Origin of the sequence: Algibacter pectinivorans, assembly GCF_900112595.1 — a bacterium.
Classification (GTDB): domain Bacteria; phylum Bacteroidota; class Bacteroidia; order Flavobacteriales; family Flavobacteriaceae; genus Algibacter_B; species Algibacter_B pectinivorans.
Window position 1 is genome coordinate 362,718 of sequence record NZ_FOMI01000002.1, and the last position, 57,671, is coordinate 420,388.

At 33.7% G+C, this 57,671-nt stretch carries 55 protein-coding genes and 1 tRNA gene (2 of these 56 cut by a window edge); 34 read left to right on the forward strand and 22 right to left on the reverse strand.

Annotated elements, in window-relative coordinates:
* Nucleotides 1-34, forward strand: partial view of a hypothetical protein gene (locus BMY96_RS04270; RefSeq protein WP_092849508.1) — the 3' end only. Its footprint begins 173 nt before the window's first position; only the last 34 of its 207 coding nucleotides appear in the window; its start codon lies off the left edge, out of view; it ends in the stop codon at nucleotides 32-34.
* A gap of 7 nt (nucleotides 35-41) precedes the next feature.
* Here the strand turns inward: BMY96_RS04270 and BMY96_RS04275 are convergent, their stop codons facing one another.
* Nucleotides 42-632, reverse strand: a complete 591-nt coding sequence (locus BMY96_RS04275; protein ID WP_092849510.1) for a riboflavin synthase — start codon at nucleotides 630-632, stop codon at nucleotides 42-44.
* Between the two features lie 76 nt (nucleotides 633-708).
* On the opposite strand from BMY96_RS04275, the gene pdxA reads away from it, so the two are divergent.
* The 7 genes from pdxA (at nucleotide 709) to BMY96_RS04310 (ending at nucleotide 6,773) form a co-directional block, all read left to right on the forward strand.
* Nucleotides 709-1,761 carry a 4-hydroxythreonine-4-phosphate dehydrogenase PdxA gene (gene pdxA / locus BMY96_RS04280; RefSeq protein WP_092849512.1) on the forward strand — a complete coding sequence of 351 codons (1,053 nt, stop codon included), beginning with the start codon at nucleotides 709-711 and terminating at the stop codon, nucleotides 1,759-1,761.
* A gap of 125 nt (nucleotides 1,762-1,886) precedes the next feature.
* Nucleotides 1,887-2,426 (forward strand): YceD family protein, encoded by a 540-nt coding sequence (locus BMY96_RS04285; protein WP_092849514.1) that lies wholly within the window; start codon nucleotides 1,887-1,889, stop codon nucleotides 2,424-2,426.
* Nucleotides 2,427-2,435: 9 nt separating this feature from the next.
* Nucleotides 2,436-2,639 (forward strand): 50S ribosomal protein L32, encoded by a 204-nt coding sequence (gene rpmF, locus BMY96_RS04290; RefSeq protein ID WP_092849516.1) that lies wholly within the window; start codon nucleotides 2,436-2,438, stop codon nucleotides 2,637-2,639.
* A gap of 182 nt (nucleotides 2,640-2,821) precedes the next feature.
* Nucleotides 2,822-3,820, forward strand: coding sequence for a beta-ketoacyl-ACP synthase III (locus tag BMY96_RS04295; protein ID WP_092849518.1), 999 nt, complete (start codon nucleotides 2,822-2,824; stop codon nucleotides 3,818-3,820).
* 25 nt (nucleotides 3,821-3,845) lie between these two features.
* Complete coding sequence (gene accB, locus BMY96_RS04300; protein ID WP_092849520.1) at nucleotides 3,846-4,328, forward strand: acetyl-CoA carboxylase biotin carboxyl carrier protein; 483 nt, start codon at nucleotides 3,846-3,848, stop codon at nucleotides 4,326-4,328.
* An 85-nt stretch (nucleotides 4,329-4,413) separates the two neighbouring features.
* The gene (accC, locus tag BMY96_RS04305; protein ID WP_092849522.1) at nucleotides 4,414-5,766 is read left to right on the forward strand and encodes an acetyl-CoA carboxylase biotin carboxylase subunit; all 1,353 of its coding nucleotides are present in this window, start codon (nucleotides 4,414-4,416) and stop codon (nucleotides 5,764-5,766) included.
* A gap of 251 nt (nucleotides 5,767-6,017) precedes the next feature.
* Nucleotides 6,018-6,773, forward strand: a complete 756-nt coding sequence (locus BMY96_RS04310; protein ID WP_092849525.1) for a UDP-2,3-diacylglucosamine diphosphatase — start codon at nucleotides 6,018-6,020, stop codon at nucleotides 6,771-6,773.
* Between the two features lies 1 nt (nucleotide 6,774).
* Here BMY96_RS04310 and BMY96_RS04315 read toward each other — a convergent pair whose 3' ends face one another.
* From BMY96_RS04315 to BMY96_RS04350, 8 genes are all read right to left on the reverse strand, one after another.
* Nucleotides 6,775-7,428, reverse strand: coding sequence for a peptidoglycan-binding domain-containing protein (locus tag BMY96_RS04315; RefSeq protein WP_092849527.1), 654 nt, complete (start codon nucleotides 7,426-7,428; stop codon nucleotides 6,775-6,777).
* Nucleotides 7,429-7,473: 45 nt separating this feature from the next.
* Nucleotides 7,474-8,742, reverse strand: a complete 1,269-nt coding sequence (locus tag BMY96_RS04320; protein WP_092849529.1) for an MFS transporter — start codon at nucleotides 8,740-8,742, stop codon at nucleotides 7,474-7,476.
* 19 nt (nucleotides 8,743-8,761) lie between these two features.
* Nucleotides 8,762-10,462: a single-stranded-DNA-specific exonuclease RecJ gene (gene recJ, locus BMY96_RS04325; RefSeq protein WP_092849531.1), complete on the reverse strand. Its 1,701-nt coding sequence runs from the start codon at nucleotides 10,460-10,462 to the stop codon at nucleotides 8,762-8,764.
* 48 nt (nucleotides 10,463-10,510) lie between these two features.
* Nucleotides 10,511-10,933 carry an OsmC family protein gene (locus BMY96_RS04330; RefSeq protein WP_092849881.1) on the reverse strand — a complete coding sequence of 141 codons (423 nt, stop codon included), beginning with the start codon at nucleotides 10,931-10,933 and terminating at the stop codon, nucleotides 10,511-10,513.
* Nucleotides 10,934-11,226: 293 nt separating this feature from the next.
* Nucleotides 11,227-11,805, reverse strand: a complete 579-nt coding sequence (locus BMY96_RS04335) for a uracil-DNA glycosylase family protein (RefSeq protein ID WP_092849534.1) — start codon at nucleotides 11,803-11,805, stop codon at nucleotides 11,227-11,229.
* A 45-nt stretch (nucleotides 11,806-11,850) separates the two neighbouring features.
* Complete coding sequence (locus BMY96_RS04340; protein ID WP_092849536.1) at nucleotides 11,851-12,195, reverse strand: HopJ type III effector protein; 345 nt, start codon at nucleotides 12,193-12,195, stop codon at nucleotides 11,851-11,853.
* A 15-nt stretch (nucleotides 12,196-12,210) separates the two neighbouring features.
* Nucleotides 12,211-12,885, reverse strand: a complete 675-nt coding sequence (rsmI, locus tag BMY96_RS04345) for a 16S rRNA (cytidine(1402)-2'-O)-methyltransferase (RefSeq protein ID WP_092849538.1) — start codon at nucleotides 12,883-12,885, stop codon at nucleotides 12,211-12,213.
* A gap of 103 nt (nucleotides 12,886-12,988) precedes the next feature.
* The gene (locus BMY96_RS04350) at nucleotides 12,989-13,750 is read right to left on the reverse strand and encodes a DUF8457 domain-containing protein (RefSeq protein WP_092849540.1); all 762 of its coding nucleotides are present in this window, start codon (nucleotides 13,748-13,750) and stop codon (nucleotides 12,989-12,991) included.
* A 108-nt stretch (nucleotides 13,751-13,858) separates the two neighbouring features.
* On the opposite strand from BMY96_RS04350, the gene BMY96_RS04355 reads away from it, so the two are divergent.
* From BMY96_RS04355 to BMY96_RS04385, 7 genes are all read left to right on the forward strand, one after another.
* Nucleotides 13,859-14,506 carry a thymidine kinase gene (locus BMY96_RS04355; protein WP_092849542.1) on the forward strand — a complete coding sequence of 216 codons (648 nt, stop codon included), beginning with the start codon at nucleotides 13,859-13,861 and terminating at the stop codon, nucleotides 14,504-14,506.
* A complete protein-coding gene (gene alr / locus BMY96_RS04360) occupies nucleotides 14,499-15,605 on the forward strand; it encodes an alanine racemase (protein ID WP_092849544.1) in 1,107 nt (368 codons plus the stop codon). The genes BMY96_RS04355 and alr overlap by 8 nt, the downstream gene beginning before the upstream one ends.
* 77 nt (nucleotides 15,606-15,682) lie before the next feature.
* The gene (gene mscL / locus BMY96_RS04365; protein ID WP_092849546.1) at nucleotides 15,683-16,090 is read left to right on the forward strand and encodes a large conductance mechanosensitive channel protein MscL; all 408 of its coding nucleotides are present in this window, start codon (nucleotides 15,683-15,685) and stop codon (nucleotides 16,088-16,090) included.
* A 138-nt stretch (nucleotides 16,091-16,228) separates the two neighbouring features.
* Nucleotides 16,229-17,218, forward strand: coding sequence for an aspartate-semialdehyde dehydrogenase (locus tag BMY96_RS04370; protein WP_092849548.1), 990 nt, complete (start codon nucleotides 16,229-16,231; stop codon nucleotides 17,216-17,218).
* A 133-nt stretch (nucleotides 17,219-17,351) separates the two neighbouring features.
* Entirely contained in the window at nucleotides 17,352-19,400 is a 2,049-nt protein-coding gene (locus BMY96_RS04375; protein ID WP_245750538.1) for a prolyl oligopeptidase family serine peptidase, read from the forward strand.
* Nucleotides 19,401-19,459: 59 nt separating this feature from the next.
* Nucleotides 19,460-20,383 (forward strand): ABC transporter ATP-binding protein, encoded by a 924-nt coding sequence (locus tag BMY96_RS04380; RefSeq protein WP_092849552.1) that lies wholly within the window; start codon nucleotides 19,460-19,462, stop codon nucleotides 20,381-20,383.
* 18 nt (nucleotides 20,384-20,401) lie between these two features.
* Nucleotides 20,402-21,766 carry a hypothetical protein gene (locus BMY96_RS04385; RefSeq protein ID WP_092849554.1) on the forward strand — a complete coding sequence of 455 codons (1,365 nt, stop codon included), beginning with the start codon at nucleotides 20,402-20,404 and terminating at the stop codon, nucleotides 21,764-21,766.
* Nucleotides 21,767-21,773: 7 nt separating this feature from the next.
* On the opposite strand, the gene BMY96_RS04390 is transcribed toward BMY96_RS04385, so the two are convergent.
* The 4 genes from BMY96_RS04390 to BMY96_RS04405 form a co-directional block, all read right to left on the reverse strand.
* Nucleotides 21,774-22,235 (reverse strand): 3-oxoacyl-ACP synthase, encoded by a 462-nt coding sequence (locus BMY96_RS04390; protein ID WP_092849556.1) that lies wholly within the window; start codon nucleotides 22,233-22,235, stop codon nucleotides 21,774-21,776.
* Nucleotides 22,228-22,953, reverse strand: a complete 726-nt coding sequence (mtgA, locus tag BMY96_RS04395) for a monofunctional biosynthetic peptidoglycan transglycosylase (RefSeq protein ID WP_245750539.1) — start codon at nucleotides 22,951-22,953, stop codon at nucleotides 22,228-22,230. The genes BMY96_RS04390 and mtgA overlap by 8 nt, the downstream gene beginning before the upstream one ends.
* A complete protein-coding gene (locus BMY96_RS04400; RefSeq protein WP_092849558.1) occupies nucleotides 22,953-24,065 on the reverse strand; it encodes an NAD(P)/FAD-dependent oxidoreductase in 1,113 nt (370 codons plus the stop codon). Before BMY96_RS04400 ends, mtgA begins: the two co-directional genes overlap by 1 nt.
* 300 nt (nucleotides 24,066-24,365) lie before the next feature.
* Nucleotides 24,366-24,974, reverse strand: coding sequence for a superoxide dismutase (locus BMY96_RS04405; protein WP_092849560.1), 609 nt, complete (start codon nucleotides 24,972-24,974; stop codon nucleotides 24,366-24,368).
* 125 nt (nucleotides 24,975-25,099) lie between these two features.
* Here BMY96_RS04405 and BMY96_RS04410 point away from each other — a divergent pair, with 125 nt between their 5' ends.
* The 11 genes from BMY96_RS04410 (at nucleotide 25,100) to BMY96_RS04455 (ending at nucleotide 40,134) form a co-directional block, all read left to right on the forward strand.
* Entirely contained in the window at nucleotides 25,100-28,237 is a 3,138-nt protein-coding gene (locus BMY96_RS04410) for a UvrD-helicase domain-containing protein (protein WP_092849562.1), read from the forward strand.
* 461 nt (nucleotides 28,238-28,698) lie between these two features.
* Entirely contained in the window at nucleotides 28,699-30,090 is a 1,392-nt protein-coding gene (locus tag BMY96_RS04415) for an OmpA family protein (protein WP_092849564.1), read from the forward strand.
* A 78-nt stretch (nucleotides 30,091-30,168) separates the two neighbouring features.
* On the forward strand, nucleotides 30,169-32,925 hold the full coding sequence (locus BMY96_RS04420) for a PD-(D/E)XK nuclease family protein (RefSeq protein WP_092849566.1): 2,757 nt from the start codon (nucleotides 30,169-30,171) through the stop codon (nucleotides 32,923-32,925).
* A gap of 2 nt (nucleotides 32,926-32,927) precedes the next feature.
* Entirely contained in the window at nucleotides 32,928-33,770 is an 843-nt protein-coding gene (locus tag BMY96_RS04425; protein WP_092849568.1) for an alpha/beta hydrolase family protein, read from the forward strand.
* Between the two features lie 224 nt (nucleotides 33,771-33,994).
* The gene (locus BMY96_RS04430) at nucleotides 33,995-35,272 is read left to right on the forward strand and encodes a tyrosine-type recombinase/integrase (RefSeq protein ID WP_092849570.1); all 1,278 of its coding nucleotides are present in this window, start codon (nucleotides 33,995-33,997) and stop codon (nucleotides 35,270-35,272) included.
* 65 nt (nucleotides 35,273-35,337) lie between these two features.
* Nucleotides 35,338-36,159, forward strand: a complete 822-nt coding sequence (locus BMY96_RS04435) for a hypothetical protein (protein WP_092849573.1) — start codon at nucleotides 35,338-35,340, stop codon at nucleotides 36,157-36,159.
* A gap of 112 nt (nucleotides 36,160-36,271) precedes the next feature.
* Nucleotides 36,272-36,604 carry a helix-turn-helix domain-containing protein gene (locus BMY96_RS04440; RefSeq protein ID WP_092849575.1) on the forward strand — a complete coding sequence of 111 codons (333 nt, stop codon included), beginning with the start codon at nucleotides 36,272-36,274 and terminating at the stop codon, nucleotides 36,602-36,604.
* A gap of 4 nt (nucleotides 36,605-36,608) precedes the next feature.
* A complete protein-coding gene (locus BMY96_RS04445) occupies nucleotides 36,609-38,045 on the forward strand; it encodes a DNA primase family protein (protein WP_092849577.1) in 1,437 nt (478 codons plus the stop codon).
* 152 nt (nucleotides 38,046-38,197) lie between these two features.
* Nucleotides 38,198-38,869 (forward strand): hypothetical protein, encoded by a 672-nt coding sequence (locus tag BMY96_RS04450; RefSeq protein ID WP_092849579.1) that lies wholly within the window; start codon nucleotides 38,198-38,200, stop codon nucleotides 38,867-38,869.
* Entirely contained in the window at nucleotides 38,870-39,019 is a 150-nt protein-coding gene (locus tag BMY96_RS15945; RefSeq protein WP_175473507.1) for a hypothetical protein, read from the forward strand. It abuts the gene before it with no gap.
* Nucleotides 39,020-39,906: 887 nt separating this feature from the next.
* Nucleotides 39,907-40,134, forward strand: coding sequence for a hypothetical protein (locus BMY96_RS04455; protein ID WP_092849582.1), 228 nt, complete (start codon nucleotides 39,907-39,909; stop codon nucleotides 40,132-40,134).
* A 200-nt stretch (nucleotides 40,135-40,334) separates the two neighbouring features.
* On the opposite strand, the gene BMY96_RS04460 is transcribed toward BMY96_RS04455, so the two are convergent.
* A tRNA-Ala gene (locus BMY96_RS04460) sits at nucleotides 40,335-40,408 on the reverse strand.
* Between the two features lie 190 nt (nucleotides 40,409-40,598).
* On the opposite strand from BMY96_RS04460, the gene BMY96_RS04465 reads away from it, so the two are divergent.
* From BMY96_RS04465 to BMY96_RS04470, 3 genes are all read left to right on the forward strand, one after another.
* Nucleotides 40,599-41,933, forward strand: coding sequence for an MATE family efflux transporter (locus BMY96_RS04465; RefSeq protein WP_092849585.1), 1,335 nt, complete (start codon nucleotides 40,599-40,601; stop codon nucleotides 41,931-41,933).
* Between the two features lie 27 nt (nucleotides 41,934-41,960).
* Entirely contained in the window at nucleotides 41,961-42,131 is a 171-nt protein-coding gene (locus tag BMY96_RS15955) for a hypothetical protein (RefSeq protein WP_175473509.1), read from the forward strand.
* A 112-nt stretch (nucleotides 42,132-42,243) separates the two neighbouring features.
* Nucleotides 42,244-42,699: a 6-pyruvoyl trahydropterin synthase family protein gene (locus BMY96_RS04470; RefSeq protein ID WP_092849586.1), complete on the forward strand. Its 456-nt coding sequence runs from the start codon at nucleotides 42,244-42,246 to the stop codon at nucleotides 42,697-42,699.
* A 224-nt stretch (nucleotides 42,700-42,923) separates the two neighbouring features.
* Here BMY96_RS04470 and BMY96_RS04475 read toward each other — a convergent pair whose 3' ends face one another.
* The 5 genes from BMY96_RS04475 to purN form a co-directional block, all read right to left on the reverse strand.
* The gene (locus BMY96_RS04475) at nucleotides 42,924-43,463 is read right to left on the reverse strand and encodes a hypothetical protein (RefSeq protein ID WP_139205210.1); all 540 of its coding nucleotides are present in this window, start codon (nucleotides 43,461-43,463) and stop codon (nucleotides 42,924-42,926) included.
* A 638-nt stretch (nucleotides 43,464-44,101) separates the two neighbouring features.
* The gene (locus BMY96_RS04480) at nucleotides 44,102-46,000 is read right to left on the reverse strand and encodes an amidophosphoribosyltransferase (protein ID WP_092849591.1); all 1,899 of its coding nucleotides are present in this window, start codon (nucleotides 45,998-46,000) and stop codon (nucleotides 44,102-44,104) included.
* 125 nt (nucleotides 46,001-46,125) lie between these two features.
* Entirely contained in the window at nucleotides 46,126-47,052 is a 927-nt protein-coding gene (locus BMY96_RS04485) for a PfkB family carbohydrate kinase (protein ID WP_092849594.1), read from the reverse strand.
* Nucleotides 47,053-47,269: 217 nt separating this feature from the next.
* The gene (locus BMY96_RS04490) at nucleotides 47,270-47,911 is read right to left on the reverse strand and encodes a ribonuclease H1 domain-containing protein (protein WP_092849596.1); all 642 of its coding nucleotides are present in this window, start codon (nucleotides 47,909-47,911) and stop codon (nucleotides 47,270-47,272) included.
* A gap of 77 nt (nucleotides 47,912-47,988) precedes the next feature.
* Nucleotides 47,989-48,552 (reverse strand): phosphoribosylglycinamide formyltransferase, encoded by a 564-nt coding sequence (gene purN / locus BMY96_RS04495; protein ID WP_092849597.1) that lies wholly within the window; start codon nucleotides 48,550-48,552, stop codon nucleotides 47,989-47,991.
* 187 nt (nucleotides 48,553-48,739) lie between these two features.
* Here purN and BMY96_RS04500 point away from each other — a divergent pair, with 187 nt between their 5' ends.
* The 5 genes from BMY96_RS04500 to pyk all read left to right on the forward strand — a co-directional run bounded on the left by BMY96_RS04500 (nucleotide 48,740) and on the right by pyk (nucleotide 53,064).
* Entirely contained in the window at nucleotides 48,740-48,973 is a 234-nt protein-coding gene (locus tag BMY96_RS04500; RefSeq protein ID WP_007647141.1) for an acyl carrier protein, read from the forward strand.
* Nucleotides 48,974-48,998: 25 nt separating this feature from the next.
* The gene (gene fabF, locus BMY96_RS04505) at nucleotides 48,999-50,249 is read left to right on the forward strand and encodes a beta-ketoacyl-ACP synthase II (protein WP_092849599.1); all 1,251 of its coding nucleotides are present in this window, start codon (nucleotides 48,999-49,001) and stop codon (nucleotides 50,247-50,249) included.
* 7 nt (nucleotides 50,250-50,256) lie between these two features.
* Nucleotides 50,257-50,997: a ribonuclease III gene (rnc, locus tag BMY96_RS04510; protein ID WP_092849602.1), complete on the forward strand. Its 741-nt coding sequence runs from the start codon at nucleotides 50,257-50,259 to the stop codon at nucleotides 50,995-50,997.
* A 139-nt stretch (nucleotides 50,998-51,136) separates the two neighbouring features.
* Nucleotides 51,137-51,622, forward strand: a complete 486-nt coding sequence (locus BMY96_RS04515) for an IPExxxVDY family protein (protein WP_092849605.1) — start codon at nucleotides 51,137-51,139, stop codon at nucleotides 51,620-51,622.
* Nucleotides 51,622-53,064 carry a pyruvate kinase gene (gene pyk / locus BMY96_RS04520; protein ID WP_092849607.1) on the forward strand — a complete coding sequence of 481 codons (1,443 nt, stop codon included), beginning with the start codon at nucleotides 51,622-51,624 and terminating at the stop codon, nucleotides 53,062-53,064. The genes BMY96_RS04515 and pyk overlap by 1 nt, the downstream gene beginning before the upstream one ends.
* A gap of 302 nt (nucleotides 53,065-53,366) precedes the next feature.
* Here pyk and BMY96_RS04525 read toward each other — a convergent pair whose 3' ends face one another.
* The 3 genes from BMY96_RS04525 to BMY96_RS04535 form a co-directional block, all read right to left on the reverse strand.
* Nucleotides 53,367-54,212 (reverse strand): DUF4238 domain-containing protein, encoded by an 846-nt coding sequence (locus BMY96_RS04525; RefSeq protein ID WP_092849609.1) that lies wholly within the window; start codon nucleotides 54,210-54,212, stop codon nucleotides 53,367-53,369.
* 142 nt (nucleotides 54,213-54,354) lie between these two features.
* Complete coding sequence (locus BMY96_RS04530; protein ID WP_092849886.1) at nucleotides 54,355-55,722, reverse strand: DUF4374 domain-containing protein; 1,368 nt, start codon at nucleotides 55,720-55,722, stop codon at nucleotides 54,355-54,357.
* 19 nt (nucleotides 55,723-55,741) lie between these two features.
* A protein-coding gene (locus tag BMY96_RS04535) for a TonB-dependent receptor (RefSeq protein ID WP_092849612.1) crosses the window boundary here: on the reverse strand, nucleotides 55,742-57,671 show its 3' portion. 491 nt of this gene lie beyond the right edge of the window; only the last 1,930 of its 2,421 coding nucleotides appear in the window; its start codon lies off the right edge, out of view; it ends in the stop codon at nucleotides 55,742-55,744.

The following is a 57,671-nucleotide window of genomic DNA, read 5'->3' on the forward strand; positions in this document are numbered from 1 at the left end:
TAAAAAACTTTTGTCTTCTAGTAGACGTGGCTAAATAGCTGTTATTTGTTTAAGCTAACAAGCTTTGCAACGTATTTTCCTAAAACATCAAACTCTAAGTTTACAAGCGTTCCAATTTTAAAAGTGTTAAAATTTGTATGCTCATAAGTGTATGGTATTATAGCCACACTAAAAGTATCTTTTTTAGAGTTTACTACAGTTAAACTTGTACCGTTAACCGTTATCGACCCTTTTTCAATAGTAATATTGTTTAATCCACTATCATATTTAAATGTAAATACCCAGCTACCATTCTCTTCTTTAATTGCTATGCATTCGGCTGTTTGATCTACATGGCCCTGTACAATATGGCCATCTAACCTATCGCCAAGTTTCATAGCGCGTTCAAGATTTACCTTATCATTTACTTTAAGCGTTCCAATACTTGTTTTGTCAAGCGTTTCTTTTATTGCTGTTACCGTATATTCGTCGTTGTTTATTTTTACCACGGTTAAGCAAACCCCATTATGAGCCACGCTTTGGTCTATTTTAAGTTCAGGAGTAATGGTGCTTTTTATCGTTATATGAAGGTTTTCCAATTCGGTTTTTAAATCTGAAACCACACCAATATTTTCAATAATTCCTGTAAACATAGTATTGTTTGTTTATTTGGTTAAATTTGCGCTTGTATAAGAATTTCAAAATTACAAACAAAAGTTGTCATTTCTAATGAACGAAGAAGAAAATATAATTGTAGGTATATCTATAGGTGACTTAAATGGAATTGGCGGTGAAATTATTTTAAAAACTTTCGAAGACCCAAGGTTTTTAGATTTTTGCACACCCGTAATTTTTGCTTCGGCAAAAGCTATGACTTTTTTTAAATCGCATTTTAAGTCGGAAATTAATTTCAATATAATAAACAGTATTAGTCAAATAGTTCATAATAAAGTGAATGTTCTTAATTGTTGGAAAGAGCCTGTTAAAATAGAATTTGGAAAAGAAGATATTAAAATCGGAAATTTTGCCATTAAATCTTTAGAAGCAGCAACAAAGGCCTTGAAAGAAAATGACATTCATGTTTTGGTAACGGCTCCTATTAACAAACATAATATACAGTCTGAAGATTTTAAATTCCCTGGACACACAGATTATTTAGCGCAGGAACTAGAAGGCGAAAGTTTAATGTTTATGATTACAGATACGCTTAGGGTTGGTTTATTAACCGATCATGTACCTGTTAAAGATGTAGCTACTCATATAACTCCAGAATTAATTGAGCAAAAAATTAGTACAGTTTATAATTCGCTTAAAAAAGATTTTAAAATAGAAAGACCAAAAATTGCTGTTTTGGGTATAAACCCGCATACGGGAGATAATGGTGTAATAGGTACCGAAGATGACGATGTGCTAAGACCAACATTAAAAAAAATAAAGGATACAGGTAAATTAGTTTACGGTCCTTATGCTGCCGATAGTTTTTTTGGATCTAACAATTACAAGAATTTTGATGCCATTATTGCATCGTACCACGATCAAGGTTTAATACCGTTTAAAACGCTGTCTTTTGGTCAAGGTGTTAACTATACTGCCGGATTAAGCAAGGTACGAACATCGCCAGATCACGGTACAGCCTACGAAATAGCAGGTAAAGGAGTAGCCGACGAAAATTCATTTAAGGAAGCAGTATTTAGTGCCATTAGTATTTATAGAAACAGGACGAGTTATGAACAACTCACTGCAAATCCACTAAAGAAAGCCCCTAGAAAAGTACATCGTTAATTGGTTGATTATTAGTTTAAAAGTTAATAAAAAGAGCGCTGTAAAAACATAATTAAAAAAATGTTGATAACTCGTGCTAGGTAAATAAAAATTTATATATTTGCAGGCTCAAAATAGATGCGGTTATGAAGCTATTAAAAGAGTTTACAATCCCGTTTGTAGGATTAAAGGTAGGAAAACATCATTTTGAGTACAAAGTTGAGCAAGCGTTCTTTGAACATTTTGAGTATGAAGATTTTAATGACGTAAACATAAATGTTGATCTTGTTTTAGATAAAAAGTCAACATTATTAGAGTTACATTTTAAAATTTCTGGATGGGTTAATATAAACTGCGATTTAACAAACGAGCCGTTTAATCAACCTGTAGAAAATGAATTTGACTTGGTTGTTAAGTTTGGCGATGAGTATAACGATGAAAATATTGATATTTTAATTTTACCTCATGGTACTTACGAAGTTAACATCCAGCAGTATATTTATGAATTAATTATACTTGCTGTACCAATAAAAAGAATTCATCCAGGAGTTGAAGATGGTACGTTAGATTCTGAAATACTTGATAAGTTAGAAGAATTAAGCCCAAAGCTTAAAGAGAAAAAAGAAAAAGAAGAGGATATCGATCCTCGTTGGAATACATTAAAGAAATTATTAACGGATAAATAAACATATAAAATGGCACATCCTAAAAGAAAAATCTCGAAAACAAGAAGAGATAAAAGAAGAACACATTACAAAGCAACTGCGCCACAGATTGCTACATGCCCAACAACAGGTGAGGCTCATTTATATCACAGAGCGCACTGGCATGAAGGAAAATTATACTACAGAGGTCAAGTGTTAATTGACAATTCTTCAGAAATTGAAAACGTAGCATAATTATATTATGCATGCATATATAAAACGCTCATTTATGAGCGTTTTTTTTATGAAATACTTTTTCTAAATCACAAAAACGCGTAATTTGTATATTATTAGGCCAAAATTTAGTAGTTTTCATGAAATATTGGGCGGTTTTGTCCGAATTTTAGCCATTTTTTGGTCAAACAAACTTAAAAGGTATGAGTAAAATTTCAGCAGCCATTACAGCTGTAGGCGCTTATGTGCCAGAATATGTATTAACCAATCAAATTCTTGAAACTATGGTTGATACAAATGACGAATGGATTACCTCTAGAACAGGGATTAAAGAACGTCGCATTCTTAAAGATGACGGAAAGGGAACATCGTACCTAGCTATAAAAGCGGCACAAGACTTAATTAATAAAAAAGGGTTAGACCCAAAAGAAATAGAGCTGGTTATTGTTGCAACTGCAACACCCGATATGAAAGCCGCATCGACAGCATCTTATACGGCTTCAGAAATTGGAGCAACAAATGCTTTTTCTTTTGATATGGATGCTGCATGTTCAAGCTTTTTATTTGGTATGTCTGTAGCTGCAGGCTATATTGAATCTGGTCGCTATAAAAACGTATTGCTAATTGGAGCCGATAAAATGTCTTCTATAATTAATTATAAAGACAGAGCAACATGTATTATTTTTGGCGACGGAGCAGGAGCAGTTTTATTCGAAGCTAACACCGAAAACTTAGGACTTCAAGATGAGTATTTGAGAAGTGATGGTACAGGAAGAGAATTTTTACAAGCCACTTATGGGGGCTCATCTTTTAAATTAACAGCCGAAATTCTAGAACAAGGCGGCCAATATGCTTTTCAAGAAGGACGAACAGTATTTAAAAATGCGGTATTTAATATGGCTGATGCTGCCGCTAAAATTCTAGAGCGAAATAATTTAACAAAAGATTCTGTGGATTGGTTGGCTGCCCATCAAGCAAATAAGCGTATAATTGATGCTACGGCACAACGAATTGAACTAGAGGATAGTAAGGTGATGATGAACATACAAAAATATGGAAATACAACATCTGCTACTTTGCCTTTACTTATAAATGATTACGAATCGCAACTTAAAAAAGGAGATAATGTTATATTTGCAGCTTTTGGAGGAGGATTCAATTGGGGAGCCATTTATTTAAAATGGGCCTATAATTCAAAATAATAACCACTAACTAATTAGTAATAATATGGATATTAAAGAGATTCAAAACTTAATTAAATTTGTTGCCAAATCTGGTGCAAGTGAGGTTAAACTAGAAATGGACGATATAAAAATCACCATTAGAACAGGATCAGATTCAGATACTACAATCGTACATCAGGTTCCTGCAGCTCAACTACAACCACAACCCGTTATTTCTGCAGCACCAGTTACCGAAGCACCAGCTCCAGCAGCAGCAGCAGCTCCTGCAGCTTCAGAAGACTCAAAATATATTACAATCAAATCACCTATAATTGGTACTTTTTATAGAAAACCAGCTCCAGATAAACCTTTATTTGTAGAGGTAGGTCAAACTATTGGAGAAGGTGATGTACTTTGCGTTATTGAAGCCATGAAACTGTTCAACGAAATTGAATCTGAAGTTTCAGGAAAAATAGTTAAAATTTTAGTAGACGATTCTTCTCCGGTAGAATTCGATCAACCATTATTTTTAGTAGACCCATCATAACCTATTAAAAATTCCAATAAACAAATCTCTAAATCCAATATTTGGAATTTGGCGGTTGGAATTTGTAATTTTTAATTTAAAAGGTATGTTTAAAAAAATATTAATAGCCAATAGAGGAGAAATAGCACTTCGTGTTATTAGAACCTGTAAAGAAATGGGCATAAAAACGGTGGCAGTATACTCTACAGCCGACGAATCTAGTTTGCATGTTAAATTTGCCGACGAAGCCGTTTGTATAGGACCACCAGCAAGTAGTGAGTCGTATTTAAAAATGTCTAATATTATATCTGCAGCAGAAATTACCAATGCAGATGCCATTCATCCAGGTTATGGATTCCTATCAGAAAACGCTAAATTTTCAAAAATTTGTGAAGAGCACGGTATAAAATTTATCGGAGCATCTCCAGAAATGATTGATAGAATGGGAGATAAGGCAAATGCCAAAGAAACCATGAAAGCTGCCGGAGTACCATGTGTACCAGGTAGTGATGGCGTAATCAAAGATTTCGAAGAATGTAAAAAATTAGCCGAGGAAACCGGCTATCCAGTTATGCTTAAAGCTTCTGCCGGTGGTGGAGGTAAAGGTATGCGTGGTGTTTTTAAACCAGAAAATCTTAAAGACGCTTGGGATTCTGCAAGACAAGAATCTAAAGCAGCCTTTGGAAACGACGATATGTATATGGAAAAGCTTATTGAAGAGCCAAGACATATCGAAATTCAAATTGTAGGCGATTCTAACGGAAAAGCCTGTCATTTATCAGAAAGAGATTGCTCTGTACAACGTCGTCACCAAAAATTAACTGAAGAAGTACCATCGCCATTCATGACTACGGCACTTCGTAAAAAAATGGGTGAAGCAGCAGTAAAAGCAGCAGAATATATTAAGTATGAAGGGGCAGGAACAGTGGAGTTTTTAGTTGATAAACACCGTAATTTCTACTTTATGGAAATGAATACACGTATCCAAGTAGAGCACCCAATTACGGAGCAAGTTATCGATTTCGATTTAATTCGCGAGCAAATTCTTGTAGCCGCTGGCGTGCCAATTTCGGGTAAAAACTATACGCCAAAACTGCATTCTATCGAATGTAGAATTAATGCCGAAGATCCGTTTAATGATTTCAGACCATCACCAGGTATGATAACAACATTACACGCTCCAGGAGGTCATGGTGTACGTTTAGATACACATGTTTACGCAGGATATGCCATTCCGCCAAACTACGATTCTATGATTGCGAAGTTAATTACAACAGCGCAAACTAGAGAAGAAGCCATTAATAAAATGAAACGTGCTTTAGACGAGTTCGTTATAGAAGGCATTAAAACAACTATTCCATTCCATAGACAATTAATGGATCATCCAGATTATATATCAGGAAACTATACCACTAAGTTTATGGAAGATTTTGTAATGGAAAAGCAAGTTGAAGAATAAATAAATGAAACTCCGGAAGTAATTCCGGAGTTTTTTTGTTCCAACCTTTATATTTACTCTATGTTTATACTTGATAACACACCTTGTTTTCGATACTATTTTTATTTTTTATTTTAGTAGAATTATTTGATTTACTACACAAAACTTAATACTCGAACACTATATAACTTTTTTGTACTTATAAATTTGAGTAATTTTCAAAATATTAAAATCAAATAATCTAGCATGCTCAGGAATTAGTATATTTACGCATGCAAATTCCAAAAGGGAAAAAAATATATTTCGCCTCAGATAATCATTTAGGTGCACCAACCAAAGCGGCTTCTTTTCCTCGCGAAAAAAAGTTTGTAGCTTGGTTAGACGAAGTTAAACACGATGCTGCAGCCATATTTCTTTTAGGCGATTTATTCGATTTCTGGATGGAGTTTAAAACCGTAATACCAAAAGGCTTTACAAGAACCTTTGGTAAACTTGCCGAAATTAGCGATTCTGGAATTCCTATTTACTATTTTGTGGGTAATCATGACCTTTGGATGAATGGCTATTTTGAAGAAGAACTAAATATACCCGTATACCATAAACCAAAAGAATTCACCTTTAACAACAAAACCTTTTTTATAGGTCATGGCGATGGTTTAGGCCCTGGAGACAAAGGCTATAAACGTATGAAAAAGGTATTTACAAACCCATTTTGTAAATGGCTGTTTAGGTGGTTGCACCCAGATTTAGGCGTACGAATGGCACAACACTTATCGGTAAAAAACAAACTTATTTCTGGCGACGACGATGCAAAATTTCTTGGTGAGGATAACGAATGGCTCGTGCAATACTGCAAAAGAAAACTAGAAGACAAACATCGCGATTTTTTTGTATTTGGTCACAGACATTTACCTTTAAATATCGACCTTAACGATACGTCAAAATATATTAACCTAGGCGATTGGATTCAGTATTACACCTATGGCGTTTTCGATGGCGAAAACATGGAACTTAAAGAGTATAAGTAAGCTATTTCAATAAAGCTTCAAAGGTTAATAAATCTACTTTACCATCAGGAAACAGTCCGTTTTTTTCTTCAAACGATAAAATCGCATCTCGTGTAATGGTTTTGTATAAGCCATCAACAGGAATATCAAAACCGTTTTTTACCAATAGCTTTTGAAGTTCATAAACGAAAACACTTTTTTGCCCAACCCTTAACTCAGAGATATTATCATTAAAAAGGGCTATTAATTTACTTTGTACTTTTTCTTTTTCAAATTCAGCTATACTGATACCTTTGGTTTCTAACAACTTAATATTAGCATTGGTTAAGCCACTATCTTTTAAAGTTTTAGATTTTACTAATTGATCTTCATAAAACTTTACAGCACCCAGTTTGTCTGTATATTTAGAAATAGCCGCTAATTCCTCTTCATCATCACTATCCGAGTTTCTTACATCTATGCCATTTGCACTCCATTGCGTAATTACATGTCCATTTAAATCTTCAACGGCCTTGTAATAATTCAATAAAAAAGACCTGTCATGGTAATTTAAATCAATATTTTTATTTGTAACATACTCATACTCTGGAGGCGTAAAACGCTTGTGTTCCTTATAGATATTGTAACCTATAGCCAACACAATAATAACCAGTAAAAATATGATAATCTGTTTCATTTTTTATCTTCGTTTTGTTAGCGTAAATATAATTAAAGAAAATAACTATAGTAATGTTTTATTTTCCTCTATATCGGCAGTTAAATCTAAATCTCGCAGTACAGGGTTTTTTATTCCAATGGCGATAACAGTAATCAAGGTCATAATACCACCAAAAACTACAGCAGCAACGGGCCCCATTAATTTAGCGGCCACACCACTTTCAACCGCTCCCAATTCATTAGAAGACCCTACAAACATAGAATTGACCGAAGACACTCGACCACGCATTTCGTCTGGCGTTTTTAACTGTAATATAGTTTGACGAATTACCATAGAAATGCCATCGGCTGCACCACTAATAAACAACATTAAAACACTTACCCAAAAAACAGACGACAAGCCAAAACCTATCATGCTTAAACCAAATATAAAAATTGAAACAAGCAGTTTTTTACCCGTATTTTTACTTATAGGAATGTAGGTAGTAACAAACATGGTAATAATGCTTCCGAAAGATATTGATGCATTTAAAATACCTAAACCTTGGCTTCCTACCTTTAAAACATCTTGTGCAAAAATGACTAATATGGCAACAGTACCACCAAATAACACCGCAATCATATCTAAAGATAAAGCGCCTAGTATCGCTTTGTTATGAAATACAAATAAAATACCCGCCTTTAAACTTTCTTTTACCGGTTCTCCAATTTTCTTATTTAAAATAGGCTTCCTTTTTATTAAAAAAGTTAATAAAAACGCAATAACTACTAAAATAAATACAACACATAGGGTATTTGGAACACCCATCCAACTAATAAAAAACCCTCCAAAAAGCGCACCTAAAACCGCTGCCGTTTTCCAGGTACTCGTGCTCCATGTGGCCGCATTAGGATGTATGTTTTTAGGAACAATTAAAGCTATTAAAGAGAAAATAACAGGCCCAAAGAAGGAGCGCAAAAACCCACCAAAAAACACAAGTGCATAAATTGAATATAAAATATAGTTTGTGGACCAAGTCGTTATTACCATATTGGTTGTTAATAAAAAAAGGCCTAAACTAATTAGAGAAAAAGCAGCTATACAAACCGCTAATAGGTTTCGTTTCTCTTTTTGATCTACAATATGACCAGAAAATGGCGCCATAAAAAAAGCTGGAATAAACTCGCAAGCTCCTATTAAGGCTAAACTCCAAGGGTCCTTTGTTAAGCTATATACTTGCCACTCTATTACAATAAATTGCATAGACCAACCAAAAACTAAAAACAATCGAAGCAATAAAAATATATTAAACTCCTTTATGCGTAGTGCCGCATAGGGGTCGGTTTTAGCCATAATTAAGTTTTAAAATCTATTACTTTTGCTTCTTAATATCTTTTAACTTTAGCTGTAAACTAATGTTACCGTTCCATTCGTTTTCATCAATAGAGTACGCAGCACGAAATAATTTACCATCGGTAATTTTATTAAGTTTTTTACCTAACCCAAAACCAATACCTACTATTTTAGTTCCCGATTTTGGTTGTGTAGCTGTTAAACGTAAATGGGTTTTATCTGCACCAACACATTTACCATAGCCTGTATCTTTTACATTATTGCTCATAAAAACCGGAGTCATATTACTAGGCCCAAATGGTGCAAATTGTTTTAAAATTCTATAGAACTTAGGCGTAATATCGTCTAAATCAATTTGAGCATCGATTTTAATTTCAGGAGTCAATAAATCTCTATCTATGGTTTTAGAAACCTCTTCTTCAAAAGCTTTTTTAAAGGCTTCGTAATTTTCTGGTTCTAGCGTTAAACCGGCGGCATATTTATGTCCTCCAAACTGCTCAATATGTTCCTTACAATTTCCTAAAGCATTATAAATATCAAACCCTTTTACAGATCGTGCAGAGGCAGCCAATTTATTTCCACTTTTTGTAAATACTAGCGTTGGTCTGTAATACGTTTCTATTAATCGAGAAGCCACAATACCAATAACGCCTTTATGCCAATCTTCATTAAAAACAACAGTAGTAAGGCGGTTCTGTTCTTTTTGTTCTTCAATTTGTTTAAGAGCTTCTTCTGTAATGCGTTTGTCCGTTTCACGTCTATCTAAATTATACTCATTAATTTCGGCAGCGTACTTTTTAGCCATATCAGGCTCCTCTTCAGATAATAATGTTACCGCATAATTACCATGTTTCATACGGCCTGCTGCATTAATTCTGGGCGCTACAATAAACACTACATCGGTAATAGTTAAGGTGGTTTTTTCTACTTGGTCTAAAATGGCTTTTATACCAGACCTAGGGTTTGTATTTATTACTATTAAACCAAAGTAAGCCAAAACTCTATTTTCGCCATCAATAGGAACAATATCTGCTCCAATAGCTGTAGCTACCAAATCTAAATACTCGGTTAAATCTTCGGCCGTTTTACCTTCTTTGGACGCTAAGGCTTGAATTAATTTAAAACCCACACCGCAACCACACAACTCTTTAAAAGGATAGTTACAATCTTCGCGTTTAGGATCTAATACAGCTGTGGCATCTGGAATTTGGTCACCTGGTCTATGATGGTCGCAAATAATAAAATCTATACCTAGTGTTTTAGCATGTGCTACTTTATCAATAGATTTTATACCACAATCTAAAGCTATAATAAGTGAAAAATCGTTCTCTAAAGCAAAATTTATTCCTTTGTAGGAAATACCGTATCCTTCGTCATACCTATTAGGAATGTATGTGTACACTAAATTATGTTTCGTTTTTAAGTACGAAGACATTAGAGCTACAGACGTGGTGCCATCTACATCGTAATCGCCATAAACCAAAATGTTTTCTTTATTAGCAATAGCAAGTTCAATACGTGTAACAGCCTTATCCATATCTTTCATTAAGAATGGATCGTGTAAATCGTTTAAACTTGGTCTGAAAAAACGCTTAGCATCCTCATAATTATCAACACCTCTATGAACTAATAACTTTGCCGTAATAGCATCTACTTGAAGCGCTTTTTGCAAAGCTTCAACTTTTTCTTTTGGAGGTTCTGTTTTTAATGTCCAGCGCATTGAGAGATAGCAATTTTGTTATAAAAAGTAAACGTTAATAGTTTCTTTTTATGCTTTATGAAAGTGTGTTTCTATAGTTAATTCTGCGAATTGACGAAACATTTCCATAACGCCACAATATTTCTCGATGGATAAATCTACAGCACGCTGTAGTTTTTTCTCGTTTAGATTGTTTCCATAAAAATGAAAATGCATGGCTACTTTATCGTAATACTTTGGGTGCTCATCGGTTAAATTTGCTTCGGTTTCAATTTTAAAAGTATCAACCTCTAGCTTCATTTTTTTAATTAATGCTGCTACATCCAAACCAGAACAACCTGCCAATCCCGATAGCATTAAAGCTTTTGGTCTATACCCTTCGCCTTTGCCTCCGCTTTCTTCTCCTGCATCAATAAATAAGTTATGTCCTGATGGGTTTGTACTTTCAAACCTCATATCTCCTAACCATGTTGTGGTAACCTCAACTGCCATTTTTAAATTGTATTTTTTGTTTTGTGTAAGTACCAAAAATACTACATAAAAACCTAAAACAACAATCTAAACTTTTAAAATCATGTTTTATATAGCCTCTAAAAAGCTAAAACCTTAATCTTAAAAATGCTACTTTAGTAATTTACGGAAAGAACACTATATTAACTTTGTGTAAAGTAAATAGGTATATTGTTTGCGAAATATCTGTTCTTAGGGGTCTATATTTAAGACAAATGTATGGTATGCTAACTCTAAGTAATAGTATTATAAGATTGTTATAAGTGTTAGTTGTTTTAACTAGTAATCAACAATTTTTTAACCCTTTCCCTCAACACCGGCAAAACCTCAACCTCAAACCAAGGATTTTTAGTTAGCCAAAACCTGTTTCTAGGCGAAGGATGCGGCAACGGCAAATATTTGGGCAGGTAGTCTTGAAAATTATCTACAGTTTCTGTTAAGGTTTTTTTAGCTCCTTTGCCTAAGTAATATTTTTGAGCATACATACCAATTAAAATAACGAGTTCTACATTTTTAAGCTCGTTAAGTAGCGCTTTATGCCATTGTGGTGCACATTCTGGTCGCGGTGGTAAATCGCCCGTTTTTCCTTTTCCGGGATAACAAAACCCCATAGGAATTATGGCAAACTTGGTTTCATCATAAAAATCTTTAGTTGAAACATTAAGCCATTTACGCAATTGTTTACCACTAGCATCGTCCCAAGGAATTCCCGAAGCATGCACTTTGGTTCCGGGAGCTTGACCAATAATTACAATTTTAGATTCTGGATGTGCAGAAACCACAGGTCGTGGGCCTAAAGCTAAATGCTCTGCACAAATAGTACATTGTTTTATATTATCGAGTAAATCTTGCATTTAGCTTTAGCTCCTAGAACTCATTAAAAATTCTAATTGTTAGTTTTATTTTTCGGTTAACGGATTCTCTTCAAAACTTAAACCATTAAAACCGGTATTCATAAAATTTCTTATGTTTTGGTGTCCCGTTCCATTAGGGTCTTTTAAAACCTCATCAAAATAATACTGCCCAAAACAGGCTAATGTTTCGTCTTTTGAAAAGCCTTGCGCTTTAGCAAAAGCAAATAATTTACAAGAGCCCGAATTTTGCCCTTCGGCATTTTCTAGAGTTCCGTTTTTAAATGCTGTAGGCTCAAATTTGTAATTTTCTTCAATAACGCTCATGGTTTCGGTGAACGCTATGGCGGTTGGGTTTTCTTTTAATTTCTTCTTGAACGATTCTAAATTCATTGTGATACTTTAATTCTATTTAACTTTTCCTCCAACAATAACAACAATTTCGCCTTTTGGAGGTTTATTGGTATAATATTCTAATACTTCTTTGGCTGTACCTCGAATGGTTTCTTCAAATAGTTTTGTTAATTCTCTCGATACCGATACTTGTCTATCTTCTCCAAAATACTCGCAAAAATGCCCTAAGGTTTTTACTAGTTTATGCGGACTTTCGTAAAAAATCATAGTTCTAGTTTCTTCTGCTAAAAGCAATAGCCGTGTTTGCCTCCCTTTTTTAACAGGTAAAAAACCTTCAAACACAAACTTATCGTTTGGCAATCCAGAATTTACCAATGCCGGCACAAATGCTGTGGCTCCGGGTAAGCAATCTACCTCTATACCGTTTTCAATACAGGCTCGTGATAATAAAAATCCAGGGTCTGAAATGGCTGGTGTTCCCGCATCGCTAATTAGTGCCACGGTAGTTCCGCTTTTTATTTTTTGAATGATACTTTCAACCGTTTTATGCTCATTATGCATATGGTGCGACTGCATGTGAGTTGAAATTTCGAAATGTTTTAAGAGTTTTCCTGAGGTTCTGGTGTCTTCGGCTAGAATTAAATCGACATCTTTTAGAACTTCAAGCGCCCTTAAGGTGATGTCTTTTAAATTTCCAATGGGTGTTGGAACTATATATAGTTTACTCATGTGTTAGTGATTGAAATGGTTAGCTTTTGGCGAGGCGCGCATCGAGCCAAAACTATGAATGAAAAGCACGACCGCGCTTTTTTTGCGCGGTAACACCCAAATATTAATTAAACTTTGCTTCTATAATGTGCATAAAACGGGCTTCGAACTCCTCTTTTCCTTCCCAATTATTATAATCTGGTTTAACCATTTGTACAATAAAGTTTTTGGCATTTTCATAGGTTATAAATGTATTTAATTGCGACAAAACACGATCGTAATCTTCACTTTTACCATCAAATAAGTGCTTAATAAATGCAATTTTATCATTTAACCCAATGTTTAACCCGCCAACTTTAAGCTTATCATTCAAGGATTTTTTTCCATTAGGTGGTACGCCATTTTGAGAATTAGAAACAGGCTCAAAAACAGGAATATCTCCAAACCCTGCAGTAATATCTTCTATGTTTTGTTGTTTTTCTGGGGTTTTAGGTACAAAAATATCCTCTTCGGCTGCCGCATTAGCTTGTTCGGCCTCTTCGGTTTCTTCTGGCATAAAAGCAACCATATCTTTAATTTTATTCATTACAGGCTCCATAATATCATCTTCTTCAACAGCATCGAGGTTTACATAAATTTTATCTTCAACTTCTATATTATCGCTTACTTTATTGTTGAAAGCCGTGTCTAACATACCAAAAAAGGACGAATCGTTGCCAATGGTTGGCAAATCGCCTTCAAAATTTTCGTGTGCAAATTTCATAACCGAAAGCTTCTCATAAAGCGCAGAAACCTCAGCATGCATTTTTAAAACATCTTCTTTACCTTTTAATTTAAGAATCCTGTGTGCTATACTAACGAGTTCAGATTCAACCTTCTTCTTCATTGTTTATAAATTTTAAATTATTGCACTTTAGCCTTTTGTTTTTTTAATAAATTTACGTCACCTTTATACAAATGATAATCGACTACGAATTAGTGTTAAAATTACGAAATGTTTCTTGAAAATACAGTAAATCATAAAGAACAATTTGGATGGATAGAAGTAATCTGCGGCTCTATGTTTTCTGGAAAAACCGAAGAACTTATTCGTAGACTTAAACGGGCTCAATTTGCAAGGCAAAAAGTAGAGATCTTTAAACCTGCAATTGATGTGCGCTATGATGAAGACATGGTGGTCTCGCATGATGCTAACGAAATACGCTCTACACCAGTGCCTGCAGCAGCCAACATTCCTATTTTGGCCGATGGCTGCGATGTTGTTGGTATTGATGAAGCCCAATTTTTCGATGATGAAATTGTACGTGTTTGCAACGACTTAGCAAATAAAGGCATTCGTGTAATTGTAGCTGGCTTAGACATGGATTTTAAAGGCAACCCATTTGGCCCAATGCCTAATTTAATGGCCACTGCCGAGTATGTTACCAAAGTACATGCCGTTTGTACTAGAACCGGCAATTTAGCCCAGTATAGTTACAGAAAAAATCAAAATGAAAATCTTGTTTTACTTGGCGAGGTTAATGAGTACGAGCCTTTAAGCAGAGCAGCATATTACAAAGCCATGTTACGCGAAAAGGTAAAAAACATGAAGGTTAATGAGGTTGAAGAAGTAAACACTAAACCAAAAAACTCCGATGCCTAAAGCACAAGAAACAGTGCTTGAAATAGATTTAAAAGCGCTAAAACAGAACTTTAACCACCTAAAATCTAAGCTACAACCTAACACCAAATTTTTAGCCGTTGTAAAGGCTTTTGCCTATGGTAGTGATGCCTGCGAAATAGCCAATTATTTACAAGGTTTAAACGCAGACTATTTTGCTGTAGCCTATATTAACGAGGGTATTACCCTGCGAAAAGCTGGTATTACCAAGCCTATTTTGGTGCTGCATCCGCAATCTGTAAACTTTAAAGCCTTATTAAATTATAACTTAGAGCCTAGTTTATATAACACCAAAATTTTAAACGAATTTATAGGGTTCGCTTACGCGGAAAAACAAACTAAGTATCCCATTCATATTAAATTTAATACAGGATTAAACCGCTTAGGGTTTTCAGAACACGAAGTTAACTCTATAGTTATTAAAGTTAAAGAAACGGAGGCTGTACATGTTACATCGCTATTTTCTCATTTGGCTGCTAGCGAAGATTTAAACGAAAAAGAATTCTCTTTAAACCAAATAAAAACCTTTAAAACCATTGCTGAAGGGTTTACAAAAAAGATAGGTTACCAACCTATACTGCATATGTGTAATACTTCGGGCATACTAAATTACCCCGAGGCGCATTTTGATATGGTTAGAAGCGGTATTGGATTATATGGCTTTGGCAATTCTGTAAAAGAAAACCAGCACTTAACGCCAATTGCCACTTTAAAAACAATTATTTCTCAAATTCATACCATTAATAAAGGCGACTCGGTCGGCTATAATAGGGCGTATAAAAGTGAAGGTGTTTTAAAAACAGCTACACTTCCTATTGGTCATGCCGATGGTATTGGAAGACCTTACGGTAACGAAAAGGGTTTTGTAAGCATAAATGGACAAAAAGCACCTATTATAGGTAATGTTTGTATGGATATGATTATGGTTAATATCACTCATATTGAATGTAATGAGGGCGACGAGGTTATTGTTTTTGGTAAACACGCCACCGCCGAAAACCTTGCTGCTAGTGCCAATACCATCTCTTACGAGCTTGTAACCTCCATTTCGCAACGTGTAAAACGTCTAATTATAAATTAATCAAATAGAAGATTAAACATTTTGTGACTTTTTATGTAAATTGTGTCCTATTAAATACTAACTAAAAATTTAAAATTATGTTAAAAGAGTTTAAAGATTTTATCATGACGGGTAACGTTGTGGAATTTGCAGTTGCTGTAATAATGGCGGGAGCTATTGGAGGCGTTGTAAAAGGATTTGTTGATAATATTGTTATGCCAATTGTTGGTCATTTCTCTGGTGGAATGGACTTTGCAGAGTTAAAAATAGTACTTTCTGAGGCTGTAGTAAACGCTGAAGGAGCGGTTACAACTCCAGAAAACGCTATTATGTGGGGATCTTGGATTAACACCATTGTAAACTTAATTATTGTTGGTTTCGTTATGTTCATGATTGTTAAAGCTTATAACAAAACTAAAAAACCTGTTGAAGAGGCACCTGCTGAACCAGCTGGACCTTCTCAAGAAGAGTTATTAGCAGAAATAAGAGATTTACTTAAAAAATAACAAAATGTTAATTAAATAACAGGCTGTTATTTCTTGTTAAAAAGCCCTCGTTTTAATAAAATGAGGGCTTTTTTTATATTCTAAAATAGAATAAATAGTTAGTTTTGTCCACACAAAATTTTTTAAATCTATAAAACGATGAGAGTAGCTGTAGTAGGTGCCACTGGAATGGTTGGCGAAGTAATGTTAAAAGTTCTTGCAGAACGTAATTTCCCTGTAACAGAGTTAATTCCTGTTGCTTCAGAACGTTCGGTTGGAAAAACATTAACCTATAAAGGAAAAGATTATACGGTAGTTGGATTAGAAACAGCCGTTTCTATGAAACCAGATATCGCTCTATTTTCTGCAGGTGGAGATACCTCATTAGAGTGGGCTCCTAAATTTGCAGAAGTAGGAACAACAGTAGTTGATAATTCTTCGGCTTGGAGAATGGACCCAACTAAAAAATTAGTAGTTCCAGAAATTAACGCTAACGAATTAACTAAAGAAGACAAAATTATTGCCAACCCTAATTGTTCTACAATTCAATTAGTTATGGCGTTAAACCCGCTTCATAAAAAATATAAAATGAAACGCGTTGTGGTATCTACATACCAATCGGTTTCTGGTACAGGTGTTAAAGCTGTGCGTCAATTAGAAAATGAAATTGCTGGTATTGAAGGCGAAATGGCATATCCTTACCCAATTGGAAGAAATGCATTACCACATTGCGATGTTTTTCAAGACAACGGATACACTAAAGAGGAAATGAAATTAGCTAGAGAACCTCAAAAAATTATGAACGATAGATCGTTTTCTATTTCGGCAACTGCAGTTAGAATTCCTACCGCAGGTGGGCACTCGGAATCTGTTAATGTTGAGTTTGAAAATGATTTCGATTTAGCTGAAGTAAGACAACTATTAAGTGACACTCCAGGTGTTGTAGTGCAAGATAATACAGCAACTAACACCTACCCAATGCCTATTTTTGCGCACGATAAAGATGAAGTTTTTGTGGGTAGAATACGAAGAGACGAAACGCAACCCAACTCATTAAATATGTGGATTGTTGCCGATAACCTTCGTAAAGGTGCTGCAACAAACACGATTCAAATTGCAGAATATTTAATTGAAAACAAACTAGTATAATATACTTTATCAATTAAACAAACCAATTTTAGCCTCTTTAATTAACGTAAAGAGGCTTTTTTATTATAGCTTTGTAGTAAAAAGCATACTTCTCCCTATGTAATCATTATTTTTTAAAATTTTAAAATACCACGTGAAATATCCTTTTACTAAAACAGTTGATGTTACCGATAGCTATTTTGGGGCTGAAGTTAAAGATCCATACCGATGGTTAGAAGACGATAGAAGCCTGGAAACCAAAACATGGGTTGAAACACAAAACGAGGTTACCAATGCGTATTTAGATAAAATTCCGCATAGAGCGCAGTTAAAAAACCGCTTAGAAACCTTATGGAATTACGAAAAAATTAGCGCCCCTTTTAAAGAAGGCGACTTTATCTACTTTTCAAAAAACGATGGTTTACAAAACCAAGACGTTATATACCGAAAGCAAAATGAAAATAGTCAAGCTGAAGTTTTTCTAGATCCTAATACGTTTTCTAAAGATGGTACTATTTCATTAGGCGCCATAAGTTTTTCTAAAAGTGGTAAGTTTCTAGCCTACACCATCTCAGAAGGTGGAAGCGACTGGAGAAAAGTTTTTGTTATGGATGCGGTAAGCAAAACCATAATTGAAGAGGCTCTTACTAATGTAAAATTTTCTCAAATTTCGTGGTATAAAGATGAAGGCTTTTATTATTCTAGCTACGACAAACCCGAAGGCAGCGAGCTTTCGGCTAAAACAGACCAGCATAAAGTATATTATCATAAATTAAAAACACCCCAAGAAAATGATGTTATAATTTATGGCGATAAACCAGAAGAAAAACACCGCTATATTTATGCAAAAGTAACCGAGGATAATCGGTTTTTAGTCTTAACCCCACGCGTATCCACATCCGGAAACAAGGTTTTTATAAAAGATCTTTCTAACTCAGATAGTGCTTTAAAAACAATAATTAACAATACAGAAACAGACACTTACCTTATTGACAATGCGGGAGACACGCTATTTCTATTAACCAACCTAAACGCTCCTAATAAAAAGGTAGTTCGAGTAGATTTTAATACTCCAAACCCTAAACATTGGGAAGATGTCATTCCAGAAACCAAACAGGTTTTAACCATTGCCAAAAGTGGAGAATATTTTTTTGCGCATTACATGGTAAACGCCATTTCTAAAGTAAAACAATACACTTACAACGGCGAATTTATTAGAGATATTGAACTACCAGGTTTAGGCACATCAAGTGGGTTTGGCAGCAAAAAAGACGAACTGTCGTGCTACTTCTCTTTCTCCAACTACTGCACGCCTAGTAGTATCTATAAACTCGATTTAAAAACTGGCAATTACACACTGTATTGGCAACCTTCAATAGATTTTAATAGTAACCATTTTGAAAGTCATCAGGTCTTTTATACATCCAAAGATGGCACTAAAATCCCTATGATAATTACCCACAAAAAAGGGATTAACTTAAATGGCAAAAACCCCACTATTTTATACGGTTACGGCGGTTTTAACATAAGCCTTACTCCTGCTTTTAGCATAACTAATGCGGTTTGGCTAGAACAAGGCGGCGTATTAGCTGTACCTAATATTCGTGGCGGTGGCGAATACGGTAAAACATGGCACGATGCCGGTACGAAATTGCAAAAACAAAATGTATTTGAGGACTTTATCGCTGCCGCGGAATACTTAATAGCCAACAATTATACCACCTCTAAATATTTAGCATTGCGTGGTGGATCAAATGGTGGGTTATTAGTTGCTGCTGTTATGACACAGCGCCCAGATTTAGCTAAAGTTGTTTTACCAGCAGTTGGTGTTTTAGATATGTTGCGCTACCATACCTTTACAGCGGGAGCAGGTTGGGCGTACGATTATGGCACTGCCGAAGACAGCAAAGCCATGTTCGATTATTTAAAAGCATACTCGCCCTTACACAATATAAAAACAGGTGTTGCATATCCTGCCACACTAATAACAACAGGCGATCATGACGATAGAGTGGTGCCAGCCCACAGTTTTAAATTTGCAGCCGAATTACAGGCTAAACAAACCGGCAACAACCCTACTTTAATTAGAATTGAAACCAATGCTGGCCATGGTGCCGGAACACCTGTTAGTAAAACCATAGCCCAATATGCAGATATTTTTGGATTTACCTTATACAATATGGGGTATACGCCTAAAAATTAAACACTAATAATACCTGCTAAATTTAGCCAAAGCATTTTTTATGTTATTTTTGTTAACCTATGCTACACGTAAAAAACCTAACCTTTTCTTATGACAAAAGCCCTATTTTAAAAGCTATTTCTTTTAAGGCAAAACAAGGCGAACATGTGGCTATTATAGGAGAAAGTGGCTCTGGAAAAAGCACCTTATTAAAGGTTTTATATGGAGAGTACGATTTAGATGAAGGGCATATTTTTTGGCATGATGAAGAAATTTTAGGTCCAAAATACAACCTTGTTGTTGGTTACGATTTCATGAAATATGTCGCACAAGAATTTGATTTAATGCCATTTATAACGGTTGAAGAAAACATAGGTAAATTCCTGTCGCGTTTTTATCCAGAAGAAAAACAAAAACGTACTGACGAATTACTAGAAGTTGTCGAGCTTACTAAGTTTGCTAAAACAAAAGTAAAAACACTTAGCGGCGGCCAAAAACAACGTGTTGCTTTAGCACGCGCTTTAGCCAAACAACCCGAAATTATTTTGCTAGACGAGCCTTTTAGCCACATCGATAATTTTAAAAAACAAAGTCTTCGTAGAAGTGTTTTTAAATACTTAAAACAAAACAATATTACCTGCGTTGTTGCCACGCATGATAAAGAAGATGTTTTAGGTTTTGCAGACCGTATGATTGTTTTAAACAATCATAAAATTGCAGTTAACGATTACCCCGAAACACTTTATAAAAACCCTAAAACACCTTTAATTGCGTCCTTTTTTGGCGAGTTTAATGTCATTAACAACAACATAGTTTATGCACACCAATTAAAAGTAGTTGAGCATTCAAATTTAAAAGTGGTTGTTAAACATTCCTATTTTAAAGGGCATTATTATTTAATTGAAGCCGACTTACACGGTAAAGCCCTGTTTTTTGAATATAGCAAGCAAGTTAGCGAAGGCAGTATATTATTCCTAAAGGTAATCGAAGACTACCATATCTAGCCAAATAGAGCCCTATACATGTTTGCTAAAAGAACTTTAAACCATAACGAATTAGCTTTTGTTTCTAGCCAAATAAACAGAACCAAAAAGCTATTATTAGGCATGTTCGTTATACTTGCTGTAATAATAACTATTGTTGCGATAGTAATTTATAGCGAAGAAGACGAAAATCATGTGGTTATTAACATCATGTTTGGCGTTTTAATAATGCTCTTATATGGTATTAATTGGTTTGTAAAAGGCTATAGAGAACATGTAATAGACCCTACAATATATAAAGCAACTGGTTATTACGAACGTATTTATGAGCAACACGGGAAATATGGAAGATATTACGACACCATAAACGGAGCCAAAGTAAAAATACCATGGCATTGGCGGAAATACTTAAAATCAATAAAAAACGAATCCTTTAGCTATGAGTATATTGTTAGAGATGGGGTTGTGGCTATTAATGAAGGCGCTGCAAATTATATCGTTACTATTAACGACACCTTGTCTTTGGATTATGAAATTAAAAATGGTCTTAAAAAAGCCAAACCACTTTCGTTTTTAAACATAGTAAGCGTTATATTAATTATTCCTGTAACTATAGCACTTTTTGCAAATAGAGATATAAAATACCTTAAAGACATTTGGCAACTTACACAAACAAAGGAAGACATTCTTATTTTAAATAATGCCCAAGAGTTAACCACACTTCAAGGATCAAGGTATATACAACTACATAACGCTTGGGTTTACCAGTTTAAACGCCCTTACGATTTTAATGGCGAAAACTATGTGCTTACTCAAGCAGAACGCGACCACATTTATAACAATCCATCTTCTGGAGCATATTATCGTTATTATTTTAACCCCAAACACCTTAAAAAGCCCGAGAGAGAAAGCTTCAAAAACCAGCTAAAAAATAATATGGATAAATTCGGGTTTAAAAAAAATATAGATTCTAGCCTTTGGGAAAAATCTTTGGATGAAGCTTATAAAATACAGTTAAGAGATTTTAATAACCGCTTATATAAAGCCAAAAGACTAGATTCTATTTTAAACGTTTTAAAACCCAAAACACCCCTTTTTAAACTATACGACAATTGTTTTAATGCACCCGAGGAAAGCACGTATTCTATTAAAGCTAGTTTAGAAAAAACATTTGTAGTTAGTGGTTTTTATAACCCAAAAACTAAAACCATTTTAAGTTTTGAAGAACAAGATAAAGTAAAAAAAGACCTTAAAAACATTCTCGTTTTTGTTGGCATTTGTGCAGTACTAGTTATGGCTTTTTTAATAACCATTTACAAAATAGTAAGAAACACAATTATTAAAAGAAACCTTGTAGAAGCCCAACTAAATACTTTTTCTGGACCAGAAAGACTAGAGCGATAAACCAGCTTTACAACACCTCTTTAACAACAAACCCTATGCTTCGAAAAGCAATAGACTCGTTAACCTCTTTCCCCATTAATAACTGCCCAATAGGCGTATTAGGAGAAATAGCGTAAAATTTGTCCTTGTTAACTGTTAATTCTCCTGCGCTAATAGCCAAATAATAATTAGCTTTTGTGGTATATACCACGCTTCCTAAACCAATTGTTTTAGAGTTTTTTTCGGTACTAATTTTAGACAGCGCTTCTTTAACCTTTACTATTTCGGCCAGTTGATTTCCTGCTTTTTCGCGCTCTAGCTGAAGCATAGCACGACCGGTTTCATGCTTATCGCCTGCGCTACTTTTAGTTTCGCTAGTTAAGGATTCTTGAATTTCGGTTATGGTTTTTTGCACCGTTAACAGTCTGTTTTCTATAAACTGAAAACAGGCGTTATATAGGTTTTGCTTTATATTTAAAGGACTACTCATTTGTTTTAAAATCTAAGGTTCCAAAATAAACCATTTGTTTTACAATCCAGTGTTTTCTAGAGCTTATATAAGTAGTTGCTGGATGTGCAATGTATTTACGCGGATTTGGTAAAATAGCAGCAATTGCGGCGGCTTCTTGTTTAGCTAATTGAGATGCTGGTTTTTTAAACCAATATTGCGAAGCGGCTTCTATACCGTAAACACCATTTCCCATTTCTATACTATTCAAATATACCTCTAGAATGCGCTTTTTAGTCCAAATTTTTTCTATTAAAAACGTAAAATAGGTTTCCAAGCCTTTGCGCAACCAACTACGCTGTGGCCATAAAAACACATTTTTTGCCGTTTGTTGGCTTATGGTACTTCCGCCTTTAACAGCGTTTCCTTTTTTATTGTTTTTGTATGCTTTTTCTATGGCTTTTAAATCGAAACCATTGTGATTTAAGAACAATTGGTCTTCGCTACAAACCACAGCCAATTGGGCGTTTTTTGAAATATTTTCCATGGCCACCCATTGGTGTTTCCAAACTACATCTTCACCGTTTTGATATTGCTCGATACTTCTAATTACCATTAATGGCGTAGCCGGAACAGGCACCTTTTTATACAAGAACACTATAGCTATAGAAAGTACTACCAACCAGAAGATCGTTTTTAAAACAAATCGAAAAAATCGTTTTAGCAAATTCTCGCGATGCTTTTTATCTTTTAACGCCATTATACCAACTCCGCTAATTCTTTACCTATTAAACTACCAATTGCAACACCCATACCGCCAAGTCTTACACCACAAAACACATTAGTGCTTAGTCGTTTTACAACGGCTCGTTTTTGGCTTCCAACACCCATAATGCCGCTCCATCTGTGTTCAATTTCAAAAGCTGTTTCTGGTAAAATGGTGGTTTTTAGTAGAGTTTCTAAGTGGTTTTGTATTAAGGCTGTTTGTTTAAACACGGTGGTTTCTTCGGTTTTAAAATCTAAATTTCGGCCACCACCAAGTAGAACTCTATTATCTATATTCCTGAAATAATAATAACCTTTATCTAAATGAAACGTGCCTTTTAGTCTTAAATTATTTATGGGTTTGGTTATTAGCACTTGTGCTCTTGCTGGCTTTACATGTTCTTTGATTAACTGTGATGCAAACCCGTTGGTAGCAATAAGCAGTTTTGATGATGAAAACTCAAACTGATTGGTTTTTATTTTTACCGAATTGGCAAATTCTAAAAACTGCTCCACTTGCACATTATTTAAAATTTTTATGCCTTTAGAATACACTTTTTCCAATAAGGCCTCCATCATTTTTCCGGTATCTATTTGCCCTTCAAACTTATTAAAAACATATTGGTTATTTATGTTTTTGAAATTGAAACTATTGTGTTTTATACTGAAAACATCGCTTTTAAAAAGCGGTTTTAGCCATGTATTAATGGCTTCTCTTTTGGATATACAATCTTGAAATAGGGTTTGATTAGAGTTTAAAAACAACTCGTAACCGCCTAATTGCTTAAAATTAATTTTTTGATCGCCTAGGGTTTGCCTTAATACGTTTAAGCCCTTTACACGTTTTTGAATGAGTTGAAGGACTTCTGGCTTGGTATGTGTTTTTAAATCGTCGAGTATTTCACTTAGACTTCCAAAACAGGCAAATCCTGCATTTTTGGTACTAGCACCTTGTGGTAAGGTTCCTTTTTCGAGGATTAGAATTTTGGCTTTTGGAAACTTAGCTTTTAATTGTAAGGCACAGTTAAGACCTACAATACCACTACCAACTATGCAGTAATCGATATTTGAGAGCCATGATTTTATTTCCCAATATGAAAGGTTCATGAAGCTAAGTTATTATTTTTAATTGAAGTTGGTTACTGTCTTATGTTTTTGTAAAGTTTAAGTACTTATCTAAAATCTACTTTAATTTAAAAGGTTCTGAATACCAACTAATTATTTTGTCGTTTTTGTGTGTAATGTTTTAAATTAGGTGGTCTTTATTCAGAACGGGTCGCAGAAAAGCCTAACGGTTATTCTTATGTTTAGGTGAGGGATCTAGAAGCCTGCATGTTTGTAAGTAGGTAACAAAAAAAGCAAACCTATTTCTAGATTTGCTTTTTTATTTTAAAATGCTAAATGGGTTTATTTAGCTTCTGCGTAACGTTTTTCTACTTCGTTCCAGTTAACTACATTAAAAAATGCGCTAATGTAATCTGGACGACGGTTTTGGTAGTTTAGGTAGTATGCGTGCTCCCAAACATCTAACCCTAAAATTGGAGTTCCTCCACAACCAATTCCTGGCATTAATGGATTGTCTTGGTTTGGTGTAGAGCAAATTTCTAATTTACCACCTTTGTGTACACATAACCATGCCCATCCAGAACCAAAACGTGTTCCGGCAGCTTTAGAGAAGGCCGCTATAAACTCGTCTTTAGAACCAAAAGTAGCATCGATAGCGTTTTTTAATTCGCCAGATAATCGTCCTCTATCTTCTGGATTTAAAACATCCCAGAATAAAGAGTGGTTGTAAAATCCACCACCGTTATTTCTAACTGCGCCGTTATCTAAATCTAAATTTTCTAGAATATCGTTAATTGATTTTCCTTCTAAATCTGTTCCTGCAATGGCATTATTTAAGTTGTTTGTGTATCCTTGGTGGTGCTTAGTGTGGTGTATTTCCATGGTTCTAGCATCAATATGAGGCTCTAAAGCATCATAAGCATATCCTAATTTCGGTAATTCGAAAGCCATAATTTTTTTTGTTTTTAGTATTTATATTTATTTTAATTCAAATTTACGGATAAAACAGGTTAATAAAAAATAATTAATTGTTATCAACTCATTGATAGTTTTTATATTGTAACAAATCATTCTTTATGCAGGAAACACATCCTTTTAGTATTTATAATGCTTCTGCCGGTAGCGGGAAAACCTATACCTTGGTTAAAGAGTACTTAAAAATACTTTTTAAGTCTAACCACCCAGAGCCTTTTAAACGTATACTGGCTATTACGTTTACCAATAAAGCGGTTGCCGAAATGAAAGGGCGTATTGTGGAGATGCTTAAAGCGTTTTCTAATCCTGCTGTTTTAAATGAGCCAACTCCAATGTTTAAGGATCTTTGTGAGGAATTGCAAATGGAACCTGGTGTGCTTCGAGAAAAATCGGATCAGTTATTAAATACAATTTTACATAATTATGCCGCTTTTGATATTTCGACCATTGATGGTTTTACCCATAAAGTAATACGAACATTTGCCCATGATTTAAGATTGCCTTTAAATTTTGAAGTTGAGTTAGACCAAGATTCTTTATTAACCGAAGCTGTAGATAGTTTAATAGCTAAGGCAGGAAATGATGATGAGCTTACCAAAATTTTGGTTGATTTTGCTATTGAAAAAGCTGATGATGATAAGAGTTACGATGTGGCTTTCGATTTTAATAAAATTGCTAAACTTTTAGTAAAGGAAAACGATTTGCCTTTTATTGATACGCTAAAAGATAAAACCTTAGCCGAATTTAAGGTACTTAAAGTGCAATTACGAAAGGAAATTGCTACGGTAGAAAAAGATATTGTTGAAAATGCCAAAACGGTGCTCGACTTAATAGCGCAATCTGGCCTAGAGTTTAAAGATTTCTCGAGAAGCACGTTACCAAACCACTTTTTAAAAGCCTCGAATTTAGAGTTTTCGGGTATTTACAATAATAATCTAGAGGAAAATATTATTGAAAGACAGAAAATTTATGCAAAAACTGCAAAACCTGAAATATCAAATGCCATTGATGCTTTATTACCTGAAATAGAATTGAGATATAAAACGAATAAAATAAATGTTTTTCATGTTAAGTTTTTAAGAGCTTTTTATAGAAATATAACGCCGCTTTCGGTTTTAAATGCCATAAATACTGAGTTAACGGCTTTAAAGGAGGAGCAGAATAAAATGCTAATCTCGGAGTTTAATGCTATTATTAGCAAAGAGATTGCGGGACAACCTACACCGTTTATTTACGAACGCTTAGGCGAAAAGTTTAAGTATTATTTTATTGATGAGTTTCAGGATACCTCGGTTATGCAATGGGAAAATTTAAAACCCTTGTTAGATAACTCGCTTTCTGGTATAAACGGTAGTACCATGTTAGTTGGTGATGCTAAACAGGCCATTTACCGATGGCGTGGTGGTAAGGCGGAGCAATTTATGGACTTGTTTAATTTAAAGGACAAGCCTTTTCAAATAAACCAAGTTGTTAAACATTTAGAAGCTAATTACAGAAGCTTTAAAGCTGTAGTAAATTTTAATAATGGGTTTTTTAAATTTTTGGCAAGCAGCTTTTTTAATGAGGTAGATCATCAAGAGCTTTACCAAAATTCTTCACAGCATATAACCAGTGAAAATGAAGGGTTTGTTAAATTGTCTTTTTTAGACCTAGAAGCAGATGATCAAAGAGATGAACTGTTTCCTGAAGCGGTTTTAAAAACCATAAATTCATGTTTAGAGAATGGGTTTAAATTGGAAGATATTTGCATTTTAGTAAGAAAGAAAAAAGAAGGTGTTATGATTGCCGATTATTTGAGTCAGCACAAAATATCTATAATTTCTTCTGAAACGTTATTGATTAATAATTCCCCCGAAGTTGTTTTTATAAATAACGTTTTAGCGCTTTTAGTGCAGCCAGAAAACAACGATATTAAAATTCAAATTTTAAACCATTTAACCGCACTTTTTAATATTGAAGAAAAGCACGATTTTTTCACTGCACATATTGGTATGCCAACCGATGAGTTGTTTAAAAGCCTGGAGACTTATAATGTGTTTATAGATGCTAACATGTTATTACAACGTCCGCTTTACGATGTAGCCGAAACGATTGTAAGAGCTTTTGGTTTGGTTAAAACATCCAACGCTTATATTCAGTTTTATTTGGACGTTGTTTTAGATTTTTCAATGAAAAAAGGCTCTGATGTTTCGGGGTTTTTAGATTATTTTGAAAAGAAAAAGGATAATTTAAGTATTATATCTCCCGAAGGTCAAGATGCGGTGCAGATTATGACTATTCATAAATCCAAAGGTTTAGAGTTTCCTGTGGTTATTTTCCCTTATGCCGATTTGGATATGTACCGAGAGTTAGAACCCAAAGAATGGTTTAGTTTAGATAAGGAAAAGTATAATGGTTTTTCTAGCACACTTTTAAATTATAATAAAGATTTCGAGCATTTTGGAGAAGAAGGTCTACGAATTTTTAATAAGCATCAATCCGAACAAGAGTTGGATAGTATAAATGTGCTGTATGTGGCTTTAACGCGACCTGTAGAGCAGTTACATATTATATCTTCTAAAGATATTTCGGCCAAAGGCGAGGTTAGCAATAAAAAGTATTCCGGATTATTAATTAGTTATTTGCAACATTTGGGCTTGTGGCAAGATTCGGAACTTGAATACAGCTTTGGCAAGCCTGAAAAGACATTGGAACCTGTTGAACGTAAAAAAGAAACATTTACCCAAGAGTCTTTTATATCAACAGCTAAAGAAGACCATAATATAAATGTCGTTACAAAGTCTGGTTTATTATGGGATACTAACCAGCAGGAAGCCATCGAGAAAGGAAATTTGATCCATAACCTTATGGCGAAAATTGAAACTGTAGATGATGTAAATGCAGTTCTGCAAGACTTTGTAAAGGATTCTGCAATACAAAAAGAACAAATTAAGCTACTTAAGGATACTGTTTTACAGATAATTAATCACCCAAAACTAAAAACATATTATACAAAAAGTAATACCATATATAATGAGCGCGATATTATTACTAAAGATGGCATTATTATAAGACCAGACAGGGTTATTGTAAATTCTGAAAATGAAGCAGTAATTATAGATTATAAAACGGGTTCTGAAGATATAAAATATGCGCAGCAGTTACAATCCTATCAAGATGTGCTAGAAGAAATGGGTATTCGAGTTAAAAAGAAAGTTCTTGTATATGTAAATGATACTATATTAGTTAAGGAGTTGTAGTTGTGTAACTTACAAAACAATCCGGTTTTTAAAGAAAACCTGTTGTTTAAAAATTTTATTAATATATAAGGACTAAGCAAAATGCTATGCTTGTGCACAAAATTAAAATGTTTTGATATTTTAGATCACGAATTAGCTGGTTTATGTCGTTTAAGGGCTTTAATTTATTGTTTATATGCGTTTTATTTAGGTGGGCTTTGTTGTAGGAATCTTTTTTTTAGGGTAAATTTAGTGCAGCTTGAAATGTACTGTAACTCATGGTAGCCCTCGTAAAACAAGACTTACATAAGATGTTGTAGGTGTTAGTTAGTGTAGATGAAGTACCTAAAGTTATCTAAATTCATTATGAACTATCGACGAACTACTTGTTTATCCTATTTTTTTATATATTTGTCTTTGTTAATAACATTTAACAACTTACTTTTGCAGTAAATTTAACACTTAAAATTAAACTTTTGAATATGAAAAATCTTAGCAGATTATTGTTCGCTATGTTGCTTGTACTTGGTTATAGCAACGTTAATGCGCAAGACCAAAACAACCCATGGCAAATTTCTATAGGGGTAAACGCAGTTGATTTCTATCCTACTGGAGAAGGAGCACTTTCTAAAGGCGGTTTCGCTAGTGAGTCTTTTGGAGAAGAATTTGCAAATGCAACAGATCACTGGAACGTTTTACCTTCTTTATCAACGATCTCTGTATCAAAATATTTAAGTGATGGTTTTTCTTTTGGAATTACTGGTTCTTTAAATAAAATTGAAAAATATGGTGATATTAGTGTAAATCCTGATGTAACCAATGAGGTTTCAGATTTTTCTTACTATGGTGTAGATGGTACAATTAAATACAATTTTATTGAAGGTACGACTTTAGATCCTTTTGTTGGTCTAGGTGGTGGTTACACTTGGGTTGATGAAATTGGAGCTGGTACTTTAAATGGAACTTTAGGTTTAAACGTATGGTTTAACGAAAACATAGGTTTAACTGTTCAAACATCTTACAAACATGCTTTTGAAGATTACTTAGATACACACTTCCAACATTCTGCTGGTATCTCTATCAAATTTGGTGGAACTGATACTGACGGAGATGGCATATACGACAAGGATGATGCTTGTCCAGAGGTTGCTGGTTTAGAAGCTTTCAACGGGTGTCCTGATACTGATGGTGATGGAATCGAAGACAGTAAAGATGATTGTCCTAACGAAGCTGGTTTAGCTGAGCTTAACGGATGTCCTGATACTGACGGTGATGGTATTGCTGATAACAAAGATAACTGTCCTACAGTTGCTGGTTTAAAAGCATTAAACGGTTGTCCTGATGCTGATGGTGACGGTGTAACTGATGCTGATGATAAATGTCCTAACGAAGCTGGTCCTTCTGCAAACAAAGGATGTCCTTGGGCTGATAAAGACGGTGACGGTGTACTAGATAAAGATGATAAGTGTCCAGAAGTTAAAGGTACTGTTGCAAACAACGGTTGTCCAGAAGTAACTCAAGCTGTTCAAGCAACACTTAACGCTTACGCTAAAACAATCTTATTTGATACAGGTAAATCAACAATTAAAGCACAATCTGCTGCTGTATTATCTGATATTATTGCTATCCTTAAAGAATACCCAACTGCTAAATTTACAGTTGAAGGTCATACTGATAGCGTTGGTAGCGATACTTTAAACCAGAGATTATCTGATTCTAGAGCTAATTCTGTAAAAGAATATTTAGTAGAGAACGGTATTGATGCTTTCAGATTATCTGCACTTGGATATGGAGAGTCTAGACCAATCGATTCTAACAAAACTAGAGCTGGTAGAGCAAACAACAGACGTGTAGAAATTAATTTAGCTAAATAAGAATAGCTAGTTAAATTTTAAACAAATAAGTTTACAAAAAACGCTTCGGATATCCGAAGCGTTTTTTATTTTTATACAATGACAACTTTCATTCACGATGTTTTAAAAGATTTACAAAACGATAATCAGAATATTTCTGAATTGACTTTTGTTTTACCCAGTAAAAGAGCAGGACTCTTTTTAAAGCATCAGCTTGCTGAGGTTGTAGAGCAAACCATTTTTGCGCCCGAGATATTAAGTATAGAAGAGTTTGTTGAAGATTTAGCACAGATAAAATCAACCTCTAATACAGAGCTTCTTTTCGAGTTTTATTCCATTTACATCCAATTAACAAAAAAAGAACAAGCAGATTCTTTTGAGTCTTTTTCAAATTGGGGACAAATTTTACTTCAAGATTTTAACGAAATAGACCGCTATCTTATTCCTCAAGAAAAAATATTCAATTATTTAAGTAGTATCCAAGATTTAAATCATTGGTCGTTAGAGGAACCTCAAACCGATTTTATTAGAAATTATTTAGCCTTTTGGAAAAAACTTTATGGTTATTACAATGCGTTTTCAAAGCACTTACTAAACAAAAAAATAGGCTATCAAGGTTTAATATATCGAAAGGCGGTTAATAATCTAGAAAGCTATATTAAGAACAACGCTAAAAGGAAGCACGTTTTTTTGGGCTTTAATGCGTTAAACACATCCGAGGAAACCATAATTCAAGAGTTATTAAAAAATAAGCTAGCAAGCATTTATTGGGATGTAGATCGTGTTTTTATGGATAATAAAAAACATGATGCCGGCCTATTTACAAGGCAACACAAAAATAATTGGCCCTTTTTTAAGCAAAATCCGTTTAATTGGATTGCCGAAAATTACTCTAAGGAAAAAAATATTTCTGTATTTGGTGTTCCTAAAAATATAGGGCAAGCGAAACATATTGGCAGTATTTTAGAATCCTTACAAAAAACCAACGGTTCGTTAAAAAATACGGCTGTTGTACTAGGCGATGAAAACTTGTTAATACCTGTGCTTAATTCATTGCCATTAAGCATTGATGCTTTAAATGTTACTATGGGATTTCCATTAAAGTCAATTCCCTTAACCTCCCTTTTTGAAGTTCTTTTTCAATCGCATAAAACCAATTCAAGTTTATTTTATTTTAAAGATGTTGTTAAAATAATATCTCATCAATTTATAAGGCCATTATTTTTTATTGATGGTGTAGACAATGCAGCTTTAATAATTCAAACTATCGATAAAAATAACCTAGTATACTTAAACAAGGAACGTTTATATAAAATTGCTAAATCGTGCGATACTACCATAGATTTACTATTTTCTAATTGGGATAACGCTATTTCATTTGCGCTAGAAAATATATTTAAATTAATACTTGCTATAAAGGCTAATCTGGATAAGGAGAAAGCATCTAATTTATTACAATTGGAATATGTTTTCCGTTTTAACGAATTATTTACCGAGCTTAAGCGATTAAATGAGGAGCATCAGCATATTAAAGATATTGCTACATTATTTAGTGTTTATAAAGAGCTGTTAAGTACCGAAACGCTAGATTTTCAAGGCGAACCATTACAAGGTTTACAAATTATGGGCATGCTAGAATCTCGTGTTTTAGATTTTGAAACCGTAATTATAGCCTCAGTAAACGAAGGTATTTTACCCGCAGGAAAAAGCAATAACTCCTTTATTCCTTTTGATGTTAAACTAGAAAATAAGTTACCCACATTTAAAGAAAAGGACGCTGTGTACACCTATCACTTTTATAAGCTTTTACAACGCGCTAAAAATATTTATATTACTTATAACACCGAGGCCGATGTGCTAACTGGAGGAGAAAAAAGTAGGTTTATTACGCAACTAGAGTTAGAGGGTATACATAAAATTAATAGTAAAATAATAACACCTCAAGTTCCGCAAATTGAAAAGGAATTAAACGTGGTAAAAAAGAATAGTGATTTACAACAGAAATTAATAGAAGTCGCTAAAAGCGGATTTTCACCTTCATCGTTAACCAATTATATTAGAAACCCTATCGATTTTTATTATCAGAAAGTGTTAAAAATTAGAGAGCATAACGATGTTGAAGAAACGGTTGCTGCAAATACATTGGGAACGGTTGTTCATAATACCCTGGAGGATTTTTATAAACCTTTTGTTGGTAAATTTTTGACTATTGAAGCGGTTAAAAAATTAAAACTCGGTATAGAAAAAAGAGTCACTTATCATTTTAAAAATGAATATAAGGAAGGCGATATAACAAAAGGTAAAAACCTTATTATCTATGAGATTGCTAAGCGCTATGTAAATAACTTTTTAGATCTTGAAATAAAAGCATTAAAGGCTGGAGATCAAATAAAGATTATAGCTATTGAGGCCGATAACGATATTGAAATTAAAATCCCAGAGCTTAATTATCCTGTTAGATTAAAAGGTAAGGTTGATAGGGTAGACGAGTGCAACGGTATTATTAGAATTATTGATTATAAAACGGGTAAAGTAGAGCAAAATCAAGTGGAAATTGCTTATTGGGAAGATCTTACAACAGATTATAAAAAATACAGTAAGAGTTTTCAAGTGCTTACTTATGCTTATATGATGAATCAATCTGGAGCAATTAATTTACCTATTGAAGCTGGAATTATATCATTTAAAAATTTGAATAAAGGATTTTTAAAATTTGCTAAAAAAGAAAGTGTTTCTAGTAGAAGTAAAGATGCTTTAATTACCATTGATACTTTAGCTTGTTTTGAAGCGGAACTTAAAAACCTAATAATTGAAATTTGTAATCCTGAGATAGATTTTACCGAAAAAGAAGTATAAAAATGATTATAACAAAGAATAGTATTATTCCTGGAAAGCACAATAAACCTATCCTTACCGATGTTTTTTATAACCAAGACCATGCGCAAAAACCTGTGGTTATATTTTGCCATGGCTATAAAGGTTTTAAAGATTGGGGCTGTTGGGACTTAATGGCAAAAGCGTTTGCAAAGGCAGGTTTCTTTTTTATAAAATTTAACTTTTCGTATAACGGTGGAACGGTAGAGCAACCTATAGATTTTCCCGATTTAGAAGCCTTTGGGAATAATAACTACACCAAAGAGTTAGATGATCTAGAATCGGTTATCGATTGGATTAGTAAGCATACCAAATGTCAAGCAGAAATTAATACCAACAATATTAATTTGGTAGGACACAGTAGAGCTGGAGGTATTGTAACTATAAAGGCCGAAGAAGACAATCGAATTAATAAGGTAATAAGTCTTGCTGGTGTTTGCGATTTCGGAAAAAGGACAGCTACCATTGGGAATTTAGAAGAGTGGAAAAGAGATGGTGTTAAATACGTATTAAACGGTCGTACCAAACAACAAATGCCTCACTTCTATCAGTTTTATGAAAATTTTGTAGCCAACGAAGAGCGATTAACAATTAAACGGGCGGTTTCCAATTTAAAAATACCGTATTTAATTATTCATGGCGATGCCGATACAAGTGTTTTAATTGACGAGGCTTATCATCTTAAAAAATGGAATTCTAACAACCTTTTAAAAGTAATTGAAGGCGCTAATCATGTTTTTGGAGGTTCACATCCTTGGCCAAAAGATACTTTGCCAAAGGCGTTAAAAGAAGCGTTAATAATAAGTATTCAGTTTTTAAATAATTAAAACTAACGCTTTATGGTGGAGAAGATCGGATTCGAACCGACGACCTCTTGACTGCCAGTCATGAATTTGCTTATATGTTATATATATGTTTGTTGTTTAACAAGCTTAAAAATAGTTGTTTGGTGTAAATATAGTGCTTTTTGTTAATATCTGTTATTTGTTTATTAATATTATTTGTGGGCAAATCGTGGGCAAATGGTTATATTTGTTTTAAATAAAAGGCAATGATTTACAGAATATCAATAGTATTAGATCGTAGAGGAAAGACCAGTGATGAATATAAAGACGAAAAATGCCCTGTTAAATTAAGGGTGTTTAGTAAAGCATTTAAAAAAGATAAGCGATACAGTTTAGGTGTTCATTTGACAAATGATGAGTTTAAAAAAATTTGGGTAAACGCTGAAAACAAAAGTTTAAGAGGTGCAAATAAGGAGATGCGTTTAAAACTTCAAGAATTTGAAACAAGAGCAAATAAAGTTGCTAAGGAAATGAGTGTTTTTGATTTCGCTAAATTTGAAACTAAATATTTTCGTAAATCTACCGACCAAAAGAATGTTAAGTATCATTTTGATTTAGTTATTCAGAAGAATTTAAAAAATGATAAAATCGGAACGGCCGAAAGCTACAAATACACGTTAAAATCATTAACGCAATTTATTGACAAAGACAATACAAAAGAGGATGCAAGTAAAATTGATAAACTAACTTTTACAACTATTACGGCTGACTGGTTAAAAGAATATCAAAATTTTATGATCTCTAAAGGCAAAAGCTTTACAACCGTTGGAATTTACACAAGGACTTTAAAGGCTGTTTTTAACAACGCTATTAGAGCAAATGACTTAAACAGAGAATATTACCCTTTTGGATTAACAAAAGATAATAAATACAAGATACCACGAAGTAAGAAAGTAAAAAAGGCGTTAAATTCTGCTCAGTTAAAAACGCTGTTTGATACTGAGGTTACAAATGATAACGAACAACAAGCCAAAGATTTTTGGTTTTTTAGTTATGCTAGCAACGGAATGAATTTAAAAGATATTGCGCTTTTAAAATATTCAGATATTAAAGAAGATTATTTCACTTATTACAGAGCTAAAACCTTTGATAAAACAGCCGAAAAAACAGAAATTAAAATCTACTTAACAGACTTTACAAAAAGCATTATTTCAAAGTATGGTAGTGAGTTAAAAACTGGTTTTGTGTTTAACATCATATCTAAAGAAGATACACCTGAAACACAGTACAAGAAAATTAAAAACTTCACTCGATTAATTAACGACCATATTAAAAGAATAGCAAAAGCAAACGATTTACCGAACGATATTTCTACTTATTGGGCTAGACATTCATTTGCCACTAATTCAGTCCGTAAAGGTGCTAGTATGGAGTTTATAAGCGAGGCATTAAATCACAGTGATCTAAGTGTTACAAAAAATTATTTTGCAGGTTTTGAAGATGAGGCAAAAAAAGATTTCGCAAACAGTTTACTCGATTTTTAACTAAAAAAAAGGTTTTTAAAAAGCATCATTTTTTGCATTTTTTGCACACAATAGAATTTTACATTATGGATTTACATAAAAATATAGATGAGTTTATTTTATTGATTTCAGATATTAGGAATATTTCACCTGAAGACTTTGCTGCTTATTATCCTATAAAAAATAAAAGATGGAACCCGAATAATTTAAGCATTTCAGAAATTGAAAATCATTTTTCTAGCCTACAAAAATTTAATATTTCTGAAAATTGGAATGGGTTTATTTCTTTAACATCTAAAATTTATTTAATCTATGAAGTATTTGATAAGCTGCCAATTGAGGATAAAAACATATTTATAAATTATTTTGCTATAATAACTAAAGATGCACATTTTAAAACTCACTCTTTTGTAAGTGATAAAACTTTATCAAAAAAAGAATATTATAATTTATTAAGCATCTATCAGATATTTTTTGATAATTTATTATTTGATGTTTTGAATGAGTTAAAAAATCTAACGCATACTTCTTTGGTGGAACCTGGAGCGACACAAGATAAAGGAATTACACCTAAACCTGAATTTACATTTATTAATAACTTTGATAAAGTAGAACCTTTAAAAGTATTCAATTACTTTAAAATAAATTTAGTAGACAAAAAATATCTAACTATTGAACAGCTTGAAAACTATCTTTTATTAGCGTTTCAAGATTTAGATTTAACAAAAGAAAAATTTTCATTTTCAAATCTTCACATTGGAAAAGTGAGAACTATTTTTTATAAATACTTTGTTGACGTTGCAAATAAACCGTTTGGCAAAAAAAAGGAATATGCTAATCTTTTAGGAGGGTATTTTAACAGTTTCACAACTGAAAAAGTGATGAATAATTTTGCAGAGGGTTATTAAAACACACTTAAATTATACCGATTTACGTATTTGAATACGCACTTTACGGAAGTGTATAAAACAACGTAACAAACAAATAATTTAGCATTTGTAACAAAAAAACAAGTGCAAAATGAACACATTATCTTTCGATCAATTACCAAACGTAGTCGCTGAACTACAACGAGGGCAAAGCGAAATTTTGGCCTTACTATCTAAAAAAGCAAAACCTCAGCCCGAAATTGAAACACCTATTAATCTTAATGAAGTTTCAGAAATCACAGGCTTAACAAAGCCTACTCTTTACGGTTATGTGCAACGTAATGAAATACCACACAATAAAAAAGGCAATAGACTTTATTTCTTTAAATCTGAAATTGTAGACTGGATAAAAACAGGAAAGCAGAAAACCTTAAAAGAGTTGAAAGCTGAAAATGATGAGTTTTTATCTAACACAAACAAATAAGACTATGAATGTAAAAAACAAACATAGCCTTAAAAATCTTTCAGAGGATTTACAAGCTAAATATACGAAAAAATCTCAAGATGAGATAGTTACAGAGGTTATTAAAACATTTCCAAAACTCAATTTTTTTAAAATTAAGTACAAGGATAACAAGGTTAAAGGTGCAAAATTAAATAAGAGTGATTATATAGTTACTGTAATTGATGAGTTTTTAAAAACGGTAGCTTTAAATAATTGTAATATCTGTATTAAAAACGGTGTTATTTATTTGTATAACGTCCATTATTGGGAGCAAATAGATAAAGCTAAATTTCAAAACTTCTTAGGACGTGCAGCTATAAAGTCCGGTATTGAATTAAACACAGCTAAATATTACGCTTTTAAAGAGCAATTATATAACCAGTTTGTAAGTGCTGCATATTTAGAGCCACCTAAAATCGAAGAGGGAACAACGCTTATAAATTTCTTAAATGGAACTTTTGAAATTACACCTCAAAAGCAAATATTAAGAGATTTTAATTCTAAAGATTTTTTAACGTATCAATTACCGATTGCATACGATCGCGAAGCAAAAGCACCACTATTTAAAAAGTTCCTAGATGAGGTTTTAACGGATATAACAAAACAAAAAGTTTTAGCCGAATATTTAGGTTACATTTTTATAAATCCTAGTGTTTTAAAATTAGAGAAAGTTTTAATTCTGTATGGATCAGGTGCTAATGGAAAAAGCGTTGTTTTTGAGATAGTTAGCGCGTTGTTAGGTCGGCAAAATATTAGTAATTACTCTTTACAATCCTTAACAAATGATAACGGTTATTATCGTGCAAAAATTGGAGATAAGCGTTTAAATTATGCTAGTGAGTTAAACGGGAAAATGGAAACAGACGTGTTTAAGCAAATGATTAGCGGAGAACCTCTTGAAGCTCGTTTACCATACGGAGAGCCTTTTACATTAACTCAATACGCTAAACTAATGTTTAATTGCAATACACTACCAAAGGACGTGGAGCATACTAACGCATTTTTTAGGCGTTTCTTAATACTTCACTTTGATAAAACCATAGCAGAAAAAGACCAAGATAAAGACTTAGCTAATAAAATCATTAACAACGAATTAAGCGGCGTTTTTAATTGGGTTCTAGATGGGTTACAGAGAGTTTTAAAACAAAAAGGTTTTACGTATAGCAAGGCTATTGAATCAATGAAAGAGGCTTATGAAAATGAATCGGATAGCGTTAAATCGTTTATTGATGAATATGGTTATAAGTCTAGTTTAAACAGGACTACACTTGTTAAAACTATGTACGACCAGTACCGAAATTATTGTTTCGAGGATGGGTTTAAGTCGGTTAATAAAACCAATTTTAAAAAGCGTTTAAATCATCATAAATTATATGTTAAACGTGCGGCCGCTGGTTACGTGGTTAGCGCGGCAATATAACACCTATTAATATTATGAAATTCAATATATGGGTTAACGCCCCCTAGGTTTTATATGCTTAAATCTGAACGCATAAAAAGGCATTTCATTTGCCACTAATCCCCACAATAAATACAATTAATACGCCCAAAGCGGCACTAAAATATAACAAGATGACAAAGATACTATTACAACATGACATAGCAGCTGAGCAAAGATTTATTGAAAATATTTCCTCTATTGCTGAAATGCTTAACGAAGTCAAAAACGAGCTTTCAAAACAAAAAGTAAAGCATAATTTAAAATTATCAGAGTTACAAGATGGTGAGTTTATTAAACATTTCACCAGCTACCACGAAGCAGAACAAAATAAGTGTTTACCAGATGCAGATTTTAGCGAATATTTAAAGCTATGTAAAATTAACACCGCTCAACTTGAAGAATTAGAAACACTTTACAATCACCGTTTAAATGTGGCCTATAGCTTTTACACTCACAACCACGATTATTGGCAAGGTATTGAAGACAGAGCTGGCCGCTTAAATCCTAGTTTAATAGAGAAGCTAAAAGAAGCACCAAACCAAAAGCAATACAATTTGGATGACTTTTTGAAAATCTCAAAAGACACTTATAAGGTAACTGTAAACCCTGAATTTTTCAAACTGTACTTAACAAATGAAAATCAGGCCACGCAAATTGATGAGGTCAAAGAAATAGTAAAAATTGCTAAGAAGCGCAAAACTAATATAAATGATACTTTAAAAATGACTGGATCAATTGTTAAGAGCCTAAGCAATGATTATAAAATAACTTTCGATAATGAACAAATTTTAAATATTAAGTAGATGCAAGAGATAACACTAAAAGAACATACGCGCGCCGAATTAGAAATACAAATGGTTAAAAATGCTGAATTTGGTTTTTTACCAGTTGGTAACGTCGTAAAAAATCAAAACGGTTTATTTGAAATACAGATGGTGAAACATGGAATATAAAAGATGTGTGCATCATAGACCTTGAAGCGGCAATAAATGAAGCTGCAAAAAAGGGTTGGAAGTTAAAAGGACATTTAACACCTTTTGAGGGCTATTTAATAGCGTTACTTTATAAAAGGTAGTTAGTATTTTCTGTTTGTCGTTAAAGGCGTGTATCTTAATGGTATGCGCTTTTTTCATTTGTTATATTGAGTTGTTATATTTTAATAAACCCCAGCGTTAAACCCTTGTAAACCCTAGACTATTTATAACTATTCTTAATAGCAAATCTTATTTATAATCATTACAAATAACTATCAATGTAACAAGGTTGAAATATATGCGGACTGTATATAAAATGCAGCAGCAGAACACATTGCGGAATATTGAGTACTTTTCTAAGTACCTTTTTAACTATCACGTTATCAAGTAGTTACGCTTAATCTAGTCTACTAAAAAGTATTAACCATTAGCCATAAGCAAAGCACCACCACCACACCAACACCATACAAAGCATTTGAGAGCCTTTATATATGTATTGGTATTATAACCACCACAACAGGAACAGCAGCCCCACAGCCACCAATATATAAAGCGTTTAGACCTTTTAATCATGTATTACTACATTATGAACACCACCACCATACAAAGTACTTACAGCCTTTTATATCCACTTAATATATAATACTTATATAGTTTATCACATAGTTATATAGCACGCTTAAAAGAGCTATAATCTAAATAAAAAATTATTACTATATTTAGTGTATGTTTGGTAAGAAAAAAAAGGAGTACAAGCAATACGACCCTAACTGGTGGGTACGTGAAAAATTAATAACTGGCTTAATACTTATGGCAATAGTAGGGGCTTGTATTGGTCTTTACGAGCTAATTAAAATGCTTTTAAAATGACTCTATACGAATTTAATATACTTGATTTAAACGATCGTATGGAAGCCGTAAACCAAAACGGTGTATTTTTAAATAATCATATCACAGAATCGGAAAAATGTAATCTTTATGCAATCGAATTATTTTTTGTTGAGGTGGTTTATAACTCTAACTTAAACAAGATCACAGAAATAAACAGTTTTAAAACTGGCTATCTACTAGATAAGTATTCAAAAAACTTTTAGCGGCAAATGATAATATTAAATAATTAGGTTACTACATATTATTAAGGTTGTGCAAAAAATGTAAAATATGCACCTTTTTAAAAACATTTTATTTTTTTTAAGACTAACTATTATATTGCTAATTCTTTAAAAGCAGGCAAATTGTGGGCAAGTATAAAAATAAAAAAGGCTTCAATCTCTTGAAACCCTTGTTAAAACTGTGGAGAAGATGGGATTCGAACCCACGACCTCTTGACTGCCAGTCAAGCGCTCTAGCCAACTGAGCTACATCCCCTTGTGTATAATTTGCCGTTTTTGCTAATTCAATTTTTAAAAAGAATCCTAACGACTTAAACTTATAAACCGAAATTTACAATAATTCTGGTTCAAAAATAAACATTTTAATGCTTACAAAAGCAAACTAAATAGTTTTAAAACTCATTTTGAATAGTAGAGGATTATATTTGCGGTAACCAATGTGTTTTATGAATACAAACATTAGTTTAAAGCATATCAATAAATTGGCTATTCCGGCATTAATTGCCGGAGTATCAGAGCCCATTTTATCGTTAACCGATGCGGCCATTGTTGGAAATATTCCTGTAAATGCCACCCAGTCTTTAGCTGCTGTTGGTATTGTAACCACCTTTATGTCTATGCTTATTTGGGTGTTGGGGCAAACTAGAAGTGCCATTTCCTCAATAGTGTCGCAATACGTTGGTGCTAATAAGCTAGATAAAATTAAAAACCTGCCGGCTCAGGCTATTTTTATTATAACCTCGCTTAGTATACTTATTATTATTAGCACCTATCCGTTTGCAAAATATATTTTTAAACTATATAACGCCACAGATTTAATTTTAGATTATGCTGTGGTGTATTATAAAATTCGCGTAATAGGGTTTCCTTTTACCTTATTTACAATTGCCGTTTTTGGTGCATTTAGGGGTTTGCAAAACACTTACCATCCTATGCTAATAGCTATTATAGGTGCTACATCAAATATTATTTTAGATATTATTTTGGTGTACGGAATAAATGGTTTTATAAAGCCTATGCATATAGAAGGAGCAGCGTATTCCAGTGTTATAGCTCAAATTTTAATGGCTTTGTTTTCAGCCTATTTCCTGCTTAAAAAAACCGAGATTCCACTAAAACCAAGTTTTCCTTTTAATCCAGAAATTAAACGGTTTTTGTTAATGATTTTAAACCTGTTTATACGCACCATTGCTTTAAACGTAACGTTGTATTATGCAAGTTCTTTTGCAACCAGCTATGGCGCAGCATATATAGCGGCTTACACCATAGCCATAAACTTATGGTTTTTAGGAGCCTTTATTGTCGATGGTTATGCTAGTGCAGGCAATATTTTATCAGGTAAATTATTTGGCGAAAAAGCATACGCAACACTTATAGCGTTAAGTAACGAACTTATTAAATATGGCGTAGTTATTGGCGTTATATTAGGAGTTGTAGGTGGTATGTTATACTATCCTATAGGGCGAATATTTACCCAAGAACCCGAAGTTTTAGCTGCGTTCTATAACGTCTTTTGGCTGGTGCTTGTTATGCAGCCTTTATGTACGTTGGCATTTATTTTCGATGGTATTTTTAAAGGCCTGGGCAAAATGAAATATTTACGTAACGTTCTGTTGTTTTCTACCTTTATTGTTTTTATACCCATATTGTTTTGGTTAGATCATTTAGATTATAAGTTGCATGCCATTTTTATTGCTATTACGTTTTGGATAATAGCACGAGGTGTGCCATTAATTATAAAATTCAGGCAACTATTTTTGCCACTAGCTCAAAACAATTAACTTTGCACCATAGCATAATAAACTAATATGAATCTATTCATTGCTTTACTTCAGCAAGTAGATATTGAAGAAAAAATTAATAATGCACCAGATAAAGGCTACGAAATAGGTGTTTTTATTGGTTCTATACTTCCATTTGTAGTGCTTGTAACATTAGCCTATGTAGTTTACTATTATAACAAAAAAAGAAATAATTAAGCCCTATGGATATCACGAGCATCTTGTCCTTTTTAAGCGGAAGCGGATTATTCCTAATATTAGGAATCGTTTTAGTAATTGTATACTTTGTAAATAAAAGAAAAAGAAGATAATGGCAAATAACATTCGTATTACAAAACAGTTCTCTTTCGAAACCGGTCATGCACTTTATGGCTACGACGGAAAATGTAAAAACGTACATGGACACAGCTACAAACTGTCTGTAACCGTTATTGGACAGCCTATTACAGATACTAATAACGTAAAGTATGGTATGGTAATAGACTTTGGCGATCTTAAAAAAATCGTTAAAGAAGAAATTGTAAACGTATTCGACCACGCCACGGTATTTAATAAAAATACGCCACATGTCGAGTTAGCAAAAGAGTTGCAAGACCGCGGGCATAATGTATTGTTGGTAGACTATCAGCCCACTAGTGAGATGATGGTTTTAGACTTTGCTAAAAAAATAGGTAAGCGATTACCAGGACACATCAAACTACATTCGTTAAAACTTCAAGAAACTGATACCTCGTTCGCACAATGGTATCAGTACGATAATATTTAGAACGCATGTCTGCCGATAGGCAGGTTACCACAGGGGTCGGGCTTTATGCTATACCGGCTGGCAGGCAGGTCTTTTTTGCCATTTGTAGCAGCAATAAAAAGGATGCCGCGGCAATCCCTAACGCGGGCATATTTGCTGAATTTAGTAATTAGTAATAAGCTATTACAGGTTCTGTAAATTTGAGGTTTTTATATGTTTTATACGCGTATTAGGTGCAGTATTTTTTATTCTGCAATCCATTTTTCTTTTCGCTTTTCGGTATCATTTAGCGACAAATAATGAATTGCTAAAGTCAATTGGATATTTGGGTCGTTTAAATCAAATAATTTTTTATCCATGAGTATATGAGTATAATGAATGTCCATAGAATAAAAATCTCCCGAGTCCCAAATCCGTTTAGCATATTTTGCTATTCTTGGATTAGTTTTTCCTAAATCTGTCAAAAATTTTTGATATTTTCCATTTGCATTAGCACAAATACTCTTATACTCATTTTCGCTTGGGTACTCTTTTGATTTACAAAACATCCAAATTTCCTTGAAAGTAGATTCGGAAATTTGTTCATATAGTTTCTTTTGTTTTTCGAAATTTATATTAGCCCAAAATCCATTTCCTGTTGCTTCTAAATATTCGTGTGGTGTTCGTTCGTAACAAGTTTTGAAATCGGAATCCATTTGTAAACACATTTCCGATTTGAAGAATTCCGTTATTTTGTTCAAATCAGCTATTTGTTCTGCCGTAAAATTTTTGTTCAGTTCAGTCACAGAATATTGAATTTTACAAGAGAAATTCAATTGTAAAATTATAACTCCAAATATAAATATTATCGTTTTTCTCATATTACGCACAACTCGCTATACAAAAACTTTTACTACTCATATCTCGCAAACAAAGCATGATATGGAAAGTTTTTTGCTACTGTTGTATTGTAAAGATAATTTTTTTTGAAAGATATGTAATACAAAAAATAATTTCCTGTAAGAACCGAAATTATAGAAAATGAAAAAGGTGAACTAGCGTCCACCTTTTTGCCCCAAATCTACCATAAACTTAACCTACTTATGTTATGGTGATGCAAATATAAAGTACGATTGGCCAACGTAGAAATAATTTAGTTAAACTACGCAATTATTGGCTTAAACGATATATAATTAGTTAATTACGGTTAGTGTGTAAGATTATAAAACGGTGTTTTGGTATTCGTTTTATCGCATAAAAAAAGCCGAACAGAAGTTCAGCTTTTTTTGCCCCAAATCTACCATGAACTTAACCTACTTATGTTATGGTGAGTCCAATTTATGTGTATTTTAAGTACTAAAAATATTTTTTAGATGAAAAGCGTTTTTATGGGTTGAAATACGTATTTTACGGTATAACCACATCCAAATTATTAATTTAATAATTAATAAGCACGTTCTTTATTACCTTCATAAAAGTTAATAAAAGCTCGGTTTACAACTCGATTTCCTCCTACGGTAGGATAATTTCCTGTAAAATACCAATCGCCTAAATGTTCTGGACAAGCTTTGTGTAAATTTTCAACCGATTGAAAAATAATTTTTACTTCAGCTTTAATAGACTCATGACTTAATAATTCAGCTATTTTATCCGATATTTCTTCGTCTGTAAAAGGATCGTAAATTTCTTTTACAAAATTCTTTACCAATTTATCTTCTAAATCGGTTTGTGTTAAGCATTTCTGGTACACTTCTTTTACAATATCGTATTTCCCTGCTTCTTTTAGTAGCTCTAAGGCTGCTCTAAAGGCCACAAGGCTCTCTAGGTTAGCCATATCTATGCCGTAGCAATCTGGATACCTTATTTGCGGCGCAGAAGATACTACAATTATCTTTTTAGGATTTAAACGATCTAGCATCTTTAAAATACTCATTTTTAAAGTGGTACCGCGTACAATACTGTCGTCTATAATAACTAGGTTATCTGTAGGCTTAATTACGCCATAGGTAACATCATAAACGTGTGCAACCAAATCGTCTCTACTGCTATCTTCGGTAATAAAGGTTCTAAGTTTTACATCCTTTATTGCTATTTTTTCTATTCTAGCACGCTCAGATAAAATCTCGGTAACTTTTTCTGCCGATAGGGAGCGCTGACCATTTAAAATGGCTGCCGTTTTTGTTTTATTTATAAAAGCTTCTGCCGTTTCAATCATTCCAAAAAACGAGGTTTCTGCAGTATTAGGAATGTATGAAAACACGGTGTTTTTAGTATCGTTATCAATAGCTTTTAAAACCTTAGGCATTAATAACTTTCCTAAAGTTTTACGCTCTTGGTAAATTTCGGCATCACTTCCTCTAGAAAAGTAAACACGCTCAAACGAACAAGCTTTCCTTTCTAAAGGTTCTAATATTTTTTTAATGGCAACTTTACCAGATTTTTTAGTAATAATAGCGTGTCCTGGTTCTAGTTCTTTTACAGCATTAAAATCGACATTAAAGACGGTTTGAATTACTGGACGCTCTGATGCAACTACTACAATTTCGTCATCCTTATAGTAATACGCAGGGCGAATTCCTGCTGGATCTCTTAATACAAACGAATCGCCATGTCCAATTAATCCTGCCATAGCATAACCACCATCCCAGTTTTTTGCTGCACGACGCAATATTTTACCAACTTTTAGGCGTTCGGCTATTTGTGGCGAAGCGTTTTGCTTGTTGTACCCTTCTTTTTTTAAGTCTCTGTAAATTTTACTAACGGCATCATCTAAAAAATGACCAATTTTTTCCATTATAGTAATGGTATCGGTATATTCTTTAGGGTGCTGTCCTAACTCAATAAGGTTGCTAAAAAGTTCTTTAACATTGGTCATGTTAAAGTTACCTGCCATTATTAGGTTTCTGTGCATCCAGTTGTTTTGTCTTAAAAACGGGTGTACACTTTCTACGCTATTTTTTCCAAAGGTTCCATAACGTACGTGTCCTAATAATACTTCGCCTATATAAGGTATGTTTTTTTTCTGCGCAGCGACATCATCTTTATATTCTGGGTGCGCTTTAAACTCATTGTTTATACGATCGTTAATTTGAGCAAAAATATCTTGTATGGGTTGTTGCTGCACAGAGCGTACTCTGCTTATGTAACGTTCTCCTGGTTTTGTATCTAATTTTATACTGGCAAAACCTGCACCATCTTGTCCGCGATTGTGCTGTTTTTCCATCATTAAATACATTTTATTTACACCGTAAAATGCACTGCCATATTTTTCTTTATAAAACTCTAATGGTTTTAAAAGTCTAATCATTGCAATTCCGCATTCGTGTTTTAAGGCATCACTCATAATTTGTAAATGTTTTCGCTTTACTAACTAATTATTTTTTCTCGGTTAAAATCTTGATTATTCGATTTTTAAGAGGTAAACAGTATTTTAATCAAAAAACGCACTCTATTTTAGAGCGCGTCAGTTTATGTTAATTCTATTTCAAATTGTGTTAATTGCTTAAATTGCAGCAATCGTTTATGTACTTCTTGGTTTGATAGGTTTTCCATACGTTCTGTACCAAATTTTTCAACACAAAACGAGGCTAAAGTCGATCCGTAAATAACGGCGTTCTTCATGTTTTCAAAAGAGGTGTCGCCTGTTTTAGCAATATAACCTGCAAATCCACCTGCAAAAGTATCTCCTGCTCCTGTAGGATCAAAAACTTCGGCTAGAGGTAAAGCTGGTGCGTAAAACATTTGATCGTTATGGAACAACAATGCACCATGTTCTCCTTTTTTAATAACCACATATTTTGGGCCCATTTCATGAATTTTTTGCGCAGCAACAACTAGCGAGTATTCGCCGGTTAATTGTCTTGCTTCTTCATCGTTTATGGTAATAACGTCAATACGTTTTATAACGTTTTTTAAATCTTGTAAGGCAATATCCATCCAAAAATTCATAGTATCTAAAACTACTAATTTTGGTTTGCTTGTCATTTGATCTAGAACACTAGCTTGCACAAGCGGATGTAGGTTTCCTAACATAACCACTTCGGCATCCTTATAATTTTCTGGTACAACAGGGTTAAAGTCTTCTAAAGTGTTTAACTCGGTAACCAAAGTATCGCGCGAGTTCATATCGTTATGATATTTTCCACTCCAAAAAAATGTTTTACCATCTTTTACAATTTCAATTCCAGAAACATCAATATTTTTATCTGATAATAAGTCTAAATATTTTTGCGGAAAATCGCCACCAACTATAGAAACTGCAGCAGCATCAACATTAAAATGAGAGGCAGCAAGTCCTATATACGTTGCAGCACCACCAAGAATTTTATCGGTTTTACCGAAAGGTGTTTCAATAGCATCAAAAGCTACGGTACCTACTATTACTAATTTGCTCATAAATGAGGTGTGAATTTAAGCTACAAATATAAGTCTTTTTATAGTTTACTGCGATTATATTTTTTTCAATAATAAAGATTGTGGTATTAACAGTGTTCTATTGGAAGTGTGTATCTGGGCGCTAGTTTTTAGTTGAATACCACTATAAAAGTATTTAAGCCGCTTGGTAATTGCAGAAATAATTAAGGTTAAAATAAATAATTTTAGAGGTGTTTGTTTATTTACGGCCAAAATCTGCTGGAATTTCTCCCCAAGCTTTGGTTTCCCATTTTACAATAACAGTTTTGTAGGTATTGGTTTTAAGCCATTCTACAGCACGATCTACTAAATTAAAAACGGGTTTGTTTTTGTCGTTACGTTCTAGTTTGGTATTGCAGTTTTTCTTCTTTACCCAACTCATAGCGGTTCTGGAATCCGTATAAATAATACGGTCGCTATTGTTTTTTTTAAGAATAGCCAATCCATGAACTAAGGCTAAAAACTCTCCAATGTTATTGGTACCTTGCTCAAAAGGACCTTGAATAAAAATTTGTTTTTTTGTTTTAGTGTCTACACCTCGGTATTCCATAACACCCGGATTTCCACTTGATGCGGCGTCAACCGATATTGAGTTGTAGTTGGGTTGCCCTATTTTTTTAAGTTGCTCGTGCGATAACTCACTTGTAAACTGAGATTTTTTTCCAATATAATCGAAATAATTACCCTCAAGCGCCTCGTTTGCAGCTTCTTTTGTTGGGAAAGATTTGTATTGCGCTCCCGGAAAATCTGTAATTTGCTTTTTACAGGCATTCCAAGTTTCAAAAACACCAGTTTTATGTCCTTGCCAAACGGTATAGTATTTCTTTTTCTTTTTACTCATTATTTTTATTCCAGTGAATATGGGAATCTTTTAAATAGTAGTTCTAAATTTTTTATCGATTAAGTTAGAACTGATTTTTATTTTAATATTTCTGCTACCAACTTAGGAAAGTGTTCCATTTCCAATTCATGAATTTTTGCGGCAACATTTTCAGCTGAATCATTAGGATTTACATCGCATTTTGCTTGAAAAATGATGGCGCCTTCATCATAATGTTCATTTACATAATGAATTGTTATACCCGTTTCGGTTTCCTTGTTATTAACAACGGCTTCATGAACGTTCATGCCATACATACCTTTGCCTCCAAATTTTGGCAATAATGCAGGGTGTACATTTATTACTTTATTAGGGAAAGCATTCAATATATTTTCAGGAAACTTCCATAAAAAACCAGCTAAAACAATTAAATCTGGCTTGGATGCTTTTAAAATATTAAGCACGTCTTCTGTGTGGGAAAGCGCTATTCTATTGAATGATAGGGCGCTAACCTTTAGTTTTTTTGCACGCTCCAAAACTTTGGCATGAGGATTGTTAGTTAGTACCTGAATAACAGACGCATTATCGCTGTTGTGAAAAAACTTAATTAGATTTTCAGCATTAGTACCACTCCCGGACGCAAAAATTACAATACGTTTCATTTTACAGACTATAATGTTAAAGATTATTCGAACAAAAAAAAGAATAATTATTAACAATTAGAAGGTAAAAACTAAATACTTAAAACTAATTTTAGTAAATTACCATCACATTTTTAAACTAAAGGTGATTTATAAAATAAAGTTTTTTATTTTTGCCAACTAATTAAAACATTTAAATTAAAAAATTATGTCAGACATTGCATCAAGAGTAAAAGCGATTATCGTGGACAAATTAGGAGTAGATGAAAACGAAGTTGTTACTGAAGCTAGCTTCACAAACGATTTAGGAGCAGACTCTTTAGACACTGTAGAATTAATTATGGAATTCGAAAAAGAATTCGATATTCAAATACCAGACGATCAAGCTGAAAACATCGCTACAGTAGGTCAAGCTATTTCTTATATCGAAGCAGCTAAATAAGTAAAAAAAACAATCAAAATACTTTATGGAATTAAAGCGAGTTGTAGTCACAGGTTTAGGCGCTTTAACACCAATTGGCAATACCAAAGACGAATATTGGGAAGGCTTAATTAGTGGGAAAAGTGGAGCTGCGCCTATAACATATTATGATACCGAGAAGTTTAAAACAAAATTCGCTTGCGAGTTAAAAAACTTTAACGTTACCGATTTTATAGATAGAAAAGAAGCCCGTAAAATGGATAAGTTTGCCCAATACGCTATGGTAGCGGCAGACGAAGCTATTGCAGACGCTAAATTAGATCTAGACAAAGTCAATAAGTTACGTGTTGGTGTTATTTGGGGAGCAGGTATTGGTGGTTTAGAAACCTTTCAGAATGAAGTTTTAAACTTTGCCTCTGGAGATGGAACACCAAGATTTAATCCTTTTTTTATTCCTAAAATGATTGCTGATATTGCACCAGGTAATATCTCTATAAAACATGGTTTTATGGGGCCTAATTACACAACGGTTTCTGCATGCGCCTCGTCTGCAAACGCTATGTTCGATGCTTTAAACTCTATACGTTTAGGACATACAGATGTAGTGGTTACAGGAGGAAGTGAAGCAGCGGTTACCATAGCTGGTATGGGTGGTTTTAATGCTATGCATGCACTATCTACTAGAAATGAAAGTCCAGAAACGGCATCCAGACCTTTTGACGCTACCAGAGATGGTTTTGTTTTAGGTGAAGGTGCAGGGGCATTAATTCTTGAAGAATACGAACATGCTAAAGCAAGAGGAGCTAAAATATATGCAGAATGTATTGGAGGAGGTTTATCTTCTGATGCTTACCATATGACGGCGCCACACCCAGAAGGTATTGGAGTTATTGCAGTAATGAAAAATTGTTTAGAAAATGCAGGCCTAAAGCCGGAAGATGTAGACCATATTAATACACATGGTACATCTACACCTTTAGGAGATGTTGCAGAACTTAAAGCAATTTCAGAAGTATTTGGAAGTCACGCTAAGAACATAAATATTAATTCGACAAAATCTATGACAGGTCACCTTTTAGGTGCAGCTGGCGCTATTGAAGCGATATCGGTTATTTTAGCTATGGAGCACGGTATGGTGCCACCAACTATTAACCACGCTACAGTAGACGAAAACATTGATCCAGAATTAAATTTAACTTTAAACAAGGCTCAAAAGCGAGACGTAAAAGTAGCAATGAGTAATACATTTGGATTTGGCGGTCATAACGCTTGTGTATTATTCAAAAAACTAGATTAAATCCCGAATGGAAAGCATTCGTAACATATTAAATTCCCGTTTTAAACGCAACGGGAATTTTTTTATGGAATTAACCAAAATTCTTGGTTTTAAACCCAAGAAAATCAAGTACTTTAAAAAGGCCTTTACCCATCGGTCTATGAATATTAAAGACACTAAAGGCAATCCGTTTAATTACGAGCGGTTAGAGTTTTTAGGTGATGCCATGTTAAGTTCTGTAATTGCCTCACATTTATACTTAGAGGTACCCAGTGGAGATGAAGGCTACCTAACCAAAATGCGATCTAAAGTAGTAAGTAGAGAGCATCTTAATGATTTAGGAAAAGAGTTAAAACTAATAGATTTAGTTGAAAGTAAAATTCCGCCAGGGCAATTTGGCGATAATATTCATGGTAACTTATTTGAAGCCTTAGTAGGCGCCATATTTTTAGATAGAGGTTATAAATACTGCGAAAAGTTTATTTTTAAACGCATTATAATACCTCATGTAGATATTGAAACGCTAGAAGGTAAAGTAATAAGTTATAAAAGTTTACTAATAGAGTGGTGCCAAAAAGAAAAGAAAACCTTTGGTTATAATGTATACGAAGATACCGGTAATGATGATGTTAGGCATTTTTCGGTAAAACTATCTATCGATAATAAGGTTATTGCAAAAGCTAGGGCAACCTCTAAGAAAAAGGCTGAAGAAAAAGCATCAAAGCGAGCCTTCTTTGCCTTTCAAAACAAAATGTCTAGAATGCTTTAAGAATTAAAAGTTCTTTTTAAGTATTAAATTTTTATTGCGGTTCACTACAACGTTTTAGTCGCATTTCTTCTTAAGATTACCTTAAACTTACTATAACCGAACGTTTTTAATATTATATTTACGCAAATTAAAATAAGTTATGGCGGTTCACAAACTTATTCTTGATGATGCTTTTGATGATGCATTATATACCTTAATTGCAATACATTGCAGGCTTGAAGACTATCGATTAGCTTATCTTCTAAATAAACGTTTAGGTATTGTGCTTTCTAGAAAAGCGTCAGATTTAGATTTTTATAACGGACACGTGTCTTATTCGATTTTCGAATGGGAAGATAAAAAACAACTAACAGTTTGGAGCTTAGTGTCTAATATTTGTAAAACCACCGAACTTAAGCAATCAGATAATACGTCGTTATTCGACAATCAAGAAAAAATAACTAAAACGTTTCAGTTATTACCTGAATATAAAACTGTTAACTATTTTTTAAAAATAGACAGCGAAATCAGTTTAAGTAAAGAAAAATATATATTAGACAGTATATTAAGTATTCCGCAAATTGCAACCGCTTACAGTGTAGATTCTAGTCAATTGAAATCAAAAGAAAATCTAATTTTTAACTAATGTCAATAGATAAAAAAACGAAAATAGTAGCCACTCTAGGGCCCGCTACCAGTACCAAGGAAGTCTTAAAAGGAATGCTTGAACAAGGCGCTAACGTATTTAGAATTAACTTTTCGCATGCCGACTATAATGATGTAAAAGCGCGCGTACAAATGATACGTGAGTTAAATGAAGAATATGGATTTACAGCAGCAATACTTGCCGATTTACAAGGTCCTAAACTTCGTGTTGGTGTTATGAAAGATGAGGTTGTTGTAAACCCAGGAGATGAGATTATTTTTGCTACCGGAGAGCGGTTTGAAGGTACAAAAGAGCGTGTTTACATGACTTATGATAGTTTTCCTCAAGATGCAAAACCAGGAGAACGTATTCTTTTAGATGATGGGAAATTATTGTTTACGGTGGTTTCTACAGATGGAAAATCTGAAGTAAAGGCTAAAGTAGTACAAGGTGGACCGTTAAAATCTAAAAAAGGGGTAAACCTTCCTAATACAGATATATCACAACCTGCTTTAACAGAAAAAGATATTGAAGATGCTATTTTCGCTATTAGTTTAGATGTAGATTGGATAGCACTTTCATTTGTGCGTCATGCAGAAGATTTAATGCAACTGCGCGATTTAATAGCAAAACATGGTGATCATAAAATTCCAATTATTGCTAAAATCGAAAAGCCGGAAGCTGTAGAGAATATCGATAAAATTGTTGCACATTGTGATGGTTTAATGGTAGCTCGTGGCGATCTAGGTGTAGAAGTTCCAGCAGAAGAAGTACCACTTATCCAAAAGCAATTGGTATTACGTGCAAAAAGAGCAAGAATTCCGGTAATTATTGCAACGCAAATGATGGAGACTATGATTGATAGTTTAACGCCAACACGAGCAGAAGTAAATGACGTTGCCAACTCGGTAATGGATGGTGCCGATGCTGTAATGTTATCTGGCGAAACATCGGTAGGTCAATATCCTGTGCAAGTTATCAAGAAAATGGCCGACATTTTAAAAAATGTTGAAAATTCAAATTTAATTAAAGTACCTCAATTACCTCCACATATTCGTACTAACCGTTACATAACAAAATCAATCTGTTACCACGCGGCTAATATGGCAAACGAAATTAATGCGAAAGCCATTTCTACGTTAACAAATAGTGGATACACAGCATTTCAAATTTCGGCTTGGAGACCTTCATGTCATATCTTAGTGTTTACATCAAACCACCGTATTTTAACGCGTTTAAGCTTACTTTGGGGTGTTCGTGCATTCTATTACGATAAGTTTGTAAGTACCGATGAAACTATAGAAGATGTTAACGCAATAGCCTGTAAAAAAGGATACTTAAATGTTGGCGATATGGTTATTAGTTTAGCTGCAATGCCAATGAAAGATAAAGGTATGGTAAACACGCTACGTGTTACAGAAATAGAAACTTGTAATTTATAGTAATATATATTTGGGCGCTTGCCTGCCAGTAGGCAGGTTAACCGAAATGGGTCGCGCTTTCCATTATAACTTTTAAATAAAAAAAAACTGCCGTAAAAGGCAGTTTTTTCTATTTAAACTGATGCCGTTTCAATCGCTAAGGCAGGTGTTTGTTAGTTTATGGCTTAATTCGAAAAATTGTTTTGTTTTGGAAAAGGGTTTTTTAACGGTTTGTTAAATACAAACAGAATATGAAATCCCTAAGGATTTTCGTAAGCAAGCGCGAAATAGCAATAAAACATAAACGATGTTATATGCCGTATTTATTCAATAAATGAGAATTCCATTCCAAGAATAGGATAATCATATGATTTTAAGTGTAATGTTTTATCATTGTAAGTACTATTCCTTTCAGGTCTTATTTTCATATATTCTATAATCTTTGATAAAGATTCTTTTTCGAGCGGTTTATTTGAGTATACTTCTCGGTTGCAATTTCCAATTGTATAATTGTTAAGATAATCAATATCCTGTTCGGTTACATTATTGCTTTTTAATTTAATAACTTGATTGCTCAAAGCAAGGAGAGAAATTTTTGGATTTATAGCTATATAAATTATCGCTGGGTTTTTTCCTTTTGCATTAAGTGTTAATGTTGGATTATCAGAAGTAATAAACCTTTCGTCTTTATTTCTTATAAGTAAACAAGTCCAGTTTTTTTCTATTAGTTTAAGAGACTCTTCATGTGTTTTTCCAATTTTATTGTTCATTATTGTTTTTGTCCAATAAGTTTCAATACAATTGTGATAGATTTCTATTCTTTCTTTTTCAGATAAATTTTCAAAGCATCTATTTCTTATTAAAAATTGGGAAGAATGGAGTAGAAATAAACAACTTAATATTTCAGGTTTAGGTCCTTTGTTTTCTAATAATTCTTTAACCAATTTCGTCCACGCGTTTTCGAATTTTTGAAAGTATTCCTCTGCTTTGTTTGGATCTGTTTTTGAATAGAAATGTCTAGCGACTCCTGTTTTAGATGCCGAAGTAATTCTACTTCCATTTATGTCTGTAACGTATATTTTAGATTTTCTTCCATTAGGAATGTTATCCACACTCCAAAATTGAAGATAAGTTGCAGGTACAAAATGTGGTTTTTTGGTTATATTCATTTGGCATATAATGTTTCACGGATGACGTTAAACAAATCTAGACAAATTTTCTGACAAATCCTGGTGTGCCAAATACCTTGTAAACAAAAAAGGCAAGCTTTAAAAGCTCGCCTTTTTTATAAATATATAAATAATTGCTTTACTAGAACGTTCCAATAAAGTGGCTTCCCGTAATGTTTACTAACTCTGCACCTTTGGTTACATTTCCAGTTTCGGTATCTACAACATAAATATTACCATTTTGCCCTACTGGAGCTTGAGTTACGTAAATGTCGTTGTCTTGTACCACAAAACCTTGGTACTGGAACAAGTATAAATCTGTATTATCAGGAATACCATTAATTTTTACGGCTGTTTTAGCGTTTAAATCTACTAAAGCAAAAAAGCCTTGTGCACCGGCTACACCTTCGGCAGAACCATTATGACGGTAAGCTAACACAGCTTTTCCGTTTGCTGCTGGTCTCCATGCAAGAATATATGCACCTTCTACGCCTAAAGCATCGTCTAAATTAAAATCGTAAGTATCATCATATTGGTTATTGGCATCAATCTTTAAAATATGAGACCCTTCAGGATCACTTTGGTTGGCTTGGTAAACGCTTCCGTTATACTCAAAAGAGTTAATACTTCTGTAACCATTAGTGTTTCCATGTCCTACAGTAGAGGTTATTACTTGAGGGTTTAATAACGACGGATAATCTAATACAATGGTTTTAGACCCTAAAATTTCGAAATCGCTGTCGCTTTCTGCAGTAGCAGGATCCACCTTGCTTAAACGTGCTCCTATATAAAGTTTATCGCCAGCAGCGTTTAAAGTAGGCATATCAATTCTAGAAAAGTAGTAACCTTGTGCTTCTTCTTCAGCGCTTAATGGTACAACGTGCTCCTCGAAGTTATTTATTGCAGAGTTTACTAAATCTAAAGTTACTACACCTATTGTTGCTTCGGTATGGGTGTAGAAATCATCGGTTTCATCATCTGGAGTACCATTATCGTCAAATTGATGTTCTGTATCTACATAAACTGCAGCACCTGTATTATCGCCATCAAATAGCTTAATCCATCTTGGAGCGGTACCAACGTATGGTGCAATACTAATTGCAGAACCAGTTTGTGTAAAGTTTTGTCCGCCTCCAACAGTGTATTTTGTATAATTTCCACCAGTATCTCCAGCGTAGCTAATATTAAAAATAGTATTTCCATCTTCAGAAGATTGTAATCTTGCAGTTCTGTTTGATGGTGCTATAAAACCATTATCGAAAGCGTTAATTGAAATAGTAGGGTCTTTGGCATCTTCAGTACTTACCGAGTAAATTAATGTCCCTCCATTTCCATCTCCTGGATTGGTTCCCATTTTAGCTGCTGCAACCGTTATCCATCTAGAATTTGTTTGTTCTGGATTAGGGTCTGTAGTTCCACCATTATCGTCGTCGCTAGTACAAGCTGTAAAAAGTCCAATTGATATGGCTAAAAGCCCTAAGGTTTGGATATTTAAAAAATTACGTTTCATTTGTGATTTATTTATTTGGTTAAAATTTATGAATTGAATAATTGAGTTTAAAGTAAAATGCACGTCCTGGTTTTTGTACAGATAGGTTATCGTAAACAGGCTTATCGAATATATTTTTAATGTCGAAACTAACCACTAATTGCTTGTTTGGAAAGGCATAACTAAGTCCGAAATCTTGAGCCAACTGTTCAGGAACTTTAAAAAAATCGTCGCCAACCGTATTACTACCTTGTTTCGGTGAGTATGAGAAATCCTCTGTAAAATGAAATGAATAAAATAAATTTAAACGCGATTTTTGCTGAATTAAATTTTTGAACGAATAGCGTAAATTACCATTCATGGTCATAAAAGGCGTGTTGGGTACATCTATTTCGATGCCGCTATTTACAATGTTTAATTCGAATTTAGACACATTAAAATTAAGTGTAAAGTTTCGGTTATACGTATAATTTAATTGGGCATCGATACCTTTAGAAGTTCCACTACCTTGATTTACATAGAGTATTAATTCGTCATCAATATTAAACGAGTTTTCAATAGGTAAGCCAATTCTATCCTTAATATTTCTAGTAAACAGGTTGGTTGAAACCGTTAAGCCATGTTTATTAAAATTAAATTTACCAAAACGAAATCCTAAGTTGTAGTTGTTACTTTGTTCTGGTTTAATACTTGGGTTGGCAACTACATTATCGCCATCGTTACCAAAAACTTCGGTTTCGTTTGGTAGTCGAATTGCTTTTTCTGCTGATGCCAATACGGTTAGTTTTGGAGTAATAGCATACGAGGTGGCAAAGCCATAACCATTAAATGTATTGTTACTGCTAACTATCTCGTCTACAACTGTACTATTCCCTTCCGAATCCGTTTCAATAGCAGGATCAATACTAGTTGTTTTTTGTTGGTAGTGTTTTCCGAATAGGCTGGCTTTAAACTTGTTTTCGAAGGCCGATATCTCGTAAGTTAAAGCGTAAATATTTTTATCGAAATTTCTAGTGCCTTTAAAGGTGTTTTCTAAATACGATTGTAAAGCATCGCTATCTTCTCTATCAATACCGCTATACACATAGTTTACTAATACTTTGTGATGCTCATTAATTTCATAAGACACTCCGGTTCTAATAGAGGCTACATGACGTTTTATTTTAGCTAGCGTTGGGCCACCTTCTTGTTGCGAACCCCATGTGTATTCGTATTCGTCACCTCTAAAATCAATGGCGCGCTCACCATTCCAGCTGTAAGCTGCAGCAACGGTATCGTTAACGGCACGGTTTCTTTTGCCATAAACACCGTTAATATTTACATCTAGCCCTTCGGTAAAAAGGTCTTTCTTTTGGTAGGTTAAATTTGCTAGTAAAGCATCAGATTCTAAAAAACGACCTTTGTAAGGTGTAATGGTCATAAAAGCACCGTGTTGCACTTCTTTATAATCTTCTGAGGCATTAAATCCGATTAAAAATTGATCGGCCCATTTTACATTGGTATACCCAATTTGTGCCATTCCGCCGGTAGAGCGATAAGTGTCGTTAAATCGTCTTGCTGTAATTGGAGTTTGTACACCGCCTAAGCCGGTAACAACTATGCTTCGTCCTGAAACTTTATAGTCGTTATCGGAATAATTGTTAAATAGAGAGCCCTTTACTGTAAAGCCAGACTTATCAAACCGATATAAACCATTAATATGTGTTTGGACGGTGTTAAAAGAACCATAGGACACAGAGGCATTTAAATGGCTTCGAGTGCCTTTGTGGAGTACAATATTAATGGCGCCACCTAAGGCATCGTCTGCTAAATGTCCTGGAACTACACCTTTGTAAACCTCAATATCTTTAATCATTGAAGGTGGAATGCTGTTTAAGTTATAGGAGTTTCCATAAACAGATATAGGTATGCCATCTATAAATATACGTATTGCACTGCCCGACAAGCCATTTAAGCTGTAACTAACGCTA

Coding starts and splice junctions, on each gene's coding strand:
- BMY96_RS04340 (WP_092849536.1), bottom strand. CDS start 12,195: ATGAATTTAGAATCGTTCAAGAAGAAATTAAAAGAAAACCCAACCGCC.
- BMY96_RS04285 (WP_092849514.1), top strand. CDS start 1,887: ATGAAGCTATTAAAAGAGTTTACAATCCCGTTTGTAGGATTAAAGGTA.
- pdxA (WP_092849512.1), top strand. CDS start 709: ATGAACGAAGAAGAAAATATAATTGTAGGTATATCTATAGGTGACTTA.
- BMY96_RS04295 (WP_092849518.1), top strand. CDS start 2,822: ATGAGTAAAATTTCAGCAGCCATTACAGCTGTAGGCGCTTATGTGCCA.
- recJ (WP_092849531.1), bottom strand. CDS start 10,462: ATGCGCTGGACATTAAAAACAGAACCTCCAAAAGAAAAAGTTGAAGCT.
- BMY96_RS04370 (WP_092849548.1), top strand. CDS start 16,229: ATGAGAGTAGCTGTAGTAGGTGCCACTGGAATGGTTGGCGAAGTAATG.
- BMY96_RS04465 (WP_092849585.1), top strand. CDS start 40,599: ATGAATACAAACATTAGTTTAAAGCATATCAATAAATTGGCTATTCCG.
- BMY96_RS04420 (WP_092849566.1), top strand. CDS start 30,169: ATGACAACTTTCATTCACGATGTTTTAAAAGATTTACAAAACGATAAT.
- BMY96_RS04355 (WP_092849542.1), top strand. CDS start 13,859: ATGTTTCTTGAAAATACAGTAAATCATAAAGAACAATTTGGATGGATA.
- BMY96_RS04480 (WP_092849591.1), bottom strand. CDS start 46,000: ATGAGTGATGCCTTAAAACACGAATGCGGAATTGCAATGATTAGACTT.
- BMY96_RS04435 (WP_092849573.1), top strand. CDS start 35,338: ATGGATTTACATAAAAATATAGATGAGTTTATTTTATTGATTTCAGAT.
- mscL (WP_092849546.1), top strand. CDS start 15,683: ATGTTAAAAGAGTTTAAAGATTTTATCATGACGGGTAACGTTGTGGAA.
- BMY96_RS04410 (WP_092849562.1), top strand. CDS start 25,100: ATGCAGGAAACACATCCTTTTAGTATTTATAATGCTTCTGCCGGTAGC.
- rpmF (WP_092849516.1), top strand. CDS start 2,436: ATGGCACATCCTAAAAGAAAAATCTCGAAAACAAGAAGAGATAAAAGA.
- BMY96_RS04405 (WP_092849560.1), bottom strand. CDS start 24,974: ATGGCTTTCGAATTACCGAAATTAGGATATGCTTATGATGCTTTAGAG.
- BMY96_RS04430 (WP_092849570.1), top strand. CDS start 33,995: ATGATTTACAGAATATCAATAGTATTAGATCGTAGAGGAAAGACCAGT.
- BMY96_RS04320 (WP_092849529.1), bottom strand. CDS start 8,742: ATGGCTAAAACCGACCCCTATGCGGCACTACGCATAAAGGAGTTTAAT.
- BMY96_RS04500 (WP_007647141.1), top strand. CDS start 48,740: ATGTCAGACATTGCATCAAGAGTAAAAGCGATTATCGTGGACAAATTA.
- BMY96_RS04515 (WP_092849605.1), top strand. CDS start 51,137: ATGGCGGTTCACAAACTTATTCTTGATGATGCTTTTGATGATGCATTA.
- BMY96_RS04380 (WP_092849552.1), top strand. CDS start 19,460: ATGCTACACGTAAAAAACCTAACCTTTTCTTATGACAAAAGCCCTATT.
- BMY96_RS04310 (WP_092849525.1), top strand. CDS start 6,018: ATGCAAATTCCAAAAGGGAAAAAAATATATTTCGCCTCAGATAATCAT.
- BMY96_RS15945 (WP_175473507.1), top strand. CDS start 38,870: ATGCAAGAGATAACACTAAAAGAACATACGCGCGCCGAATTAGAAATA.
- purN (WP_092849597.1), bottom strand. CDS start 48,552: ATGAAACGTATTGTAATTTTTGCGTCCGGGAGTGGTACTAATGCTGAA.
- BMY96_RS04400 (WP_092849558.1), bottom strand. CDS start 24,065: ATGAACCTTTCATATTGGGAAATAAAATCATGGCTCTCAAATATCGAT.
- accB (WP_092849520.1), top strand. CDS start 3,846: ATGGATATTAAAGAGATTCAAAACTTAATTAAATTTGTTGCCAAATCT.
- BMY96_RS04390 (WP_092849556.1), bottom strand. CDS start 22,235: ATGAGTAGTCCTTTAAATATAAAGCAAAACCTATATAACGCCTGTTTT.
- rsmI (WP_092849538.1), bottom strand. CDS start 12,885: ATGAGTAAACTATATATAGTTCCAACACCCATTGGAAATTTAAAAGAC.
- BMY96_RS04445 (WP_092849577.1), top strand. CDS start 36,609: ATGAATGTAAAAAACAAACATAGCCTTAAAAATCTTTCAGAGGATTTA.
- BMY96_RS04470 (WP_092849586.1), top strand. CDS start 42,244: ATGGCAAATAACATTCGTATTACAAAACAGTTCTCTTTCGAAACCGGT.
- BMY96_RS04385 (WP_092849554.1), top strand. CDS start 20,402: ATGTTTGCTAAAAGAACTTTAAACCATAACGAATTAGCTTTTGTTTCT.
- BMY96_RS04450 (WP_092849579.1), top strand. CDS start 38,198: ATGACAAAGATACTATTACAACATGACATAGCAGCTGAGCAAAGATTT.
- BMY96_RS04440 (WP_092849575.1), top strand. CDS start 36,272: ATGAACACATTATCTTTCGATCAATTACCAAACGTAGTCGCTGAACTA.
- rnc (WP_092849602.1), top strand. CDS start 50,257: ATGGAAAGCATTCGTAACATATTAAATTCCCGTTTTAAACGCAACGGG.
- BMY96_RS04485 (WP_092849594.1), bottom strand. CDS start 47,052: ATGAGCAAATTAGTAATAGTAGGTACCGTAGCTTTTGATGCTATTGAA.
- fabF (WP_092849599.1), top strand. CDS start 48,999: ATGGAATTAAAGCGAGTTGTAGTCACAGGTTTAGGCGCTTTAACACCA.
- accC (WP_092849522.1), top strand. CDS start 4,414: ATGTTTAAAAAAATATTAATAGCCAATAGAGGAGAAATAGCACTTCGT.
- BMY96_RS04530 (WP_092849886.1), bottom strand. CDS start 55,722: ATGAAACGTAATTTTTTAAATATCCAAACCTTAGGGCTTTTAGCCATA.
- BMY96_RS04425 (WP_092849568.1), top strand. CDS start 32,928: ATGATTATAACAAAGAATAGTATTATTCCTGGAAAGCACAATAAACCT.
- BMY96_RS04350 (WP_092849540.1), bottom strand. CDS start 13,750: ATGAAGAAGAAGGTTGAATCTGAACTCGTTAGTATAGCACACAGGATT.
- BMY96_RS04335 (WP_092849534.1), bottom strand. CDS start 11,805: ATGCAAGATTTACTCGATAATATAAAACAATGTACTATTTGTGCAGAG.
- BMY96_RS04330 (WP_092849881.1), bottom strand. CDS start 10,933: ATGGCAGTTGAGGTTACCACAACATGGTTAGGAGATATGAGGTTTGAA.
- BMY96_RS04490 (WP_092849596.1), bottom strand. CDS start 47,911: ATGAGTAAAAAGAAAAAGAAATACTATACCGTTTGGCAAGGACATAAA.
- alr (WP_092849544.1), top strand. CDS start 14,499: ATGCCTAAAGCACAAGAAACAGTGCTTGAAATAGATTTAAAAGCGCTA.
- BMY96_RS04315 (WP_092849527.1), bottom strand. CDS start 7,428: ATGAAACAGATTATCATATTTTTACTGGTTATTATTGTGTTGGCTATA.
- BMY96_RS15955 (WP_175473509.1), top strand. CDS start 41,961: ATGAATCTATTCATTGCTTTACTTCAGCAAGTAGATATTGAAGAAAAA.
- mtgA (WP_245750539.1), bottom strand. CDS start 22,953: ATGGCGTTAAAAGATAAAAAGCATCGCGAGAATTTGCTAAAACGATTT.
- BMY96_RS04525 (WP_092849609.1), bottom strand. CDS start 54,212: ATGAATATAACCAAAAAACCACATTTTGTACCTGCAACTTATCTTCAA.
- BMY96_RS04275 (WP_092849510.1), bottom strand. CDS start 632: ATGTTTACAGGAATTATTGAAAATATTGGTGTGGTTTCAGATTTAAAA.
- pyk (WP_092849607.1), top strand. CDS start 51,622: ATGTCAATAGATAAAAAAACGAAAATAGTAGCCACTCTAGGGCCCGCT.
- BMY96_RS04415 (WP_092849564.1), top strand. CDS start 28,699: ATGAAAAATCTTAGCAGATTATTGTTCGCTATGTTGCTTGTACTTGGT.
- BMY96_RS04455 (WP_092849582.1), top strand. CDS start 39,907: ATGACTCTATACGAATTTAATATACTTGATTTAAACGATCGTATGGAA.